Annotated in this window: 54 protein-coding genes, 3 tRNA genes and 1 other annotated feature (1 of these 58 cut by a window edge); of the genes, 38 read left to right on the forward strand and 19 right to left on the reverse strand. The window is 47.5% G+C overall.

Annotated features, from left to right (window positions below):
• The first annotated feature begins 242 nt into the window (after positions 1-242).
• Together AACS05_RS02710 and bglJ are read left to right on the forward strand one after the other, a co-directional pair.
• Positions 243-968: a response regulator transcription factor gene (locus tag AACS05_RS02710; protein ID WP_045439442.1), complete on the forward strand. Its 726-nt coding sequence runs from the start codon at positions 243-245 to the stop codon at positions 966-968.
• Positions 929-1606: a DNA-binding transcriptional activator BglJ gene (bglJ, locus tag AACS05_RS02715; RefSeq protein WP_045439444.1), complete on the forward strand. Its 678-nt coding sequence runs from the start codon at positions 929-931 to the stop codon at positions 1604-1606. Before AACS05_RS02710 ends, bglJ begins: the two co-directional genes overlap by 40 nt.
• 57 nt (positions 1607-1663) lie before the next feature.
• Here bglJ and AACS05_RS02720 read toward each other — a convergent pair whose 3' ends face one another.
• The 3 genes from AACS05_RS02720 to AACS05_RS02730 form a co-directional block, all read right to left on the reverse strand.
• Complete coding sequence (locus tag AACS05_RS02720; protein WP_045439446.1) at positions 1664-2122, reverse strand: YbaK/EbsC family protein; 459 nt, start codon at positions 2120-2122, stop codon at positions 1664-1666.
• A 178-nt stretch (positions 2123-2300) separates the two neighbouring features.
• The gene (gene fhuF, locus AACS05_RS02725; RefSeq protein WP_045439449.1) at positions 2301-3089 is read right to left on the reverse strand and encodes a siderophore-iron reductase FhuF; all 789 of its coding nucleotides are present in this window, start codon (positions 3087-3089) and stop codon (positions 2301-2303) included.
• Between the two features lie 108 nt (positions 3090-3197).
• Entirely contained in the window at positions 3198-4274 is a 1077-nt protein-coding gene (locus tag AACS05_RS02730) for a GGDEF domain-containing protein (protein ID WP_045439452.1), read from the reverse strand.
• A 215-nt stretch (positions 4275-4489) separates the two neighbouring features.
• Between AACS05_RS02730 and AACS05_RS02735 the strand changes: the two genes are divergently transcribed.
• Positions 4490-4765: a DUF1435 domain-containing protein gene (locus tag AACS05_RS02735; protein ID WP_045439455.1), complete on the forward strand. Its 276-nt coding sequence runs from the start codon at positions 4490-4492 to the stop codon at positions 4763-4765.
• A 37-nt stretch (positions 4766-4802) separates the two neighbouring features.
• On the opposite strand, the gene AACS05_RS02740 is transcribed toward AACS05_RS02735, so the two are convergent.
• From AACS05_RS02740 to rsmC, 4 genes are all read right to left on the reverse strand, one after another.
• Positions 4803-4889: transfer RNA gene (locus AACS05_RS02740), tRNA-Leu, on the reverse strand.
• A gap of 30 nt (positions 4890-4919) precedes the next feature.
• A tRNA-Leu gene (locus AACS05_RS02745) sits at positions 4920-5006 on the reverse strand.
• 28 nt (positions 5007-5034) lie between these two features.
• Positions 5035-5121, reverse strand: a tRNA-Leu gene (locus tag AACS05_RS02750).
• Positions 5122-5258: 137 nt separating this feature from the next.
• Complete coding sequence (rsmC, locus tag AACS05_RS02755; protein ID WP_045439458.1) at positions 5259-6290, reverse strand: 16S rRNA (guanine(1207)-N(2))-methyltransferase RsmC; 1032 nt, start codon at positions 6288-6290, stop codon at positions 5259-5261.
• Positions 6291-6445: 155 nt separating this feature from the next.
• Here rsmC and holD point away from each other — a divergent pair, with 155 nt between their 5' ends.
• The 8 genes from holD to AACS05_RS02795 all read left to right on the forward strand — a co-directional run bounded on the left by holD (position 6446) and on the right by AACS05_RS02795 (position 12933).
• Positions 6446-6859, forward strand: coding sequence for a DNA polymerase III subunit psi (holD, locus tag AACS05_RS02760; RefSeq protein WP_045439461.1), 414 nt, complete (start codon positions 6446-6448; stop codon positions 6857-6859).
• Positions 6828-7274 (forward strand): ribosomal protein S18-alanine N-acetyltransferase, encoded by a 447-nt coding sequence (gene rimI, locus AACS05_RS02765; RefSeq protein ID WP_045439463.1) that lies wholly within the window; start codon positions 6828-6830, stop codon positions 7272-7274. The genes holD and rimI overlap by 32 nt, the downstream gene beginning before the upstream one ends.
• Before the next feature lie 17 nt (positions 7275-7291).
• Positions 7292-7969, forward strand: coding sequence for a pyrimidine 5'-nucleotidase (gene yjjG, locus AACS05_RS02770; protein WP_045449431.1), 678 nt, complete (start codon positions 7292-7294; stop codon positions 7967-7969).
• Positions 7970-8061: 92 nt separating this feature from the next.
• Entirely contained in the window at positions 8062-9651 is a 1590-nt protein-coding gene (gene prfC, locus AACS05_RS02775) for a peptide chain release factor 3 (RefSeq protein WP_045439466.1), read from the forward strand.
• A gap of 405 nt (positions 9652-10056) precedes the next feature.
• Positions 10057-10674 carry a molecular chaperone OsmY gene (osmY, locus tag AACS05_RS02780; RefSeq protein ID WP_045439469.1) on the forward strand — a complete coding sequence of 206 codons (618 nt, stop codon included), beginning with the start codon at positions 10057-10059 and terminating at the stop codon, positions 10672-10674.
• A 129-nt stretch (positions 10675-10803) separates the two neighbouring features.
• Complete coding sequence (locus AACS05_RS02785) at positions 10804-10965, forward strand: DUF1328 domain-containing protein (protein WP_003019081.1); 162 nt, start codon at positions 10804-10806, stop codon at positions 10963-10965.
• 121 nt (positions 10966-11086) lie between these two features.
• The gene (locus tag AACS05_RS02790; RefSeq protein ID WP_045439472.1) at positions 11087-12160 is read left to right on the forward strand and encodes a patatin-like phospholipase family protein; all 1074 of its coding nucleotides are present in this window, start codon (positions 11087-11089) and stop codon (positions 12158-12160) included.
• Entirely contained in the window at positions 12157-12933 is a 777-nt protein-coding gene (locus AACS05_RS02795; protein WP_045439475.1) for a metal-dependent hydrolase, read from the forward strand. The genes AACS05_RS02790 and AACS05_RS02795 overlap by 4 nt, the downstream gene beginning before the upstream one ends.
• 33 nt (positions 12934-12966) lie before the next feature.
• Here the strand turns inward: AACS05_RS02795 and AACS05_RS02800 are convergent, their stop codons facing one another.
• Together AACS05_RS02800 and AACS05_RS02805 are read right to left on the reverse strand one after the other, a co-directional pair.
• The gene (locus AACS05_RS02800) at positions 12967-13830 is read right to left on the reverse strand and encodes a YjjW family glycine radical enzyme activase (RefSeq protein WP_045439478.1); all 864 of its coding nucleotides are present in this window, start codon (positions 13828-13830) and stop codon (positions 12967-12969) included.
• Positions 13802-15352 (reverse strand): YjjI family glycine radical enzyme, encoded by a 1551-nt coding sequence (locus tag AACS05_RS02805; RefSeq protein ID WP_045439481.1) that lies wholly within the window; start codon positions 15350-15352, stop codon positions 13802-13804. Before AACS05_RS02805 ends, AACS05_RS02800 begins: the two co-directional genes overlap by 29 nt.
• Positions 15353-15624: 272 nt before the next feature.
• On the opposite strand from AACS05_RS02805, the gene deoC reads away from it, so the two are divergent.
• The 4 genes from deoC (at position 15625) to deoD (ending at position 19979) form a co-directional block, all read left to right on the forward strand.
• Positions 15625-16404: a deoxyribose-phosphate aldolase gene (gene deoC / locus AACS05_RS02810; protein ID WP_197086132.1), complete on the forward strand. Its 780-nt coding sequence runs from the start codon at positions 15625-15627 to the stop codon at positions 16402-16404.
• A 107-nt stretch (positions 16405-16511) separates the two neighbouring features.
• Positions 16512-17834, forward strand: a complete 1323-nt coding sequence (gene deoA, locus AACS05_RS02815) for a thymidine phosphorylase (protein WP_045439487.1) — start codon at positions 16512-16514, stop codon at positions 17832-17834.
• Positions 17835-17885: 51 nt separating this feature from the next.
• The gene (deoB, locus tag AACS05_RS02820) at positions 17886-19109 is read left to right on the forward strand and encodes a phosphopentomutase (protein ID WP_045439490.1); all 1224 of its coding nucleotides are present in this window, start codon (positions 17886-17888) and stop codon (positions 19107-19109) included.
• Between the two features lie 150 nt (positions 19110-19259).
• Positions 19260-19979, forward strand: a complete 720-nt coding sequence (gene deoD, locus AACS05_RS02825; RefSeq protein WP_000224864.1) for a purine-nucleoside phosphorylase — start codon at positions 19260-19262, stop codon at positions 19977-19979.
• Between the two features lie 90 nt (positions 19980-20069).
• Here deoD and lplA read toward each other — a convergent pair whose 3' ends face one another.
• Positions 20070-21086 carry a lipoate--protein ligase LplA gene (lplA, locus tag AACS05_RS02830; protein ID WP_045439498.1) on the reverse strand — a complete coding sequence of 339 codons (1017 nt, stop codon included), beginning with the start codon at positions 21084-21086 and terminating at the stop codon, positions 20070-20072.
• Positions 21087-21108: 22 nt separating this feature from the next.
• Positions 21109-21750, reverse strand: coding sequence for a YtjB family periplasmic protein (locus AACS05_RS02835; RefSeq protein ID WP_045439500.1), 642 nt, complete (start codon positions 21748-21750; stop codon positions 21109-21111).
• A 115-nt stretch (positions 21751-21865) separates the two neighbouring features.
• On the opposite strand from AACS05_RS02835, the gene serB reads away from it, so the two are divergent.
• From serB to AACS05_RS02885, 10 genes are all read left to right on the forward strand, one after another.
• A complete protein-coding gene (serB, locus tag AACS05_RS02840) occupies positions 21866-22834 on the forward strand; it encodes a phosphoserine phosphatase (RefSeq protein WP_045439503.1) in 969 nt (322 codons plus the stop codon).
• A gap of 11 nt (positions 22835-22845) precedes the next feature.
• Complete coding sequence (radA, locus tag AACS05_RS02845) at positions 22846-24228, forward strand: DNA repair protein RadA (protein ID WP_045439506.1); 1383 nt, start codon at positions 22846-22848, stop codon at positions 24226-24228.
• 138 nt (positions 24229-24366) lie between these two features.
• Positions 24367-25596, forward strand: coding sequence for a multifunctional transcriptional regulator/nicotinamide-nucleotide adenylyltransferase/ribosylnicotinamide kinase NadR (gene nadR / locus AACS05_RS02850; RefSeq protein WP_370637015.1), 1230 nt, complete (start codon positions 24367-24369; stop codon positions 25594-25596).
• 364 nt (positions 25597-25960) lie between these two features.
• The gene (locus AACS05_RS02855; protein WP_045439510.1) at positions 25961-26740 is read left to right on the forward strand and encodes an ABC transporter permease; all 780 of its coding nucleotides are present in this window, start codon (positions 25961-25963) and stop codon (positions 26738-26740) included.
• The gene (locus AACS05_RS02860; RefSeq protein ID WP_045439512.1) at positions 26737-27402 is read left to right on the forward strand and encodes an ABC transporter ATP-binding protein; all 666 of its coding nucleotides are present in this window, start codon (positions 26737-26739) and stop codon (positions 27400-27402) included. The genes AACS05_RS02855 and AACS05_RS02860 overlap by 4 nt, the downstream gene beginning before the upstream one ends.
• Before the next feature lie 69 nt (positions 27403-27471).
• Positions 27472-28797 carry a CDP-glycerol glycerophosphotransferase family protein gene (locus tag AACS05_RS02865; RefSeq protein ID WP_045439514.1) on the forward strand — a complete coding sequence of 442 codons (1326 nt, stop codon included), beginning with the start codon at positions 27472-27474 and terminating at the stop codon, positions 28795-28797.
• 428 nt (positions 28798-29225) lie between these two features.
• A complete protein-coding gene (locus tag AACS05_RS02870) occupies positions 29226-29882 on the forward strand; it encodes a glycosyltransferase (RefSeq protein ID WP_223306973.1) in 657 nt (218 codons plus the stop codon).
• Entirely contained in the window at positions 29879-30799 is a 921-nt protein-coding gene (locus AACS05_RS02875) for a hypothetical protein (protein WP_045439518.1), read from the forward strand. Before AACS05_RS02870 ends, AACS05_RS02875 begins: the two co-directional genes overlap by 4 nt.
• A 322-nt stretch (positions 30800-31121) precedes the next feature.
• The gene (locus AACS05_RS02880; RefSeq protein ID WP_045439521.1) at positions 31122-32216 is read left to right on the forward strand and encodes a hypothetical protein; all 1095 of its coding nucleotides are present in this window, start codon (positions 31122-31124) and stop codon (positions 32214-32216) included.
• A gap of 55 nt (positions 32217-32271) precedes the next feature.
• Positions 32272-33060, forward strand: coding sequence for a hypothetical protein (locus tag AACS05_RS02885; RefSeq protein WP_045439524.1), 789 nt, complete (start codon positions 32272-32274; stop codon positions 33058-33060).
• A 248-nt stretch (positions 33061-33308) separates the two neighbouring features.
• Here AACS05_RS02885 and AACS05_RS02890 read toward each other — a convergent pair whose 3' ends face one another.
• From AACS05_RS02890 to ettA, 5 genes are all read right to left on the reverse strand, one after another.
• A complete protein-coding gene (locus AACS05_RS02890; RefSeq protein WP_045439527.1) occupies positions 33309-34556 on the reverse strand; it encodes a capsule biosynthesis protein in 1248 nt (415 codons plus the stop codon).
• Positions 34557-34570: 14 nt separating this feature from the next.
• Positions 34571-36595 carry a capsular polysaccharide biosynthesis protein gene (locus AACS05_RS02895; RefSeq protein WP_045439530.1) on the reverse strand — a complete coding sequence of 675 codons (2025 nt, stop codon included), beginning with the start codon at positions 36593-36595 and terminating at the stop codon, positions 34571-34573.
• Positions 36596-36657: 62 nt separating this feature from the next.
• Positions 36658-38328, reverse strand: a complete 1671-nt coding sequence (locus AACS05_RS02900; RefSeq protein ID WP_045439532.1) for a polysaccharide biosynthesis/export family protein — start codon at positions 38326-38328, stop codon at positions 36658-36660.
• Positions 38329-38361: 33 nt separating this feature from the next.
• A complete protein-coding gene (locus AACS05_RS02905; protein WP_190284572.1) occupies positions 38362-39417 on the reverse strand; it encodes a capsule biosynthesis protein in 1056 nt (351 codons plus the stop codon).
• 555 nt (positions 39418-39972) lie between these two features.
• Entirely contained in the window at positions 39973-41640 is a 1668-nt protein-coding gene (gene ettA, locus AACS05_RS02910) for an energy-dependent translational throttle protein EttA (protein ID WP_045439535.1), read from the reverse strand.
• Positions 41641-41846: 206 nt separating this feature from the next.
• Between ettA and sltY the strand changes: the two genes are divergently transcribed.
• Positions 41847-43784 carry a murein transglycosylase gene (sltY, locus tag AACS05_RS02915; protein WP_045439537.1) on the forward strand — a complete coding sequence of 646 codons (1938 nt, stop codon included), beginning with the start codon at positions 41847-41849 and terminating at the stop codon, positions 43782-43784.
• A gap of 89 nt (positions 43785-43873) precedes the next feature.
• Positions 43874-44200: a trp operon repressor gene (gene trpR, locus AACS05_RS02920; RefSeq protein ID WP_045439539.1), complete on the forward strand. Its 327-nt coding sequence runs from the start codon at positions 43874-43876 to the stop codon at positions 44198-44200.
• Positions 44201-44293: 93 nt separating this feature from the next.
• Here trpR and yjjX read toward each other — a convergent pair whose 3' ends face one another.
• A complete protein-coding gene (yjjX, locus tag AACS05_RS02925; protein WP_045439542.1) occupies positions 44294-44809 on the reverse strand; it encodes an inosine/xanthosine triphosphatase in 516 nt (171 codons plus the stop codon).
• Between the two features lie 250 nt (positions 44810-45059).
• On the opposite strand from yjjX, the gene gpmB reads away from it, so the two are divergent.
• A complete protein-coding gene (gene gpmB, locus AACS05_RS02930; RefSeq protein ID WP_045439544.1) occupies positions 45060-45707 on the forward strand; it encodes a 2,3-diphosphoglycerate-dependent phosphoglycerate mutase GpmB in 648 nt (215 codons plus the stop codon).
• Here the strand turns inward: gpmB and robA are convergent.
• The gene (gene robA / locus AACS05_RS02935; protein WP_045439547.1) at positions 45704-46573 is read right to left on the reverse strand and encodes an MDR efflux pump AcrAB transcriptional activator RobA; all 870 of its coding nucleotides are present in this window, start codon (positions 46571-46573) and stop codon (positions 45704-45706) included. The genes gpmB and robA overlap by 4 nt on opposite strands.
• A gap of 211 nt (positions 46574-46784) precedes the next feature.
• Between robA and creA the strand changes: the two genes are divergently transcribed.
• Genes creA through creD form a run of 4 tightly spaced genes read left to right on the forward strand, consistent with a single transcriptional unit; the run spans position 46785 to position 50788 of the window.
• Positions 46785-47258 carry a protein CreA gene (creA, locus tag AACS05_RS02940; protein WP_045439549.1) on the forward strand — a complete coding sequence of 158 codons (474 nt, stop codon included), beginning with the start codon at positions 46785-46787 and terminating at the stop codon, positions 47256-47258.
• Between the two features lie 12 nt (positions 47259-47270).
• Entirely contained in the window at positions 47271-47960 is a 690-nt protein-coding gene (gene creB, locus AACS05_RS02945; RefSeq protein WP_045439551.1) for a two-component system response regulator CreB, read from the forward strand.
• Entirely contained in the window at positions 47960-49384 is a 1425-nt protein-coding gene (creC, locus tag AACS05_RS02950; protein WP_045439553.1) for a two-component system sensor histidine kinase CreC, read from the forward strand. Before creB ends, creC begins: the two co-directional genes overlap by 1 nt.
• A gap of 57 nt (positions 49385-49441) precedes the next feature.
• Positions 49442-50788, forward strand: a complete 1347-nt coding sequence (gene creD / locus AACS05_RS02955) for a cell envelope integrity protein CreD (protein ID WP_045439556.1) — start codon at positions 49442-49444, stop codon at positions 50786-50788.
• 60 nt (positions 50789-50848) lie between these two features.
• Here creD and arcA read toward each other — a convergent pair whose 3' ends face one another.
• Positions 50849-51565: a two-component system response regulator ArcA gene (arcA, locus tag AACS05_RS02960; protein WP_001194359.1), complete on the reverse strand. Its 717-nt coding sequence runs from the start codon at positions 51563-51565 to the stop codon at positions 50849-50851.
• A 95-nt stretch (positions 51566-51660) separates the two neighbouring features.
• Here arcA and yjjY point away from each other — a divergent pair, with 95 nt between their 5' ends.
• The 6 genes from yjjY to thrC form a co-directional block, all read left to right on the forward strand.
• Positions 51661-51801, forward strand: coding sequence for a protein YjjY (yjjY, locus tag AACS05_RS02965; protein WP_001541509.1), 141 nt, complete (start codon positions 51661-51663; stop codon positions 51799-51801).
• 399 nt (positions 51802-52200) lie between these two features.
• Entirely contained in the window at positions 52201-52887 is a 687-nt protein-coding gene (locus AACS05_RS02970; protein ID WP_045439567.1) for a tRNA/rRNA methyltransferase, read from the forward strand.
• Positions 52888-53087: 200 nt separating this feature from the next.
• Positions 53088-53214: a sequence feature (Thr leader region), on the forward strand.
• Positions 53093-53158, forward strand: a complete 66-nt coding sequence (gene thrL / locus AACS05_RS02975; RefSeq protein ID WP_001386572.1) for a thr operon leader peptide — start codon at positions 53093-53095, stop codon at positions 53156-53158. It overlaps the preceding feature by 66 nt.
• A 23-nt stretch (positions 53215-53237) precedes the next feature.
• Positions 53238-55700 (forward strand): bifunctional aspartate kinase/homoserine dehydrogenase I, encoded by a 2463-nt coding sequence (gene thrA, locus AACS05_RS02980; RefSeq protein ID WP_045439570.1) that lies wholly within the window; start codon positions 53238-53240, stop codon positions 55698-55700.
• A 1-nt stretch (position 55701) separates the two neighbouring features.
• Complete coding sequence (gene thrB, locus AACS05_RS02985) at positions 55702-56631, forward strand: homoserine kinase (RefSeq protein WP_045439573.1); 930 nt, start codon at positions 55702-55704, stop codon at positions 56629-56631.
• A gap of 3 nt (positions 56632-56634) precedes the next feature.
• A protein-coding gene (gene thrC, locus AACS05_RS02990) for a threonine synthase (RefSeq protein ID WP_045439578.1) crosses the window boundary here: on the forward strand, positions 56635-57671 show its 5' portion. The gene runs 250 nt beyond the window's last position; 1037 of the gene's 1287 nt are visible here — the first part of the coding sequence; the start codon lies at positions 56635-56637; its stop codon lies beyond the right edge, outside the window.

Consider the following 57671-nt stretch of genomic DNA (forward strand, 5'->3'; position numbering starts at 1 on the left):
AGTTTAGTTATTTTAATTGTACATTTAATGTTTTATGAGTAATTATGCGACGATGGCTCTATAGCAAAGTACTATTAGGATTATAGTGCTATTATGCGGTCTGAATTATCATGAATTAAATTAAGGATAAACAATTCACAATATCTATTATTTACTCTAACCATTCCTTATTGATTATGTTACTTACCCATTAAGAATTTATAGAGTGAATGAGATAAACGGCATATGGACGTGGAGGATATATGTTGCCAGGACGCAGCAAAAACGCAGTTGTTATTAGTACGCTGCCGATTATGCAAGCGGGATTAAAGAGTGTAATTCAAACTCATTTCCCAAATTATGAGCTCACCTGTTTCCGCAGTGCAGAAGAACTCACTTTATTGCAGCTACGACGTTCCGATTTGGTGATGATTGATTTAACTGGGGACTTTAGCCAGCCGCGTTCAGTCTGTGAACAGTATTATTCTTTATTATCTCAGTACCGTGATATCCACTGGGTCTTCCTCGTTTCTCGCAAATTTTATCCGCTAGCCGTTGAATTGTTGATGTGCCCTTGTAGTTCGTTGTTGTCTGATGCGGAGCCAATCGAAAGTTTAGTGAATGTAATTCATGTGGGAAATACTCGCGCCGAGAGAATTAGCAAAATGTTGCTCTCACCGCCCGTAACGCCTGAAATCCTGGAACATAGCGTGCAGTCGATAGTGCTTACCCTGTCAGAGAGAAAAGTGTTGCGACTGCTGGGGAAAGGTTGGGGAATTAATCAGATAGCGATGTTGCTTAAGAAAAGCAATAAAACAATCAGTGCCCAAAAAAATAGTGCGATGCGTCGTTTATCAATACATAGCAATGCAGAGATGTATGCATGGATCAATAGTTCTCAAGGATCACGAGAACTGAATTTACCTTCATTGTATGGAGAAACCACGGAATGGAAAAAAGAAGTGTCAAACGAAATGTCGCGTTGGTAGAAAAGTGTGTAATGAGCAGTGTGGGTATTAATAATTTATTTAATACCATGCCAAAAAATCAATACAAACTTCATCTCTTTTCCAGCCAGTCTGACTTTAGCCAGACAATGATAAATATGCCATTTTCAGCGGTTATTTTTTCACTTCCCGCGATAAGAACTGATCGACGAGCTGGACTGGTATATCTGACTGAATTGGCGGTGAACTTCCCTCATATTCGCCGCGTGGTTATTGCCGATGATGATGCTGAAGTGCGTTTAATTGGCTCTCTGTCGCCGTTACCACTGGATGGTGTTCTTAGCAAAGCATCCTCGTTAAGCGTTTTACAGGAGGGATTATTTGCAGCCTTGAATTTTGCTAGCAGGGAAACAGAAAGCACGAAAAACCTTTGGTATATCAACCAAAGTCGTATGCTGAGTCCAACAGAGCGTGAAATTCTACGCTTTATGTCGAATGGTTATTCGATGCCGCAAATTGCTATTCAGCTTGAGCGGAATATTAAAACCATTAGGGCGCATAAATTTAATGCAATGTCTAAACTGGGCGTTAGCTCCGATGCCGGATTATTGAACGCTGCCGATATTCTGTTATATCTGCGTGCCGGGGAGTCGACACCATTTATTCATGCAGTTTCGTAACGGTGTTATTGATCAATTAGTGCCGGGGTTAGTCACCGGCACAAAGACCTGGGTTCGTTACTGACACACGTCTACCCAGGTTGCAGCAGTCAGCTCAGCCATTCTGTCAGGTGCGATGCGAACCGCGCTGTGTGTGGCTCCCGCCGCGGGGAGTACTTCAGCATAGCGTTTCAGCGATATATCACAGTACACGGAAATTGGTGTTTCCAGGCCAAACGGACAAACCCCGCCAACGGGATGACCTGTAGCATTGACCACCTCATCGCTACTCAGCATACGAGCCTTAGCACCAAACGTATTCTTCAGTTTCTTATTGTCCAGACGAGCATCCCCTTTGGCGACCACCAGGATAATGTCGTTTTTAACTTTCAGCGAAAGCGTTTTTGCGATCTGACCTGGCTCGACGTTATGGGCTTTTGCAGCCAGATCAACCGTTGCTGTGCTTTGGTCTAATTCGATGATTTCAATATCCGGGGCATGCTCCGCCAAAAACTGCCGTACTGATTGTAAACTCATTCTTTTCTCCCAATCGCCAGTAAGCAGCCCTATATAGCAAAAAACTGCATGGCGTAATTTGTCACAGGGAAAGTATCACTGTAAATATTTTATTGTAACAACGCCGCAACATCAGATTCAGTTAACTGGGAAGGAGAATAAGCAGGCAGTTAAGAATGACGAGGGGGCAGTTCTTCTTTTATTTCAACGTACAGTCACCGCACTGCTGGACATCGGGTAGACGGTAGCGCTGGCAACAGGTTCTGCGAACCAGCAGCCCTTCACGCGGAACAACAGTACGCCACAAAGGATTGTCCCGGCCACAGGATAACTGTTTCTCAAAGAAGCAGGCTTGTCGCAACATTGTCAGTAATTCATCACCGAGTAACGGTTTCATCTCCGTTAAATACCAGTGAATTAAATATCCGGTGTTGCTCCAGATAAGCTTACCGTTGATCTCACCTGTCGACTCCAGCGCCTGAACAACGGGTGTCAGTGCTGAGAGAATCAGTGTTTCCATCCGTTGTTGTGGAGTGAAGGCAGTGGCGTGTTTATCCTGATGTACATCTATCCAGAAACATGCAGCACGACCCGTTTCGTGAAACTCGACGTGCATATGTTCTGGAGCGGTATCGATGGCTTCTTTTTGTGTCAGAAGGGCTAACATCAGCGGAGGCATCATCAGCCCGATATACCATTGCGCCCACAGGGAAATCAGTGGCTTATTTTCGCGTGTTAATGTGGGTTGGTTACGATATATATGGTCAGAATAAACTGCCAGCAACGAGTTTAGCGTAGCGGGCTGGGTCCATTCATGCAGCGTCATGGCATTTTGTGGCGGTGTTTCGTCAAGACGAATGAAGTCCAGTAGATGCTCGCGGGTCTGAGCGATTGTTGCTCGCACGGAATCTGCCAGCGATGCTTTCTCGGGAGGGAGAGGGGTTCGCCAGATGACATCTTCAACGATCGGTGCGGAACGGTAAGCCATGTCTATATAGAGATGTTAATCTAAATGATAATGATTGCCAATCCTATAGACGAGGGAAAACGATGGCAAGATTTTTGTCGCGATGTTGGACAACAGCGCACAGATAGCTCAGACCGAGGGGCTGCTTACCCGCAGTTCATCACTGACCAGAGTGTTATTACGGCCCAGCTTCTTGGCTTCGTAGAGGGCTTTGTCTGCTTTAGCGATGGCTTCGTCAATCTCCTGATCTACCAATGGTGCAATGCCGATACTGACGGTCACATTGGTCGCCACGCTTTCATTAAACATGTGAGGAATTTTAAGATCGTAGACCTTCTGGCGAATTCGCTCGGCAGCAGCCTGTGCCTGCGCTGGATCGATAGCGGTCAGCAACACCATAAACTCTTCACCACCAAAACGCGCCACTACGTCCCGCGAGCGCACTGAGTCGCGAATAGCGGCAGAAACACGAATCAGCGCCTGATCGCCCATCATATGGCCGTAATGATCGTTGTAGGCTTTGAAATGGTCGATATCCAGCAACAGGACATAGTGCCTGGAATTACTGAGGGCCAGCAGCGTATCAAGCCGGTTTTGCAGGCCCCGGCGATTATACAGACCCGTTAATGGGTCGAGCATACTAAGTCCGTTTAGTGTTTCACGCTCTTCCAGCAGCTTGTACATCAACTGCTGGGCAAAACCGTCATAGCGCTTTTGTATCACGTGTTGAATAGCGATCCCGGCCATGGGCAGCGCCATAAAATAGATAATTCGCAGACCGTGCTCGCTACCGTTAAGCCACAGACACACGGCGACTGAAGGTAATGAATGGAGGGTAAACGCAATGATATTATTGGCAAAAGCAATCGAGCCAATAAACAGCACGCTGAGAAGCGCTATCAATAGAAAATAATAATCATTATGACCTAATACAGAAGATTTCAGAACAATATGTGTCGCCCATAACAAGCCAAAAATGATTGAAATAAGGGGGAGATTAATTCTTTTATCGACATATTTCTCATGCCAGACCAACAACAGCGTACTCGCGGCGCAGATGAGTACTGCTGGTGCGGATAATGCCTTGACGGCAAAAAGCGGGAAGAAAAGCGTAAACAACGAGGAGACTGCGTTGAGAAGCAGAAACAAACGTAAAGAGAGTTGGTATTTTTTAGTGCGCAGAGCTCGCCAGGATTGTACTGTCATAGGTAAATATTGTTATTTATCTGCAAGATACGAAGATGTGTTTGTCAGGGAAAAAATAACGAGTGAAAAATCATTCACATAGGTATTTATAGTTTTTTGTTGAAAAGCTAACCGCCGTGCAATTTATCACCTTCAATTATTCATGTCATCAATCGTTAAGTAAAACTCATATAATTGATAGTCTTTCCAGGCTGACAAATGAGAAAATATATCATATGATATTGGTTATCATTATCAATATCGTAGGTGAAACCATGTTGCAACGTGCGCTGGGCAGTGGATGGGGAGTGCTACTGCCGGGAATATTAATTGCCGGGCTGGCATTTACTGACCTGTCAGTTTACGCATGGAAAGCGGTGGTTGTATTAGGGTTACTACTGACTTCACTCATGCTGTATCACAAGCGATTACGGCATTTTGTTTTGCTACCTTCATGCGCAGCGCTAATTGGTGGCGTTGTTCTGATGATGATGAATTGGAATCAGGGGTGAGGTGAAACAGAAAAAACAGAAGGGAAAATAAGATAATTGGTGCGAGGGGGGGGACTTGAACCCCCACGTCCGTAAGGACACTAACACCTGAAGCTAGCGCGTCTACCAATTCCGCCACCTTCGCACAGTCATCTTACTTTTGATATCGCCTCGTTGGTGCGAGGGGGGGGACTTGAACCCCCACGTCCGTAAGAACACTAACACCTGAAGCTAGCGCGTCTACCAATTCCGCCACCTTCGCCCAGTGCGAGCAATATCAACGTGGATTATGGTGCGAGGGGGGGGACTTGAACCCCCACGTCCGTAAGGACACTAACACCTGAAGCTAGCGCGTCTACCAATTCCGCCACCTTCGCATACCATCGATACTCAAAAAGTATCGTTACCACGGAGGCGCATTCTAGTTGTTTTCAGCTTTTCGTCAATAGTTAATTGTGCAGTCTGGGTTGATTGGTGCAAAAACGGCCATGTAAATGGCCGTTACATATTCCAGTTATGCTTTCTTCGCCTGACGCGTCATCACGGTACGGTACACTTTAAAACGTCCGGTCTGGGCGATGACTTCATGGAAGCCAAACATTTCATCCAGCACTTTCGGGTAAGGCAGGAATGCGTTGGCCACAATACGCAATTCACCGCCGCTGTTCAGATGACGAACCGCCCCGCGAATTAACGTTTGTGCGGCATCAAGACTGGTCTGCATACCGTCGTGGAATGGCGGGTTAGAGATGATCATATCAAAGCGCCCGGTCACATTGGAAAAGACGTTACTGGCGAGAACATCACCTTCAATACCATTTGCGGCCAGCGTTGCGCGGCTGGCTTCAACCGCAGATGCGCTGACATCGCACAGCGTTAAACGAACTTTCGGTGAATGGCTGGCTAATGCGACGGAGAGTACGCCTGCGCCACAGCCAACATCCAGAACTTTACCTTTGGTGTGCGGTGTCAACGTTGACAGCAGCAACTGGCTGCCCACATCCAGGCCATCACGGCTGAACACACCAGGTAGCGTTTTGATGGTCAAATTGTCAACGTTGTACTCGTCCCAGTATTTTTCGGCGTCAAAGACTGGCTGTTTTTCCAGACGACCGTGATAGAGGCCACAGCGGCGCGCACTGTCGACTTTATTCAGCGGTGCGTATTCGGCCAGCATTTGTTCTGCGCTGCGTACGCCACTGCGGTTCTCACCGACGACAAAAATATCGCTGCCCACCGGCAGTAGCGACAGAATATTCATCAGCTGAAATTGGGCTTCCGGCTTATTTTTGGGCCAGTAGTAAATTAACGTATCGCTATCTGCGATGTCTTCGGCCTGTGCGACGAGGCTAAAGCGAACGTTGTCACCCATCTGACGGTTTAATACCTGCCAGTGGTGGAGTTGTTGGGTATGCGCCCGGCTGGCGGCGCTTTCGAAGTGGGCTGGCAGGTCATCTTGCAAATCACCGGCAAACAGAATACGGCTTTGTTCGAAATCATCACTGTGGCGCAGCAAGACTTCACTTGCCGGGGTAAAAGCAGACATGGAGTGCTCCTCAATTTATACAGGTTGCGATTATATACACAAAATCATTCAAGCTGTATCAAGGCGGTCTGCGGGATGACGTGTATCGTTGTTTGTTGGCGCTGATTCGACAGATTTGCTATATTTGCGCCCCTGATAGACAGGAGTGTTTCGCTATGACATCCCGACGAGACTGGCAGTTACAGCAACTGGGCATTACGCAGTGGTCGCTGCGTCGTCCTGGCGCACTGCAGGGCGAGATCGCGGTTTCAATTCCTGCGCATGTCCGTCTGGTAATGGTTGCCGCGGAGTTACCCGCGCTAACCGAACCGTTGATGAGCGATATTTTACACGCATTGACCGTCAGTCCGGATCAGGTTTTACAACTGACGCCTGACCGTGTCGCCATGCTACCACAAGGCAGTCGCTGTAATAGCTGGCGGCTGGGTACCGAAGAGCCTTTGCAGTTGGATGGCGCTCAGGTCGCCAGCCCGGCGTTTAATGAATTACGGGAAAACCCAGCGGCACGTGCCGCTTTATGGCAACAAATCTGCGCATATGAACACGATTTCTTCCCTCGGTCCGACTGATTTACCCACAGCATTTCAGATTGAAAAACGCGCCCATGCATTTCCATGGAGTGAAAAAACATTTGCCAGCAACCAGGGCGATCGTTACCTCAATTTTCAGCTCACAGTTGACGGAACGATGGCCGCCTTTGCAATTACGCAGGTGGTGCTGGATGAAGCTACGCTGTTCAATATTGCCGTCGACCCTGATTTTCAGCGTCGAGGTTTAGGACGCGAACTACTGGATCATTTGATCGATGAACTGGAAAAGCGGGGGATTCGGACGCTGTGGCTCGAGGTGCGCGCTTCGAATGCTGCGGCTATCGCGCTATATGAAAGCTTAGGCTTTAACGAAGCGACGATTCGTCGTAATTACTATCCGACAGCCGACGGTCACGAAGACGCCATTATAATGGCATTGCCAATCAGCATGTAAGACAAGGTGTAATGATGATGAAGTGGGACTGGATTTTCTTTGATGCCGATGAAACGTTGTTCACATTTGATGCGTTTACCGGCCTACAGCGGATGTTTCTCGACTATAGCATTACCTTTACCGCTGAAGATTTTCAGGACTATCAGGCCGTGAATAAGCCACTGTGGGTGGATTATCAAAACGGTGCGATAACGTCATTACAACTGCAGCATGCTCGTTTCCAGAGCTGGGCTGAGCGCCTGAACGTGCCGCCTGGCTCTCTGAACGACGCTTTTATTAATGCGATGGCGGAGATTTGCTCCCCGCTACCGGGCGCGGTTTCGCTCTTGAATGCGATTCGTGGCAAAACGAAAATTGGCATTATTACCAACGGCTTTACCGCATTGCAGCAAATCCGCCTTGAGCGTACGGGTCTGCGAGACTTTTTCGATCTGCTTGTCATTTCTGAACAGGTTGGTGTGGCAAAACCCGATCCGCGTATTTTTGATCATGCACTGACGCTGGCGGGCAATCCTGATCGCTCTCGAGTACTTATGGTGGGTGATACTGCGGAGTCAGATATTCTTGGTGGTATCAATTCCGGACTGTCCACCTGCTGGCTAAATGCACACCATCGTGAGCAGCCTGTGGGCATTCAGCCGACCTGGACGGTTGCGTCATTAAGCGAACTGGAGCAACTCCTGTGTAAACACTGATTGCCTCCCCCCTGTTGATGGGTAAAATAGCCGCAATTTTTCGTATTCAACATGCCCGGCCTGATGCCGTGCTTACCTAAGAAGATTTGACTATGACGTTGTCTCCTTATTTGCAGGAGGTGGCTAAACGCCGCACTTTTGCCATTATTTCTCACCCGGATGCCGGTAAAACGACTATCACCGAAAAGGTGCTGTTATTCGGACAGGCTATCCAGACCGCCGGTACGGTAAAAGGCCGTGGCTCCAGCCAGCATGCGAAATCTGACTGGATGGAGATGGAAAAGCAGCGTGGTATCTCCATTACTACCTCGGTAATGCAGTTTCCGTATCATGACTGTCTGGTGAACCTGCTGGACACCCCTGGGCACGAAGACTTCTCTGAGGATACTTACCGTACGCTGACGGCGGTGGACTGCTGCCTGATGGTCATCGACGCCGCAAAAGGTGTTGAAGACAGGACCCGTAAGTTGATGGAAGTTACGCGTCTGCGTGATACCCCGATCCTGACCTTTATGAACAAACTTGACCGTGATATCCGCGATCCGATGGAACTGCTGGATGAAGTGGAAAACGAGCTGAAAATCGGCTGTGCGCCGATTACGTGGCCGATTGGCTGCGGTAAATTGTTCAAGGGCGTGTATCACCTTTATAAAGATGAGACCTACCTGTACCAGACCGGTAAAGGCCATACCATCCAGGAAGTTCGTATTGTCAAAGGTCTGAATAACCCGGATCTCGACGCGGCAGTGGGTGAAGATCTGGCTCAGCAGTTGCGTGATGAGCTGGAGCTGGTTCAGGGGGCTTCTAACGAGTTTGACCATGAGCTGTTCCTGGCGGGTGAAATAACACCGGTTTTCTTCGGGACCGCACTGGGTAACTTCGGTGTAGACCATATGCTGGACGGTCTGGTGGAGTGGGCGCCAGCGCCAATGCCACGTAAAACCGATACCCGCGTAGTTGAAGCCTCAGAAGAGAAGTTCACTGGTTTCGTCTTTAAAATTCAGGCCAATATGGACCCGAAACATCGCGACCGCGTGGCGTTTATGCGTGTTGTTTCCGGAAAATATGAGAAAGGCATGAAAATGCGTCAGGTGCGCATTGGTAAAGATGTGGTGATTTCAGATGCGCTGACCTTTATGGCTGGAGATCGTTCTCACGTGGAAGAAGCGTATCCAGGCGATATCCTCGGTCTGCACAACCACGGCACCATTCAGATTGGTGATACCTTTACTCAGGGCGAAATGATGAAGTTCACCGGTATCCCGAACTTCGCACCGGAGCTGTTCCGTCGTATTCGCCTGAAAGATCCGTTGAAGCAAAAACAGCTGTTGAAAGGTCTGGTTCAGCTTTCTGAAGAAGGTGCGGTGCAGGTCTTCCGTCCGATTGCCAATAACGATCTGATCGTTGGTGCGGTCGGTGTGCTGCAGTTTGATGTGGTCGTTTCACGCCTGAAAAGCGAGTACAACGTTGAAGCGATTTATGAGTCGGTCAACGTGGCAACTGCGCGCTGGGTAGAATGTACAGACGTGAAAAAATTCGAAGAATTTAAGCGTAAAAACGAAGTTCAGCTGGCGCTGGATGGTGGTGATAATCTTACCTATATTGCCCCTACCATGGTTAACCTGAACCTCACCCAGGAACGTTATCCTGACGTTACGTTCCGTAAAACGCGCGAACACTAATCGACCTTCCAGGGTGCGGCTTCTGCCGTACCCTGCGACTTTCCCTGCCTTTTTAATCCCTTACGGAATGTTCTTAAATCCCGCATTTTATCTTCGTTTTGTCTGTTTTTTAATCTGTTTGGTCAGCGACTTCGAAATTGTGATCTATATTTAACAAAGTGATGACATAAGTGTCGGCTTTAAATGCCATGCAAATATATGTTTATGGTTGTTAGAACTGATATTTATTTTTATCACGATATTAATAACTGGTTCGGGTCGTCGTCGTGCAGAACATCAATGTGAGTACTGTTGATTGTGATGGCGGCCATTGACTTCTGAATTGAGTGATTTTCGCCACATTCAGCAATGCAGCACATGTGCTGCCAATGCTCGAATTATGAGCAAAAAAACAGGATTAAATCGATGACAATGACAAGACTGAAGATTTCTAAAACGCTGCTGGCCGTGATGCTGACTTCTGCTGTTGCAACGGGTTCTGCTTTTGCAGAAAACGCGACAATGGACAAAGCGCAATCCGGTCTTGAAAGCGCGGGGCAGAAAGTCGATAGCTCTATGAACAAAGTCGGTAATTTCATGGATGACAGCTCCATCACTGCAAAAGTAAAAGCCGCGCTGGTGGATCACGAAAGTATTAAGAGCACCGATATCTCCGTCAAAACAGACCAGAAAGTGGTTACGTTAAGTGGGTTTGTTGAAAGCCAGGCCCAGGCTGAAGAAGCGGTGAAAGTAGCGAAAGGAGTTGAAGGGGTGACCTCCGTTAGCGACAAACTGCACGTTCGGGATAGCAAAAGTACGACTGTAAAAGGCTATGCGGGCGATACGGCAACCACCAGCGAAGTGAAAGCGAAACTGCTGGCTGATGACATAGTCCCTTCCCGTAAAGTGAAAGTAGAGACTACCGATGGTGTAGTTCAGCTTTCCGGAACCGTCGATTCACAGGCTCAAAGCGATCGTGCTGAGAGCATCGCCAAAGCCGTTGATGGCGTGAAAAGCGTCAAAAACGATCTCAAAACTCAGTAATTCGACTTAATTCGCCTTCCCGATGTTTGTCGGAAGGCGTGTTGTGCACCACACTAAAAAATATCGCAAATGGGCGGCCTGAGCGTCCATATCAAGCGGTTGACATTAACTATGGTAAAGGAGAAGCGTATGTTTCGTTGGGGCATCATATTTCTGGTTATCGCGTTAATTGCCGCCGCTCTGGGATTTGGTGGACTTGCGGGTACCGCTGCAGGTGCGGCAAAAATAGTCTTCGTGGTCGGGATTATCCTGTTTCTGGTTAGCCTGTTTACCGGTCGTAAACGACCCTAGCGCGTAAACCGTAAAGAAAAATTGCTACCAAGCCAGTCCAGTGGACTGGCTTTTACGGTTTTAGCGATGAGCAAATTGCGTTACTTTGTCGTTCTATCACAAAAAATACAGGAAGGCAGAGGTGGGGCAGAGAATACCCGTCACGCTCGGTAATATTGCGCCGTTATCGTTACGTCCGTTTCAACCTGGCAGTATGGCGCTGGTGTGCGAAGGCGGAGGACAAAGGGGGATCTTTACTGCAGGCGTACTGGATGAGTTCATGCGTGCGCAATTCAATCCCTTTGATTTCTACTACGGGACTTCCGCTGGCGCGCAAAATCTTTCGGCCTATCTTTGTAATCAGCCCGGTTACGGACGCAAAGTTATTATGCGTTATACCACAAAGCGTGAGTTCTTTGACCCGGTGCGATTTGTGCGCGGGGGAAATCTTATCGATCTCGACTGGCTGGTGGATTCAACATCGACGCAGATGCCGCTGGCGATTGATAACGCAGAGCGCCTGTTTGCAGCGGGAAAAGCTTTTTACATGTGCGCCTGTCGGGGAGATGACTATAGCCCGGGCTACTTTTCACCTACCCGACAGAATTGGCTCGACCTTATCCGCGCCTCCAGTGCTATTCCGGGATTCTATCGTTCGGGAGTGTTGCTTGACGGTGTCAACTATCTGGATGGGGGAATTAGCGATGCTATCCCCGTGCAGGAGGCGGCAAAGCAGGGGGCAAAAACGTTGGTGGTGATCCGCACCGTGCCCTCGCAAATGTACTATACGCCACAGTGGTTCAAGCGGATGGAGCGCTGGCTGGGGGAAAGCAGCTTGCAACCGTTGGTGAATTTAGTTCAGCATCATGAAACCAGCTATCGTGCTATTCAGAATTTTATTGAAAAACCGCCCGGTAAGCTGCGTATCTTTGAGATCTATCCGCCAAAACCGCTGCACAGTATGGCGTTAGGTAGCCGTATTCCGGCACTGAGAGAAGACTACAAAACAGGACGCCTTTGCGGTCGTTACTTTTTGGCTACCGTGGGTAAGTTGTTGGCGAAAAATACGCCGTTGCCGCGCCAGACTCCGAAGATTGTGGTGCCGGGGCCGGTGGTGGTCCCTCCTGCACCGGTTGCCAATGATGCCCATGCCCCGGTGGTTACCCACGCACCCCAGGCCAACGACACGACATTCAATAATGAGGATCTGGCGTGAGTTATCGTTTTATCGATACGCATTGTCATTTCGATTTTCCGCCCTTTGTCGGTGATGAACCTGCCAGTATCCAGCGTGCCGCTGAGGCCGGGGTGAACAGCATCATTGTCCCGGCCACTGAGGCGGTGAATTTTTCACGCGTGCTGGTGTTAGCACAAACCTATCCATCGTTGTTTGCCGCATTGGGTCTGCACCCCATTGTTATTGAACATCACGACGGCGACTGTCTGGATAGACTGCAACAGGAACTGGAAAAACGACCGCAGAAAGTAGTTGCCGTCGGAGAGATCGGACTGGATCTGTGGCGCGACGATCCGCACTTCGACAAGCAGGAATGGGTACTGGAGGCGCAGCTTAAGCTGGCGAAACGCTACGATATGCCGGTGATCCTGCATTCGCGCCGCACCCATGACAAGCTGGCGATGCATCTTAAACGCCACGCCCTCCCGCGAACCGGTGTAGTACACGGTTTTGCAGGAAGCATGCAGCAGGCGGAGCGCTTTGTTCAATTGGGCTATAAAATTGGCGTGGGCGGGACCATTACCTATCCACGCGCCAGTAAAACGCGTGAGGTGGTGGCGCAGTTACCGCTGGAAGCATTGCTGCTGGAAACCGACGCGCCGGATATGCCGTTAAACGGTTTTCAGGGCCAGCCTAACCGCCCGGAACAGGTGGTCCGGGTGTTTGATGTTTTATGTGAATTGCGTCCAGAGCCAGCGGACGTGATTGCTGATGTGCTGTATCGCAATACGACCGCGTTGTTTACCCTCTGATGGCCGGATAAGGCGTAGGCGCTATCCGGCAATTCACAAATATAACGCTGGATAAATCAGATTATCCACCCCGCGCTTGCGTAATTCTTTCGCCAATTGCTCCACATCCTCCGGCGTTGCGCTCGCCCACGCTTTGGCTTCGCCATATACGCCATGCGCATGGAATGCATTAAGCCGCACCGGTACGCGTCCAAGTTGGGTAATAAACGCCGCCAGTGGTTCGATATGATGCAGATAATCCACCTGACCGGGAATGACCAGCAGACGCAATTCCGCAAGTTTTCCCCGCTCAGCCAGAAAGAGAATACTGCGCTTGATCGTCGCATTATCGCGCCCGGTAAGCTGCATATGGTATGCGCTGTCCCAGGCTTTGAAATCCAGCATTACACCGTCGCAAACCGGTAACAGCTTCTGCCAGCCGGTTTCGCCAAGCCAGCCGTTGCTGTCCACCATGCAGGTCAGGTGCTGTAACTGCGGATCGGCTTTGATCGCTGAGAATAGCGCAATCACAAAGGGGAGTTGAGTTGTGGCTTCCCCACCGCTGACGGTGATCCCCTCAATAAACAATGATGCCTTACGGATGTGGCGTAGAACCTCATTGACGCTCATGGTCTGCGCCATCGGTGTCGCCTGCTGTGGGCACATTTGCAGGCAGGTATCACATTGCTGGCAAATATCAGAATGCCACACCACTTTACTCATATTCAGGCTTAGCGCCTGATGTGGACACTGCGGAACACATTCCCCGCAATCGTTGCAGCGTCCCATCGTCCACGGGTTGTGGCAATTTTTACAGCGCAAATTACACCCCTGTAAAAAGAGGGTCAGACGACTGCCTGGCCCGTCCACGCAGGAGAAAGGGATGATCTTACTGACCGAAGCGCATCTGCTGTTCATGGCTTACCACACGAGGTTGTCGTTCCAGAATACGCGTATTGCGGGCGGCCTCTTCACCCAGCCAGGTGGTATTGGTGCGAGAGCCTTCGGCGCGATATTTTTCCAGATCGGACAGGCGCACCATATAACCGGTCACGCGTACCAAATCGTTACCACTCACGTTGGCCGTAAACTCACGCATACCAGCTTTAAACGCCCCGAGGCAAAGTTGTACCAACGCCTGAGGATTGCGTTTGATTGTTTCATCCAGCGTTAAAATATCGCTGATCCCGGCGTGATAATACGCGTGGTGTGGTGCAACGGTTTGCAGATGGGTGATAGGATCCGGCTCATCGCCATAAGGCAGACGCGCACCCGGCGTGGTGCCAATATCAGAACTGATACCCGACTGCGCATGCAGCATCGCGCGCTGCTTCCAGCCATATTTTACTGGTGTGTTTTCCACAAAGTCAGCAAGCTGGGCGCTGATACGATAGCCCATCTCATTAGCACTCTCATCCTTCCCGTAGCGGGCGCTCAGGCCGGCCTTTTCACAAAGCAGGTTTACCGCTTCCGCCAGACCGTACATCCCAAACATTGGTACAAAACGTTTGGGATCAATCAACCCTTCCTGCACCAGGAAGCTATTCTCAAAGAAATGTGATTTCTCGTAGAGGAATTCACATCGTGAATCAATGATGGCGATTTGCTGCTGACAGTAGTGCGGTAGAGTGCGCGTAAAGAAGTCATCGACAGACGTGCTGCGCTCTGCGATGGCTTTCAGATTGAGTCTGACCAGCGTACTTCCTCCCCCAGCGAGAGGCAGGGAGTTGTAACAGCTGACCACGCCATAGTGGCCTTTTGTGAAAATTTTATCATTTTCAGGGCCGTTGGAAATGTGTGGTTTGCTGCATTCGCAAATATTTTTCGCTACGTTCAACAGAAGATCGTCAGGAGTAATTTGCGGATCATAAATAAATGTCAGATTAGGGGAAACCTGCTTTAACTCTGCATCTGCACGTAAAATTGCTCGCGTAACTGGTGTGTCAGCAGGACCGATGTTGGCATGCATAAACGCATCTGGCAGCGTTCTGTCGAGATAACGCCAGAAACGTTTTATTCGAATGTCGATCTCTTCTTGTGTTAGAATTCTAACATACGGTTGCAGCAAAGCATCGATCTGCCCGAGGTAGACCGGCATCGAGGTTACTGACGGAACATGGTGGTACAGGATGGTCAGCAAGGATAATGCGTCATCAAGATCCTTTGCGCCTTCCAGTTCCAGCCATGATGAACCGTTGGCCAGAAAACGAGCGTAATCGGGTAAAACATAGCGCGGCTTGAACGGGGCATGACCTTCATACATATCGCAGATAACCCCGTCATCCAGCGCCTGGCGGGCCTCAACAGGCAAATGGGGATAAGGTAGAGCGTTCTCTGCCTCCAGCGCCAGAAAATGGCGTTTCTGTTCAGGGCTGAGCACCGGACTGGTCACGATTTGTTGGCAACGCTGTTGCAGCGCGAGTTCAGAGGACGTGGGCATCGTTGGTTCCTTTATGTGCCGAATAGGAGCTGAAGGTTAAGTGTCATTGTAGGAAGCTGTACAACATCAACCTTTGATCCGGATGCGGCTGAAGCCATCACATCCTGCCGGTAAAGGTTATTTATTTGAAGTAGATCTCATTAGAGTAATGCAAATCTGTATGTGGTTTTCATTAACTGTGATGTATATCGAAGTGTAATAGCGAGCGGATGTTAGAATACTAACAAACTCGCAAGGTGAAATTTTATACGGCGATGCCGTTGGAGAATGTTATGACCGATTTAACAGCAAGCAGCCTGCGTGCACTGAAACTGATGGATCTGACTACCCTGAATGACGACGACACGAATGAAAAAGTGATCGCGCTGTGTCATCAGGCTAAAACTCCGGTTGGTAACACGGCAGCAATCTGCATTTATCCGCGTTTCATCCCTATTGCTCGTAAAACTCTGAAAGAGCAGGGCACGCCGGACATCCGCATTGCTACAGTGACAAACTTCCCGCACGGCAACGACGACATCGAGATTGCACTGGCAGAAACCCGCGCCGCTATCGCTTACGGTGCGGACGAAGTTGACGTGGTATTCCCGTACCGTGCGCTGATTGCTGGTAACGAGCAGATTGGTTTCGATCTGGTTAAAGCCTGTAAAGACGCATGTGCTGCGGCAAATGTGCTGCTGAAAGTGATTATCGAAACAGGCGAACTGAAAGAAGAAGCCTTGATTCGTAAAGCCTCTGAAATCTCCATCAAAGCCGGTGCTGATTTCATCAAAACCTCTACCGGTAAAGTACCAGTAAATGCGACGCCGGAAAGCGCACGCATCATGATGGAAGTGATCCGCGATATGGGTGTGGAAAAAACGGTTGGCTTCAAACCGGCTGGCGGCGTACGTACTGCGGAAGACGCACAGCAGTTCCTGGCTATTGCGGACGAACTGTTTGGTGCTGATTGGGCTGATTCCCGCCATTACCGCTTCGGTGCATCCAGCCTGCTGGCTAGCTTGTTGAAAGCGCTGGGTCACGGTGATGGTAAGAGCGCAAGCAGCTACTAAGTTTCAATTGCCCATCGCAGGCCGGACAAGGTGTTAGTCACCCTCCGGCATCAATACGACTTGCCGGGTGGCATCTTGCTTACCCGGCCCATAATCGGGAGGTTACCTTGTTTCTCGCACAAGAAATTATTCGTAAAAAACGTGATGGTCATGCGCTGAGCGATGAAGAAATTCGTTTCTTTATCAATGGTATTCGCGATAACACCATCTCTGAAGGGCAAATCGCCGCCCTGGCGATGACTATTTTCTTCCACGATATGACAATGCCAGAGCGTGTTTCGCTGACCATGGCAATGCGTGATTCAGGAACCGTGCTGGACTGGAAGAGTCTGCAACTGAACGGCCCGATTGTGGATAAACACTCTACCGGTGGCGTGGGTGACGTAACGTCACTGATGTTAGGCCCGATGGTCGCTGCATGCGGTGGTTATATTCCGATGATCTCCGGGCGTGGTCTGGGCCATACCGGTGGTACGCTTGATAAACTGGAAGCCATTCCGGGATTTGACATCTTCCCGGATGACGCCCGATTCCGTGAAATTATTAAAGACGTGGGTGTTGCGATTATTGGTCAAACCAGCTCGCTTGCACCGGCGGATAAACGTTTTTATGCCACCCGCGACATTACCGCGACCGTGGACTCCATCCCACTGATTACTGGCTCTATTCTGGCGAAAAAATTGGCGGAAGGGCTGGATGCATTGGTGATGGACGTGAAAGTAGGCAGCGGTGCCTTTATGCCGACCTATGAACTTTCGGCTGCCCTTGCCGAAGCGATTGTTGGCGTGGCGAATGGTGCGGGTGTGCGTACTACCGCACTGTTAACCGATATGAATCAGGTGCTGGCCTCCAGCGCCGGTAACGCGGTAGAAGTTCGCGAAGCTGTACAGTTCCTGACGGGTGAATACCGTAATCCGCGTCTGTTTGACGTTACCATGGCGCTGTGTGTGGAGATGCTGATCTCCGGCAAACTTGCGAAAGACGATGCTGAAGCCCGCGCCAGGTTGCAGGCGGTACTGGATAACGGTAAAGCGGCGGAAATTTTTGGTCGCATGGTTGCGGCGCAGAAGGGACCGACCGATTTTGTCGAAAACTACGCGAAGTACCTCCCGACGGCAATGCTCAGCAAAGCGGTATATGCTGATACCGAAGGTTTCGTTAGCGCGATGGATACCCGTGCACTGGGTATGGCGGTAGTTTCCATGGGCGGCGGTCGCCGTCAGGCATCTGACACGATTGATTACAGCGTCGGCTTTACTGATATGGCGCGTTTGGGTGACAGCGTAGATGGACAGCGTCCGCTGGCAGTGATCCACGCCAAAGATGAAGCCAGCTGGCAGGAAGCGGCGAAAGCCGTCAAAGCGGCAATCAGCCTTGACGACAAAGCGCCAGAAATTACACCGACAGTCTATCGTCGTATTACCGAATAACTGTATACTGATCTGATCGCTTTTTTGCGGCGCAGATGTATGGAGAACAAGATGAAACGTGCATTTATTATGGTGCTGGACTCCTTTGGTATTGGTGCGACTGAAGATGCGGATCGCTTTGGCGACGTAGGTTCAGACACTATGGGACATATTGCAGAAGCCTGTGCGAAGGGCGAAGCTGACAATGGTCGCAAAGGTCCGCTGAATCTGCCTAACCTGACCCGTCTGGGCCTGGTGAAAGCTCACGAAGGTTCTACCGGTAAAATTGCGGCCGGTATGGACGGCAATGCGGAAGTCATTGGCGCTTACGCATGGGCGCATGAACTCTCTTCCGGGAAAGACACTCCGTCTGGTCACTGGGAAATCGCTGGTGTTCCGGTTCTGTTTGACTGGGGCTATTTCTCCGATCATGAAAACAGCTTCCCACAAGAGCTACTGGATAAACTGGTAAAACGTGCCAACCTGCCGGGCTATCTCGGTAATTGCCACTCTTCCGGTACGGTGATTCTGGACCAACTGGGCGAAGAACATATGAAAACCGGCAAGCCGATTTTCTACACTTCGGCTGACTCCGTATTCCAGATTGCCTGCCATGAAGAGACCTATGGCCTGGATAAACTCTACGAGCTGTGCGAAATCGCACGCGAAGAGCTGACCGAAGGTGGTTACAACATAGGACGCGTTATCGCGCGTCCGTTTATCGGCGATAAGGCCGGTAACTTCCAGCGTACCGGTAACCGTCACGACCTGGCCGTCGAACCGCCAGCACCGACGGTACTGCAGAAACTGGTTGACGAGAAAAAAGGCCATGTCGTATCCGTTGGTAAAATTGCGGACATTTACGCGAACTGCGGTATCACTAAAAAAGTGAAAGCGACGGGTCTGGACGCACTGTTCGACGCAACGATTAAAGAGATGAAAGAAGCGGGTGATGAGACCATCGTCTTCACTAACTTCGTCGACTTTGACTCCTCCTGGGGACACCGCCGCGACATCGCCGGCTATGCTGCAGGTCTGGAGCTTTTCGACCGCCGTCTGCCTGAGCTGATGGAGCTGGTGGGGGAAGATGACATTCTGATCCTGACCGCTGACCACGGTTGCGATCCGAGCTGGACTGGTACCGATCACACCCGTGAACACATTCCGGTGCTGATCTATGGCCCGAAAGTAAAACCAGGCTCTTTAGGTCACCGTGAAACATTCGCGGATATTGGTCAGACGCTGGCAAGCTACTTCGGTACGTCGCCAATGGACTACGGTAAAAACATGCTGTAATACCCGTTGTCTTTCGCGCCGTAGGCTCGTTGACTTCATTCGTTCACCCCGGTCACATAGTGAATCTATGCTCCTGTGGTGAACGAAATAGCCGCCTTCCTACAACGTGAAATCCTTAGGGTATTTCCACTATTTAATTAAGGATAATTTATGGCAACTCCACATATTAATGCAGAAATGGGTGATTTCGCTGACGTCGTATTGATGCCTGGCGACCCGCTGCGTGCTAAGCACATTGCTGAAACTTTCCTCGAAGATGTCCGCGAAGTAAACAACGTTCGTGGCATGTTAGGTTTCACCGGTACTTACAAAGGCCGTAAGATCTCAGTTATGGGTCATGGCATGGGTATCCCATCCTGCTCTATCTACACCAAAGAACTGATCACCGATTTCGGCGTGAAGAAAATCATTCGCGTGGGTTCCTGTGGTGCGGTGCGTATGGATGTCAAACTGCGTGACGTGGTAATTGGTATGGGTGCATGCACCGATTCCAAAGTTAACCGTATCCGCTTTAAAGATCATGATTTTGCCGCTATTGCTGATTTCGACATGGTGCGTAACGCTGTTGATGCTGCAAAAGCTCTGGGTGTAGATGCGCGTGTTGGCAACCTGTTCTCCGCCGATCTGTTCTACTCCCCGGACGGCGAAATGTTCGACGTAATGGAAAAATACGGCGTGCTGGGTGTGGAAATGGAAGCTGCGGGTATCTACGGCGTTGCGGCTGAGTTTGGTGCGAAAGCGCTGACCATTTGCACCGTATCTGACCATATCCGTACTCATGAGCAGACTACTGCTGCTGAGCGTCAGACGACCTTCAACGACATGATCAAAATCGCGCTGGAATCTGTTCTGCTGGGCGATAAAGAATAAGTTCGGTTTGTGCCCGGTGACGCTTTGCTTACCGGGTCTATAATACTGCCGGATAAGGCGTAGCCTCCATCCGGCAGTTATCTCAATTGCTTAACGCACTGCTCTGGCAATCCATGCCGAAAGCTCCTGGAGTTCTTCTTTCTGGTCCGGGAAGTCGACCAACAATGCCTCGCACTCATGCTGCAACATATCAGCGCGGTACAGACATCCTTGCAGACGATTCGCCAACGCTTCTAACGGGGCGGGGTTGAGGCTGTCAGTGAAGGCCTGCGCGCGGGTAATATGCCCTTTTTCAACGTCGAAATGCAGTTCTACGCCGCCCCAGGTGAAGCGCTCATCCAGCAGATGCGAAAAAGCAGGAGCCTGGCCAAAATTCCACTCCCAACTGCTCTGGCGAGCGAAAGTTTCGGCAAAATTCGGCAGATCCGGTGTTTTGTCGGGAGAGATAATCTCTGCTTCTACACGTTCACCGTAGTGGGCAAAAAAGGCATCGGTTACTGCCTTGCACACCTGTTCATGGGTGACGCCCGGCAGCAATTCAGTAAGATTCGCAACGCGTGAGCGTACGGAGGTAATCCCTTTGGCGGCGAGTTTCTTTTTATCCGGATTTAGATAGTTAGCCAAACGGCTGAGATCGGCATTTAACAGCAGTGTGCCGTGGTGGAAGCCACGGTCTTTGGTTTCCCGATAGGCAGAGCCAGAGACTTTGCGATCGCCCCCGGCAGTTTTGACGACCAGATCGTTGCGCCCGGATGCATCAGCATCGACTCCAAGAGAAGCTAATGCATTGAGTACGATAGTGGTGGATATGGTTTTGTCGTATTCTGGTTTGCCTGCCATAAAGGTAAAGCAAGTATTACCCAGATCGTGAAACACCGCGCCGCCGCCGCTGCTGCGACGTGCAAGCCGGACGTTGTCTTCTTCCATGCGCCGGGTATTGCACTCTTTCCACGGATTTTGCGCCCGGCCAATGACTACCGTATCAGCGTTGCGCCATAAAAACAGAACGCGCTGCGTAGCGGGCATTTGACGAAAAATGCACTCTTCAACGGCCAGGTTAAACCATGGATCGTAAGAGTCAGAGATGAGCAGGCGTAATGTTGTCATGGTCGATTTCCTTTCTGGTAAATTACTCTTTTTTCTCAGTGTCTTCTTCCTGTACCGGTTTGTTGGCGGTAAGCAGGAACGGGGATTGTTGCCAACGGGTACGCTTGCCTTGAAGTAGTGTTCGGGTCAACACTACACCAATAGCCAGTGACAGAAGCAGCATCAGGCGTAGAATGTTGGTGGTGTTATCCACCTGCTTCGCCTCAGTGGCGAGTGTGTGGGTATCAAGCGTCAGGCGTAGATAGCCCAGCGGGCCGTTTTTCCCCTGAATGGGTTCGACAATCTGCTGATTAAAATAGCCACCGGCTTTTTTACCGTCCAGCGCCAGCCGATCACGTACATCCACGCTCTCACCGGCATGTGTAATGAGATCGCCCTGTTCATCATAGACTCCCGCATCCAGAATACGGCTCTCTTCGGTGAGCTGATGTAGTACGAAAGCAATACGTTTCTCATCCGGTGTTTCGGTTCGCATCAGTGGTGCGACGTTTAACGCGACCTGGCGAGCCAGCGTGCGAGCCAATTCTTCCAGCTGCGGGTTACGCTGCTGTTGATGGCTTTGACTAAACCATGATGCGCCTTGCATGAGTGCGACGAGTAGCGCGAGGCAGGACAATACAATCACTGCACGATGAAGTCGGAATTTCAGTTTTGCGCGAGCCATATTCCACCTACTGAAAATTTGAGGCTTAATGTTGCCAGAAGCGCTGGTTACAAGGTAGCCTCATGCGTTATTTTCCCTGGATGATTCCGACCCGAACGATTTTACAGGAGCTTTAATGCCTAACATTACCTGGTGCGATCTACCTGAAGATGTCTCTCTGTGGCCAGGTCTGCCCCTCTCTTTAAGTGGCGATGAAGTGATGCCGCTGGATTACCACGCGGGCCGGAGTGGCTGGCTGCTGTATGGTCGTGGGCTGGATAAACAACGCTTAACGCAATACCAAAGCAAGCTGGGAGCGGCGATGGTTATTGTGGCAGCCTGGTGCGTCGAAGATTATCAGGTCATTCGCCTGGCGGGGTCGCTAACACCGCGTGCGACAAAACTGGCGCATGATGCCAAACTGGATGTTGCGCCACTGGGCAAAATCCCACATTTGCGCACGCCTGGTCTGCTGGTGATGGACATGGACTCAACCGCTATCCAGATCGAGTGTATAGATGAGATCGCTAAACTGGCGGGAACCGGTGAGATGGTTGCGGAAGTGACGGAGCGTGCGATGCGTGGTGAGCTGGACTTCACCGCCAGCCTTCGTAGCCGTGTCGCGACCCTCAAGGGCGCTGACGCAAACATTCTGCATCAGGTGCGTGAAACTCTGCCCCTGATGCCCGGCCTGACGCAACTGGTGCTAAAGCTGGAAACTCTCGGCTGGAAAGTGGCTATCGCCTCTGGGGGGTTTACCTTCTTTGCGGAATACCTGCGTCAAAAACTGCGACTGACTGCAGCGGTGGCGAATGAGCTGGAAATCATGGACGGTAAATTTACCGGCAACGTGACTGGCGATATCGTCGATGCCCAGTACAAAGCTAATACCCTGACTCGACTGGCACTAGAGCATGAAATCCCTATAGCGCAAACGGTCGCGATTGGCGATGGTGCGAACGATCTGCCGATGATCAAAACGGCAGGGTTGGGTATCGCTTACCATGCTAAACCGAAAGTGAATGAAAAGACGGAAATCACTATCCGTCATGCCGATCTGATGGGGGTGTTCTGCATTCTCTCCGGCAGTATGAATCAGAAATAACGAGGTAAAACGTGGCAAAAGCTCCTAAGCGCGCCTTTGTTTGTAACGAATGTGGGGCCGATTATCCGCGCTGGCAGGGGCAATGTAGCGCCTGTCAGGCCTGGAATACCATTACCGAGGTACGCCTTGCTGCATCACCAACAGTGGCGCGCAACGAGCGACTCAGCGGTTACGCTGGCAATGCAGGCGTCGCAAAGGTTCAGAAACTGTCGGAAATCAGTCTTGAGGAACTGCCGCGTTTTTCTACCGGTTTTAAAGAGTTTGACCGCGTGCTGGGTGGTGGCGTGGTGCCTGGCAGCGCTATTTTGATCGGCGGTAACCCTGGTGCGGGGAAATCAACGCTACTGCTGCAAACGCTGTGTAAGCTCAGCGAGCAGATGAAAACCCTGTACGTCACGGGGGAAGAATCCTTGCAACAGGTGGCAATGCGTGCGCATCGACTCGGACTACCGACTGCGAATATGAATATGCTGTCGGAAACCAGTATTGAACAGATTTGCCTGATCGCCGAAGAAGAACAGCCGAAACTGATGGTTATCGACTCCATTCAGGTAATGCACATGGCTGATATCCAGTCTTCGCCAGGTAGCGTGGCACAGGTTCGGGAAACGGCTGCTTACCTGACACGCTTTGCGAAAACGCGGGGCGTGGCGATTGTTATGGTTGGGCATGTCACCAAAGACGGTTCGCTGGCCGGGCCGAAAGTTCTGGAACACTGTATTGACTGCTCAGTGTTGCTTGACGGCGATGCTGACTCCCGTTTTCGTACTTTGCGTAGCCATAAAAACCGTTTTGGTGCAGTGAATGAGCTTGGTGTCTTTGCGATGACCGAGCAAGGTCTACGTGAAGTCAGTAATCCTTCAGCCATTTTCTTAAGTCGCGGTGATGAGGTCACTCCCGGTAGCTCCGTGATGGTTGTCTGGGAAGGAACACGTCCGCTGTTGGTGGAGATCCAGGCGCTGGTTGATCACTCAATGATGGCGAACCCGCGCCGTGTTGCGGTAGGGCTGGAGCAAAACCGTTTGGCCATTTTGCTGGCTGTGCTGCATCGTCACGGTGGGTTGCAAATGGCGGATCAGGATGTGTTTGTCAACGTGGTGGGTGGTGTAAAAGTCACTGAAACCAGCGCAGACTTGGCTCTGCTGCTGGCAATGGTTTCCAGCCTTCGCGACCGGCCGTTGCCGCAGGATTTAGTCGTCTTCGGTGAAGTGGGGCTGGCGGGTGAAATTCGTCCGGTTCCCAGTGGTCAAGAGCGGATTTCGGAAGCAGCGAAGCATGGATTCCGTCGGGCGATTGTACCTGCCGCGAATGTGCCGAAAAAACCGCCAGAAGGCATGCAAGTTTTTGGCGTTAAAAAACTCACGGATGCGCTCAGCGTTTTTGACGACTTATAATTAAATACCCGTCGTCTTTCCGGCGACAGGTGTGTTGGTCGTGTTCGCTGCCCCGAATCATATCGGGATTTGTTTGCGCCTTCCTGCCACCAGAGATCCATGGGTATTACGTTAATTTATAGCAAGCAGGAGGCTCTTGTGTCATTTGATTATCTGAAAACTGCCATTAAGCAAAAGGGCTGTACTCTGCAACAGGTGGCGGATGCCAGTGGCATGACCAAGGGGTATTTAAGCCAACTCCTGAACGCCAAGATAAAAAGCCCCAGTGCGCAAAAACTGGAGGCATTGCACCGTTTTCTGGGACTGGAGTTCCCCCGCCAGCAGAAAAACATTGGTGTGGTCTTTGGTAAGTTTTATCCATTGCATACTGGTCATATCTATCTGATTCAGCGTGCCTGTAGCCAGGTCGATGAATTACATATCATCATGGGCTATGACGATACGCGCGATCGGGGCCTGTTTGAAGACAGCGCTATGTCACAACAACCCACGGTTTCCGACCGTTTACGCTGGTTGCTGCAAACGTTTAAGTATCAGAAAAATATCCGTATTCATGCCTTTAATGAGGAAGGTATGGAGCCATATCCGCACGGCTGGGATGTCTGGAGCAACGGGATTAAAACGTTTATGCAAGAGAAGGGGATCCAGCCTAACTGGATCTACACTTCTGAAGAAGCTGACGCCCCGCAATATCTGGAACATCTGGGTATTGAAACTGTGTTGGTCGATCCAAAACGGACCTTTATGAGCATCAGCGGGGCGCAAATCCGTGAAAATCCATTCCGCTATTGGGAATACATTCCGACGGAAGTGAAACCCTTCTTTGTGCGTACCGTGGCGATCCTCGGCGGTGAGTCGAGTGGAAAATCGACACTGGTGAATAAGCTTGCCAATATCTTCAATACGACCAGCGCATGGGAATACGGGCGCGATTACGTCTTTTCCCATTTGGGCGGCGATGAGATGGCGCTGCAGTATTCTGATTACGACAAGATCGCGCTAGGACAAGCGCAATACATTGATTTTGCAGTTAAGTATGCTAATAAAGTGGCGTTTATCGACACAGACTTTGTCACCACTCAGGCGTTCTGCAAAAAGTATGAAGGGCGTGAGCACCCGTTTGTGCAGGCATTGATTGACGAGTATCGCTTTGACCTGGTGATCCTGCTGGAAAACAACACGCCATGGGTTGCGGATGGATTACGAAGCTTGGGGAGTTCGGTGGATCGCAAAGAGTTTCAGACGCTATTGGTATCGATGTTGGAGAAGAACAACATCAAATTTGTGCACGTTGAGGAGGCTGATTATGACTCGCGGTTTTTGCGCTGTGTGGAGCTGGTAAAAGGGCTGATGGGCGAGAGGGTATAGAGTTTATGGGTAGTATACGTTATATACTACCCATAATGTATAATATAAGTATTATGCATGATATTAATTGTGAATATTATCACTTCCTAAAGACAATAGATTAATTATATTCATGTTTTATATGAATAATATCTTAAAAAATATTTAGTCTCTTTCTATTTCAATATTATATTGTAAGATATCCCTTACTGGTTTAAAGGTATTACATATAATGTCTATCAGGGGCGTTATTTTGTATGTGGATTTCAACTCTCCTGCGTATCATTAACAATTTCGCGTGATACTTTTCTACTAAATAAAATATATATAAGCCTGTGGCAGCTTAAGCTAAGGGCGGTAGCATGTCGAATATAATGGAATGGCCATGGCGAGAAATTGCATTGAAATCCAAATTTCAGTAATTAAGGCATTATTTTTACGGGAAGCTAAAACACGATTTGGAAAATATCGTCTTGGATACCTTTGGGCTATATTAGAACCTGCTGCTCATCTTATGGTAATGTTAGTTATCTTTGGATATATAATGCATCGCACAATGCCTGATATATCTTTCCCGGTTTTTTTGATTAATGGTATTATTCCCTATTTCATTTTTAGTGACATATCCATTCGGTCAATTAAAGCAATTGAAGCTAATCAGGGACTATTTAATTACAGACCAGTAAAACCAGTAGATACAGTAATTGCAAGGACTTTGCTGGAAATGGTTATTTATATCCTTGTCTATCTGGTTCTGATGGGGATTCTTAGTTTGTGCGGTGAGATTTTTTCACTTGCTCGTGTATTACTCTTATTTAGTACATGGTTTTTGCTCATTGTATTTTCATGCGGTGTGGGACTGATCTTTATGGTGATAGGAAGCTCGCACCCAGAAACAGAAAAGTTTCTTCCTATCGTTATCAAGCCACTTTACTTTATTTCATGCATTATGTTTCCACTTCAGGCAATTCCTAAGCAGTATCAGTCCTATGTCCTTTGGAATCCCATCGTTCATGTTGTCGAACTTAGCAGAGAGGCAGTTGTTGCTAACTATACTAGCGATGGAATGAGTTTTGGCTATCTGGCTATTTGTGCGCTAGGGATCTTTTTTCTTGGTTTAGCCAGTTATTGGTTCCGGCGGAGAGCAATGCTAACTTCATCATGATCAAAGTCGAAAATTTAACGAAATCATATATCACGTCGAAAGGGCGTCACTACGTATTCAAGGATTTAAACTTTGAGTTACCAACAGGTAAGAGTGTTGCGCTGATTGGGCGTAACGGTGCAGGTAAATCTACATTACTTCGTATGATTGGAGGTATCGATCATCCAGATAGTGGAATGATAACAACCGATCAAACTATTTCATGGCCAGTAGGATTGGCAGGAGGGTTTCAGGGGAGCTTAACTGGTCGGGAGAATGTGAAATTTGTAGCCAGGCTTTATGCTGCAAAAAATGATTTCAGAGAAGTTATTGCTTTTGTGGAGGAGTTCTCTGAACTAGGAAAATACTTTGACATGCCGATTAAAACGTATTCTTCGGGGATGCGATCGAGGTTAGGTTTTGGATTAAGTATGGCATTTAAATTTGATTATTATTTAGTTGATGAAATTACTGCTGTTGGTGATTCGCGATTTAAAAGAAAATGTGACTTGATATTTTCTGAAAGATCAAAAGAAATGTCATTACTAATGGTGTCACATAGTGATGAATTATTGAAGAAATATTGTAATATGGCTATTGTTATAAATAATGATAATGAAGTGTTTATATATGATGATGTTGTGGATGCGTTAACTATATATCATGAATCCGTTCTTAAATAAACACACTAAAAAATAAGTATAAATGACGATTGCTTGTTAATTACAAAATCTATGGATGGGTGCTTTTATATGAGGAATTCGGTAAAGAATCGGGAAGATCTTCTTGTTCTAATAAGTGAAAAAGGTGGTGAGCAAGCGAGAGATAATGGATTTTCTTATTTTGCACATAGAATTAATGAGGGGTTTAAAAATACTTATTATGTTTGTGGGCGTAACAATATAGATAGCGATAAGCTAAAGCCATATTCGAAAAACGTTATAATAAAAGATAGTTTAAAACATCGATGGTTATTCTATAAAGCAGATTACCTTGTACTTAATGATGGCTATATGGATGTGTTCCCTTCTTTCAAAAAAAAGCCCCTCAGCAGAGGGTGGTCTCCTATTATATATTTACAGCACGGAATTATATCATATAAAAAAGTACATTTTTATAAAGGGCATTATAATGGAAGGATTAGATATTTCCACACATCTCTAAGCTCGGAATATAAAATTGTAAAAGATGTTCTTCAACCTCAGAAAGACATAAAACAAACATATAACATTATTCTTAAACATAAGATATTTTATTTGCGAAGTTATTTTGATAGGAATGATTTGCGTGGCTTTTATAGATATATATTAAGTAATTATTACAATGATAGAAGATCAGTGGACTCCTCTGATCTTCAGATTCTTAAACGGTTAATAACAAATATTGGCTTCTTATCATGCCGATTAGTCAATAGTGGTCTTTCTAGACATGAAAATCTTCAATACATAAGAAAAACCAATCAGAATATGTTGTTCTTTTTTACCTGGAGAGATGATTGGACTATTAAGGGAAAAGAAAATACGTTTCTTTCACTTGTGAAAAAAATAAAAGATAGTACAAGAATCATGGAGTATGCTGATAACCACAAATTGAAGGTAGTTTTTTATCTGCATGAGAAAATTTTATACTTACAGCGTGAGGTTGAAGAAATTTTTGAAGGAAATATAGGGTTTGTTGGTCAAAATGATTTCAATGTTGTCCTTAAAGATACAGCATTATGCATTACTGATTATTCTTCCGTGTCTTTTGAGTTTAACCTGTTAAATATACCTGTTATTTTTCTTCAGTTTGATTACGATTTTTACAAACATGAACGTGGGCATTTTATGAACTCGCCTAATGATTTTTTGGGAGTAACGGTCAGAACAATAGATGAATTGGAAAATATATTTTCTTTTGAAAACTTTGATAAGGCATTGACATTAAAGGCCAGACGTAATCGTGCCATCGTAAGACAGGACTATCCTAATTTTGGTAAATCAAATTATCTTATAGATAAGTTGCTCGAAAAAAAACAAATCATATCGTATATTTTTGTTATAACTTATATGGTGTCGGAGGAACAGTTCAGACTGTAATTAATCAAGCGAATTACTTAGTATCAATTGGTTATATGGTCACTGTGATATCATTACGTAGAACAGAAGCGATACCCAAACTCAATTTAGACCCGAGTGTAAGATTAGAGTATCTTAATGACGCAAGAAGCAAAGGTAAGTTTCGAAATAAATATGAAAACTTGCTATCAAAATTTAAATCAAGGTTATTTAAGAAAACTGAAGATTTATATTCTGGATTGTCTATTTTAACCGATTTAAAACTAATTCTTATTCTACGAACACTGAGAAATTGTACTCTCGTTGGTACTTTTCCCGGATTATGTGTCAATATCATAAAATATAGTCATAATTCCAATGTTGTTATGGCTCAGGAGCATAAAGAATTTAGTTCACATAGTGATGAAATCCAACAGTCGATACTGAGGACTTACCGGAAAGCACACAAAGTGATCGCATTAACAAGATTCCAAAAGGAGGAGTATATTAATAATGGTATATTTAATGTAACAAATATACCTAATGGAATCGAAGATAAACTTTCTATGATTAAAGGGTGTAGCAATATACTCTCTCCTAAGAGAATAGTATCATTTGGTCGACTAGTTGAAATAAAACAATTTAATTTATTGATAGAGTCTTTTGCTTTAATTGCTAAAAAATATCCAGACTGGAATCTTGATATATATGGTGATGGTGATAAGAAAGAATCATTATTAAAAATGATTGCAGATTATGATTTATCAGAACAAGTAAGGATTTGTGAACCAACATCTTTGGTTTATGAGGAGATTTATGCTAGTTCATTCTGTGCTCTTACTGCGTTCAAAGAACCTTTTGGTATGGTTTATATTGAAAGTTTTAGCATGGGTAAACCGGTTATTAGTTATGACATTGGTTATGGGCCAAAAGAATTTTTGAAAGATGGCTATAACTCTCTTATATCACCTTGCTTTGATACCGTAGATTTTTCCAGAAAAATGGAAATGCTAATGAATGATGAAACGTTACTAAAAAAACTTGGTGAGGGGGCACGAAGAACGTATATAGATCACTATGAAATTTCAAAAGTTATGAAGAGTTTTATTAACGAGTGCTCTAAATGACAAAATTAACCAAACTACTAACTAAGCCACGTTTGTTCTTCAGTGATGCGTTAGTAAAAAGAACTAATAGTCTAATAGTAAATGGACATAAAGCTATGAAACAAGAGAATGGGAATGCTCAACATCTTTTAGCAGTAAACAATGGAACGGTTAGAGTCAATTTAGTTATTATTGATAATATTGATAATTTAAATAAAAATAAAAGTAATGTATTAAAATATCAATGTAGGACATTAGAGAAATATACATATTTCGATAGAGTGTCATATATATCGGATTCTATTAAAAGTTCTAATGCTAATTATGCAGTGTATAAAAGCTATAATGATTTCTATGAGAAAGTTATATCCAGAAGCTCACTTCGACTTGAGTATTTTGTTTTTGTTGGACTGAACTTTTTCTTCTTACGCGAGGCTGGCTTTGATTATTTTGTTAATGAAGAAATGTCAGGTATTACTTATATAAAAAAACAAATATCAAAAAATAATACATTGCAGGATTTATTTTCTAGCATTTATGGCAGTTTTGAGTACAAATTTAATCCTGTGGAGAATTATTGTTGCGTTAATAATTTAATTTTAAATCAGTATCATCAAGTTTTATTTAAAATAAATGATTTGGATTCTTACTTTTTTAAATTTCTGCCGGTTGTAAATGCTGTAAATTGTTACGGAAGAAATTGCTCGGAAACTAAAATACAATTTGCCAATCTTAATGGAGGTCATCATGAGAAACTAACATGGTTGCAAACTGTTCATGGTTCTGGTAGGTGTCCATTAGCAATTACATTTAATAAGATGAGGAAGGAAGTTGATGATGAATACTCTACTTTTCTCGACTCTATAGTGCCACATACTTCTAAACTCGAAAATGAAATTATTATTAGTATTCCAAAAAACAAACTAAACTTAGAATAAATAAATTCGAGTATACTAACTTTTTGAATGAATACTGGCCATTATTGTTATAGATGCTCACGATCAAAGGTCTCTAATGGAGATAATATCTTATTAGAGATCTGATTGTTTATTTTAAAATTCGTAGCGTTGATTAGGTTTTGAAATGGATTTATATCAAAAGATTTTATATGCTAACGGTATATTTATTGAGTGTATTAAGATGATGTGAACGTCAATATATAAGTACACTTCTAAATTAAATATCTTTCTGATAATCGTATAGTTTGTTGTACTCTGGATATACTTCAAATTTTATATTTGTTGATGCTGAGGTAAATTAATGTTTCGGAAAATAAGAAAACTTTTCAATCGACCTAATATTTTTTTTAGAGATGCCTTGTTAAATAAATATCCTCTTCATCTCACCCAGGGAGTAACTCATTTTGGTGGGGAAAATAGCATCATTGATGCTTGTGAAAATATTGATAATCAATTCATTCCTGATTTTGACATAGATGTGGTTTATACTTGGGTTTCGGATCTGGACCTGCAATGGAAAAATAAAAGAGACACTTATTCTCATCTGTGGGACGGTCATACGACACCTCATGCACTAGAAAAATCTAGGTTTGATGATCATAATGAAATTTACTATTCGCTATTAAGCTTGGAAATGTATATGCCCTGGGTTCGTAATATCTATATTATTACGGATTCTCAAATTCCTCCGACTCCTATAGGTATTAGAGAAAAAGTACATATTGTAGACCATCGTGATATAATTCCTGAAAAATATTTACCAACTTTTAACTCTCATGTGATCGAAGCATGTCTTCACAATATTAATGATCTGTCCGAGCATTTTATCTATTTTAATGATGATTTTTTTGTGGCACGTGAAATCAGCGCAGCTCATTTTTTTCACTCAAATGAAATTGCAAGTATATTTATTGGGAATAAAAATATAAATTTCGAACATGATAAACTTACATCTACATCAATAGCTTGTAAAAATAGCAATGATCTTTTTTTGGAGATGTTTGATATAACTTTTAATCATAATCTTGTTCACACTTATGTGCCGCTACGTAAAAGTTATTATATATTAGCGTATGATATCTTTGGTGAGCGTATTTTGAATTTCTTAACTAATAAATTTAGGTCTACAACAGATATAAATATGGCTACTTTTTTTGTACCTTATCTACAGTATATTTATGGCGTGTCAACGCCTAAAATTGATATAAGCTACTATTTTAATATCCGCTCACCAACTGCGTCATTCTACTATGATCGATTACTAGATGCGAAAGCTGGCAATAATTTACCCCATTCTTTTTGTGCAAATGATTTTAGTTCTTGTGAATTTCCATATGCAAATTGTCATGATGAGTTTAATAAGTTCGCGCAAAAATTTTACGATTATTTTAATTGATTAATTAAGTTTTGTGAAAATATCCAATAAATGATGTGAGTAGATAGGGATTATTATGGCATTTCATGAGAAAAAATTCGATCATATGAATGGAACAACTATAACATATATTGAAGATCCATATCCTATTGAAAATTATCGAGGAGAGCGAAAATTAATAATTATTTTTCAATCTCTTGGTGATGAAAAATCAAGTGATGATGATAAACGATATCCTTATACTCTTTTAGCCGGTCTAAAACACTTTAACGTCAGGAAGATATATATTAAAGATGATCATGGGATGGTTGGCGATTATTATCTTGGTATTAATGGAACTCTTAATACTAAAGATGCAGTAATTTACTTTATAAATGAGAAAATTAAAGAATATAAACTCCTTAAGGAAGATGTCATAATGTTAGGTTTTTCAAAGGGAGGATACGCTGCATTGCTTTTTTCTCATGAAATTGGGGTAGGTGCTGCTATCTGTGCAATACCTCAGTTTGATTTAGTTAAATGGATTGATAAATTTAAGTCCCATCTTTCGTATATATACCCTAAGGAAGCGAGTGACTCTGATAAAGAGTTTTACTCTGAGCATTTAGGTGAAGTTATTAGGAGAACATTGACTCCTCCAGGGAGGATATATCTAGTTACATCACGAAATGATGAAACATATTCTGATCATATACCTCATTTAATAGATGCTATTAATTATATGAAAAGAAGTAAACTTATTGTTTTTCACAATGATGAAATGTATGTCACTCGCCACAACAATGTTGTTAAAAATTCATTAAATGAAATTATGTTTTTCATAAGTAGTGAGTTGGTTTCATCTCGATTAAAAAATAATATGTGATTTATATCAACCCCATGTATTGAAAATTTAAAACGTGAAAGTAATTTGGAGTTTTATATTGTCAAAAATGGCTTGAGGTATGGTAAATATTATACAGCGATTAAATATCAGCGGTGAGTAGGGAGATGGATTGTTATCCATGTTTCATTGGACGGGATATGATGAAAAATATAGAGCAAAAGACAAATGGTTTTATAAGTATTATGGATTTAGGTTTCTAGGATTAATTAAATGTAAGTATTTTGAAGTCACTGTAAGAACCACTTCCCTTCAGTAATATTCTTTTTATGAGTCACCTGATATTGCACCATTTCAGGTGATTTCTTTCCATAAAACACTGCATTAATTTGAGTGTTTACACGTAAATATTTGCTGAATTTCTTGAATAACCTCGTGTCAGGCTTAAAGTGAGCACCCCAGTATTGATTTAAATGTCCTTGGTAAGTCAACCCTTTAATATCATATAGAGCTTGCCCTAATACCTTAAGTGGCTTATTGTGAATAAGCGCAGATATCCCAGCAGTGCTATTGATAGTTATGACGGCTTTCGTATGGGTCAGCAAACGTGGCATTGGCAGATCGTGCACATAAATCACCCTATTACTTACACCATATAGTTTGCCTAATTTTTTAATTAACGGTGCATACAGGCGGTGTCCGCGATCCATCGGATGGTGTTTGAACACCAAAAAATCTGCTGGTGAAGCTTTTTTAGAAAATGAGTACATAACATCATTAATATAATTACGCACATCCTTATACGGGCTATGATTTCGAATCTGGCTGTCGTTGTATACTTGTAGAATGGCCAAAAAGTAGCGTTTATCCAATGTTGTTTTCAGCAACGTCATCACGTGTCGTTCTTTGTAGCGATACCACTGTTTACGCCAGCCAGCACGGATCCAACATTTGGCTTCATACCAGGGGGAAAAGACTTTATGGTGTCTGTATTGAGGAAATTGGGTCCGATATATCCAACTGATCAGGTAATACCACATAGCATGCCAGATACGCAGGTTAGTTGAAGGCTTTAAACTCTGAACCTCCAGCTCCGGTTGTGGGGGTAAATTGCGGTAAAACTCTGGCTCTCTAGGAATTGAGGAATAAGCATTAACGCCGCCTTTCTCGAGAGTAATGAAGTGCGGTCGTAAGTACCCCTCTTCAAAGGCCAGAAAACGTACCCCTTTGGCCTGCGCCCAGCGTTTTGCTGCCTGATGTAATTGGCGGCAATCACCAAAGCACAGAATGGTATCAAAAGGATTTTCCTGCCATGTCTCTTTTAACCAATGTGGAAACTCCCTCGGTGTCTTCGTGTAGGCCAGATATTGCCGCTTCCGGCAATAAAAACGGTCGCCGGCATTAAAAACAACATTAGTGGCTTTACGTCCCTGCGATTCCAGCCATTCCGCCATCTCATTGAAAAACGGTCCCATTGGTCCTTGTAGTAGCAAGTAACTCTTACCAGAGAGAAGTGTATTGATCGTATTGCTGTTCATAGAGATCCTTCTCGTTATCTTGTTTTCATGGCGTTATAAAGCATTTGCAATTTTCGACTTTGCCGTTGCAGATACTGGCTTGCTCTGTGTTGGTTGAGACTTAAGTTCTGGCGCTTTTGAGCCAGCAACCAGTCAATGGCCATTTCAGGTGTAATGCACAGTTTCAGCTCCGGGTGAATGTAGATGGGGTAGCTAATCAGCGTTTGGTACAGCAAGTCGTTGAGTGAGATGCAGTTCTGTCGGCGCTCACAGGTGTGTTCATCAGTGGTTAACCCCCAGCCAGCATAGAAGGGAATGCCGTAGCAAAAGACTTTTTTACCATGTATGAGGGCTTCAAATCCTGATAGCGACGTCATAGTATGTACTTCATCAACCTGCTGAATACACTCGATAATATCGGCATCAAGTGCCACGCAATCAGCCAGTTGTTGCATATCTTTTTCTGCTATATGTCCAGGACGATTACCCACCAGAACGTCCGGGTGGGGTTTATAGATGATGAAGGCATTGGGGTAACGAGCACGAACGGTCTGCAATAATGCCAAATTAGTGTTGGTGGACCGTGTTCCGCGAGCCATGGAGGCATCGTTTTCAACCTGACCGGTAACCAGTAATTTTCGTTTCCCCGCAGTTACGCATGGAATTACCCATTGTTCACCAAGGTTATATTTGCTGAGTTTGGTGGCTATCAACTTTTGCCTCAGCGCTTCGGCACGTTGCTGCTGTTCTTTTGTCAGATGTGAATTGTTTAGTAAATTTTCCAGATCGCTTTGCCGCGTGGCATCGTAATAGATACCTGTTTTGTCGAGAACCAGGGATAGAGGAGGCTGTAGATCTGAACCCAAACCGGAAGATCGCAAGAAACCGTCTTCCATTCGCCAAACGGGAATCTCGCGCTGTGATGCTGCCACATGCCAGCGTTGCTCTCCTTTGATCCCCCATACCACGCAGATGTTGGCCCCCCGTCCACTGCGTGAGAAATTGACATGGTTTGTAGGTGTAGCCAGAAAAGGTTTTACTATGCTGCTTTTCCAAAGCGTCATACCCGGAGCCCAGAGATTTCCGTGGCGAGTCAGAAGGTATGTGCGTTGTAAATGGAGATATTCCAGCACATTTAATAGCGTACCAGGGTTACCTGTATACGGGTCGATATAGCGGCTATATTGCAGCCAGGCAGCCGCTACCAGAGCGGTAAGTGGGGCGCTTCCTCGGCGTGCGGCAAGTCTATCTGCGAATTGATGCCGATCATCGGTCAGGCCCCATCCTGCGTACCAGGGCAAACCGAAACAAATGACCTTTTTACCTGCCATCAGCGCCTCAATACCATATTGTGATGTTACGGTATAAACGGTAGAGACATGCCGTAGCAGTGATTGTGGGCTGAAATCTTCAGTTATAAGTCGAATACTTGGATCCTGGGCCAGGTTGTCAAAATATCCTTTCTTCTTACCTGTCAAAACATCAGGATGTGTTTTAACCCAAATTTTGCCTTCAGGATGCTCCCGTTTGGCACAGGACAACATCTCTGCGAATTGTCTCTCACTGGCACCGCCCAGAGTGATGGATACATCCCCGTAGGTTTGATCAATGACCAATGTCACGCCAGCATGGTGCCCTTCATTAAAGGGAAGTGAGTGGTTGTATTTTGAGAGATCGTTCTCAACCATGAAGGCCATCGCCCGCAGAGCATCGTGTTGTAAATGTGGCTCTTTAGCTTCCTTCTGAATGAGTACTTCCAGGCGGCTGGGACGGCTGGCATCGTAGTAAATGCTTAAATCATCAACGACCATGCCTAAAGGTGGCGCTCCATTGATGCCCAACCCTAATGAACGGGTAAAACCGTCTTCCAACCGCAGTATTGGCAGCCCGGCCTTTTTAGCTTGTTCTATTGGACGCTGAGAGACGGCTCGCTCTCCCCAGACGGCGATCGCGTCGACTGAATTTGGGGCCGAAAAATGTGACAGTTTATGGCACGCTTCACCTAAAAAATTCTGAAGGTGCGGGATCTGCCAGATACCTGAAGAGTAGATGCCTATCATCCTGAATGGCTTCCATGTTAGTGTTTTTTTGGTGGCGGAATCTCTCCGCCACCCTCTTTGTCTTACAGGTCCAGAATGACTTTTGCTGCTACAGCCAACTGATAAAGAATGGTGGAAATACCCCGTGTGACTTCCAGATTTTTAGTTTCATACATCGGCAGTACCATGATTTCATCGCCAGGTAGAACGTCGTCTACGTCGTCGGCATCCACCGCCGAACCATCCTGGTGAATAACGATGATTTTCGACTGACCGGACTTTTGAGTCAGACCGCCGCACTTCTCAATGTAATCATCCACATCCAGCTTCTCGTTCCAGGATATTGCGTTGGGAAAAAGAACCGAACCATGGATCATAACTAATGAGGTTTTCTCCGGGATCGTAATAACGTCGCCATCTTCCAGGATGACGCTATCAAGATTACTTCCGTTAAGGACAACCTGACCTTTAGGCACCACGTTACGTGCTTTTGCTACGAAACGACTGACGAGTTGGGCTTCCTGCACACGCAGTCGAGCTTCTTCCTGCGTAGCGGATTGAGAGGACAAAGAAGCCTCTTCCAGTTTTTGCAAAGAGGTATTCAGCATCTCTTTCTGACGGGTCGCCACTGAGTGGCGGTAAAGCTGAATACTACTGAGTTGCGACATGTTGTTAGGTTTAATCTGCGCCAGCACCTGTTTCATTGTGGAGCCGTATGGCAATACGACAGCATGTTCACCAGAGTGAGCGCCTTCAATGCGAATCTGTATGGTGCCAGCGTAGCGGTCGGAGCTGATGATAAGTTTATCGCCATCCTGCAGGATTTTGCCTGGTGAACTGTTTAGTGGGTGATACTCCGTCCGCTTCATTGCCCCCTGCTGGCGGATAATAGTGAAATGCGTTGCTCCCGGTTTGGGACGCGACCATGCCAGCGCTTCTGAAACGGGAATGGTGCTATTGTGGAACTCGAAGTCATAGCTGTTATAAACATCACCTTCTACGCTAAAGGTGTATTGTCGAGGGCCGACGATAATTGTATCCCCATCGGAAAACTGAGAAAGATTCAGTGAACCATTGAGCAGAAAATCATAAAGATTGACGTGTGCACGTACACTCTTACCACGTTTCACAGTGATATCCACGTAGCTTCCTCGCTCACTATCCACTCCGCCCGCTTTACTCAGATAAGAGAGCAGCGAATCGGAGGCGACGCCGCCATATAGCCCGGGATTTCTGACGTACCCTGTGACGAATACTTTTACCGGTTGCGCCTGAAGAAGCGAAGCATAGACGTTGACATTCGACTGATAGATTTCTTTCACTTTGGTCGTCACTCGACTGTTTAACTGGCTGTTATTTATGCCGTTAACGTTCAGTGGGCCGATGTTGGGGACAAAAATGTTTCCTTTGGGATCGACGGGGAGGGCTCCGTCAAAATTAAATGCTCCCCACAATCTAATCTGAATGGTATCGCCAAGTCCGATAATGTAATTGGGATTAAAGCCGATACTGGCACCGCTATCAGCGGTGGTACCGGTAAACAGCTGAGCACCGAACATACGGCTTAACACCGGTGCAGGCGTTGGCATCGGTGTGTTATCAAAGCCGCTGTTGTCCGTGGTCTGTGTTTTGGCTACGAGTGCTTCAGGGAGTGCTGCAGCACCGGTTAGCTGCTGATCCGCAGTAATTCCGACAGCCAAAACCTGGCAGGATAGTAAGATGCTCAATACAAGAATCGATTTAACTAATTTCATAATAGACTCTGTCATTTATATCGGTGGCGGATATCATTCTTTGTGATCTTCAATAATGGCGATCAATAATTTGGTCGTACCAAAAAGCAGACAACACACTAATAACCAGCTCGCTAAGAGATAGGGGATGTTCGGAAAGCGAGATTCTTGCGGTAATTGTGGTGAGCTAATTATGGATAGCGTTTTTAGCTTACGTGCGCTTTCCATTCTGGTTTTCTCGATGGCTTTCAGTGCTAAGGCGTATATATCGGTATCAAATTTCACCGTGTTTTTGAGTTCTTCAAAATCAGCGGCCATGCTGTTAAGTTTTTTGCCATCAGGTGCGGTAATTTTGTTTTGCTCAACTTCAATTTGGGCTTGTAATGACTTAATGGCATTTTGGGTACTGACCACCTGAGGAGCATCTTCACGTAAATAGGTCAGCAGATTGCGTAGATCTGCCTCCATCTCTATTTTTTTACTCATCAGTGTATTGACCAGCGTACTGGCTGCTTCGGCTGAAGCTGCTGGGTCGAGTACATTATTATTATTTTGATACGCCAGAAGATGACTCTTACTGTTGTTCAGGCGATCTTTCGCCTGCTGTAGTTCATCCTCAGCAAACTGCATCTGCTCGCGTATGATTTTATGCGAGAGCTCATTAATAAAACGCTCTGACTCCTTAAGTATGGCTTGGTTAAATTGTTGAGCAAACTCAGGCGTGAAGCCTTGCGTCTGAATTGACAGTAAACCTGATTTTTCGTCGTAATCAACGCTCAGACGGGAGCGGTAGTATTCAAGGTAGCGTTCTGTGGTGATATCTATGGGAAGATGGTAAAGAAAGTCCCAGCCGCTTTGGCTGAAGGCTCGATGGAAATTGAGCTTCTTATCCAGGCTTTGTAGCATATCCGGAGAGTTAATGTACTCTTTCAGATACAGCGAGTCTTCCGCAGAAGAGGGGGTCGATGCGCCCAATATCAAGCCAACATTCAGACTGCTATTGTCGAGTTCGTTTTGACGTTTGACCGCGACTTTAGCTTCGCTGACGTAGCGAGGTTGACAGAAAATCACCAGATAGACAATTAGCAGGCACATCGGGGCCGCGATCATCGTTTTCCACAAATGATGCTGGATATCAATTTGGCGACATTTTTTGAAAATTGAACAGATCAGTCTTTTTTTTCTGGCAATAGAGTGATCGGGTAAAGTGTTTTTTATTTCCATGAGTTATTCGATGAGCTTAATTAATCGGTTGGGATGATAGAATATTCTTGGCGTGAGATATTCATCTATCCCATTGATTGCATTCTTTTTGCCGATACAACTCAAAATAAATAATGTGATGAAACATATCATTCCTTTGTATGTTATCAAATGAGTTTTAATATTGCTGGGGTCTATTTATATATAAACTATATAAGTTAATGTTTAATTGATGACGTATCTGTTTTTTTAGCACAGTTGTTAAAACACTACAACTGTGATTGTCTATTACTGGTTTTTCTTAGGTGGTATGTATTGAGAGTATTTATATTTTTTGATGGATATAGGAGAGGTGGCAATAAAATTACCATTTTTTTATTCTCAAATGAATGATTATATTCTAACTTAAAATCGTATTAAGTTTTATTAAAGCGGATGGCAGAGCCATCCGCTAGAGTAGTATTACTTCGCAATACGCTTGTACTTGATACGCTTCGGTTCCAGCGCATCTGCACCCAGGGTACGTTTCTTGTACTCTTCGTATTCGGTAAAGTTACCTTCGAAGAACTCGACTTTGCCTTCATCCTGGTAATCCAGAATGTGGGTGGCGATACGGTCGAGGAACCAACGGTCGTGCGAGATAACCATGGCGCAACCCGGGAACTCCAGCAAGGCGTTTTCCAGCGCGCGCAGGGTTTCGATATCCAGGTCGTTTGTCGGTTCATCGAGCAGCAGCATGTTGCCGCCAACCTGCAGCAGCTTCGCGAGGTGCAGACGACCACGCTCACCACCGGACAGTTCGCCTACACGTTTACCCTGATCAACACCTTTGAAGTTGAAGCGGCCTACGTAGGCGCGGCTTGGCATTTCAGTGTTGCCGATACGCATAATATCCAGCCCACCGGATACTTCTTCCCACACGGTTTTGCTGTTATCCATAGCGTCACGGAACTGGTCGACGGAGGCCAGCTTGACGGTTTCACCCAGTTCGATGGTGCCGCTGTCAGGTTGTTCCTGACCGGACAGCATACGGAACAGAGTCGATTTACCCGCGCCGTTCGGACCGATAATACCGACGATAGCCCCTTTCGGTACGGAGAAGCTCAGGTCGTCGATCAGCACACGATCGCCGTAGGATTTACGCAGGTTGCTGACCTCAACGACTTTATCGCCCAGACGTGGTCCTGGTGGAATAAACAGTTCGTTGGTTTCGTTACGTTTCTGGTACTCGGTGTTGTTGAGCTCTTCAAAGCGAGCCAGACGGGCTTTGCCCTTAGACTGACGGCCTTTGGCACCCTGACGCACCCATTCCAGTTCTTTCTCAATGGATTTGCGGCGGGCCGCTTCCTGAGAGGCTTCCTGTGCCAGACGCTGATCTTTCTGCTCCAGCCAGGAAGAGTAGTTACCTTCCCAAGGAATACCTTCGCCGCGGTCCAGCTCCAGAATCCATCCGGCAACGTTATCGAGGAAGTAACGGTCGTGGGTAATCGCCACCACAGTGCCTTCGAAGTCGTGCAGGAAGCGTTCCAGCCACGCAACAGATTCGGCATCCAGGTGGTTGGTTGGTTCGTCGAGCAGCAGCATGTCTGGCTTTTCCAGCAGCAGGCGGCACAGCGCGACACGGCGGCGTTCACCACCGGAGAGCTTCTCAATTTTTGCATCCCAGTCTGGCAGACGCAATGCGTCAGCGGCACGTTCGAGCTGCACGTTGAGATTATGACCGTCGTGCGCCTGAATAATCTCTTCAAACTTGCCCTGTTGTGCGGCGAGCTTGTCGAAATCAGCATCGGGTTCAGCGTACTTCGCGTACACTTCATCCAGGCCTTTCAGGGCGTTAACGACTTCGGCAACAGCTTCTTCAACTGATTCACGAACGGTATGTTCCGGGTTCAGTTTCGGTTCCTGCGGTAGGTAACCGATCTTGATACCTGGCTGTGGACGTGCTTCGCCCTCGATGTCGGTGTCAATGCCGGCCATGATGCGCAGCAGGGTAGATTTACCCGCGCCGTTCAGACCGAGCACGCCGATTTTGGCGCCAGGGAAGAAACTCAGAGAGATGTTTTTAAGAATATGACGTTTCGGCGGAACCACTTTGCCGACACGATGCATGGTATAAACGAATTGAGCCACGTTGGACTTCGCCTCTTTTATAGTGATGAATAGTTATCAAAGGCGAAGTGTAGCCTTTTTCACGGTCTAATCCCAGCCAGCAGATCTCACCCGCAACAAAAGTAAAAAAGTGTCCGGAACGTGGCACATTCTGTAATGTCTGGTTAGCATAAATCTATTAAGCGGCATGATGCTGCACAGACGTAACACGACAAGAGGAAGAGCTTGTGGACAAAGCCAAAAAATTTACCTGGCGCCTACTGGCTGCCAGCGTATGTCTGCTGACGGTAAGTCAAATGGCGCGGGCCGATTCTCTGGATGAGCAGCGTAACCGCTATGCGCAAATTAAGCAGGCCTGGGATAACCGACAGATGGATGTTGTAGAGCAGATGATGCCTGGCCTGAAGAGCTATCCTCTGTATCCCTATCTTGAATATCGTCAGATAACTGACGATCTCATGAATCAACCCACCATTACTGTAACGAATTTTGTGCGTGCCAATCCTACGTTGCCTCCAGCCCGCACATTGCAATCGCGTTTTGTGAACGAGCTGGCTCGTCGGGAAGACTGGCGCGGATTGTTAGCGTTTAGCCCGGATAAACCCGGTACTACCGAAGCGCAATGTAACTACTACTATGCGAAATGGAGCACCGGGCAAGCAGAGGAAGCCTGGCAGGGGGCGAAAGAGCTTTGGCTGAGCGGAAAAAGTCAGCCCAATGCCTGTGACAAATTATTCGGCGTTTGGCGGGCATCGGGCACTCAGGATCCGCTGGCTTATCTGGAACGTATTCGCCTGGCGATGAAAGCAGGTAATACCGGGCTGGTGACTGCACTGGCAGGACAGATGCCAGCCGAGTATCAGACCATAGCTTCGGCGATCATCGCGCTGGCAAATGATCCTAATTCCGTTATGACATTTGCCCGCACGACCGGAGCAACGGATTTCACTCGCCAGATGGCGGCGGTGGCGTTTGCCAGTGTTGCGCGTCAGGATGTGGAAAATGCACGTTTGATGATCCCGTCACTGGCGCAGGCGCAGCAGCTTAATGACGATCAAACTCAGGAGCTGCGTGATATCGTCGCCTGGCGCCTGATGGGCAATGATGTTACCGACGAGCAGGCGAAATGGCGTGATGACGCTATTATGCGATCGCAATCCACCACGCTTGTGGAACGTCGCGTGCGGATGGCGCTGGGAACTGGCGATCGGCGTGGTCTGAATACCTGGCTGGCGCGCTTGCCGATGGAAGCCAAAGAGAAGGATGAATGGCGTTACTGGCAGGCGGATCTGTTGCTGGAGCGGGGGCGTGATGCCGAAGCGAGAGAGATCCTGCATTCTTTGATGCAGCAGCGCGGTTTCTATCCAATGGTAGCGGCGCAAAAGTTGGGTGAAGAGTATGAGCTGAAGGTCGACAAAGCACCTACAGATGTCAACTCTGCCCTGACTCAGGGACCTGAAATGGCACGCGTACGTGAGTTAATGTACTGGAACATGGATAATACTGCGCGCAGTGAATGGGCGAATCTGGTCACCAGCCGCACGAAGTCTGAACAGGCGCAACTGGCGCGTTACGCATTCAACAACCACTGGTGGGATCTGAGCGTGCAGGCAACGATCGCCGGCAAACTCTGGGATCATCTGGAAGAGCGTTTCCCTCTGGCCTACAAAGATCTGTTTTCTCGCTACACCAGCGGGAAGGATATTCAGCAAAGCTACGCGATGGCAATTGCGCGTCAGGAAAGCGCCTGGAACCCGAAAGTAAAATCACCGGTTGGAGCCAGTGGGTTGATGCAGATTATGCCGGGCACAGCGACGCATACGGTGAAAATGTTCTCGATTCCAGGTTACAGCAGCCCCAGTCAGTTGCTGGATCCTGAAACCAATATCAACATCGGTACCAGCTATTTGCAGTATGTATATCAGCAATTTGGCAACAACCGCATTTTTGCTTCTGCGGCCTATAACGCCGGGCCGGGACGCGTTCGCACCTGGCTTGGTAATAGCGCTGGGCGAATTGACGCAGTGGCATTTGTTGAAAGTATTCCTTTCTCTGAGACAAGAGGGTATGTGAAAAACGTTCTGGCTTATGACGCCTATTATCGCTATTTCCTGGGGGATAAACCGGAGTTGATGAGCAACGCAGAATGGCAACGTCGTTACTGATCGAGTCGAGTGTGTTATGCTATCGTACTCGTTAAAGAGTACAAAAGGGGGAAGCAAGCGCGCTTCCCCCATAACGATGGCGACACTTTATGACTCAGCAATCACCCTATTCAGCAGCGATGGCAGAACAGCGTCACCAGGAGTGGTTACGTTTTGTCGACCTGCTTAAACACGCCTACGATCAGGATTTACACCAACCACTGCTTAATTTGATGTTAACGCCAGATGAGCGCGAAGCGCTGGGTACGCGCGTGCGCATCATTGAAGAACTTCTGCGCGGTGAGATGAGTCAGCGTGAGTTAAAAAATGAGCTCGGGGCCGGGATCGCCACAATTACACGTGGTTCTAACAGCCTCAAGTCGGCGCCAGTAGAGCTGCGTCAGTGGCTGGAGCAGGTACTGCTCGGAAAAAATTGAATTTCCTGATGGCGATGCTGCCGCATTTTATCAGGCCTACAAATGACGCTGAGCCGTATGCCGGATAAGGCGAAGCCGCCATCCGGCACAACGCTACCAATACACCGCGTTATGAAACGGGCTAAGCGCCAGAATTACTGCCTGGTGGTAAACGCTGGAGCGCGTCAGTTTTCCTGCAGTAAAGACACCAATTGCTCCCTCTTTACGGCCGATCTCATCAATACCCGTATACTGTGACATCACCGGACCGAGTGCTTCCCCCTGACGGACCTTTTCGAGAATAACCGCAGGCAGCGGTAACGTTGCTGAACGCGCTTCGCCTCGCTGCGCGCCATTATCAATCACCACCCAACTGAACGTGGCGTCATCATCAATTCCTGCTTCGATGGCTACCCAGAAATCGGCCTGCGGATGCAGACGGCGCGCGTTTTCAACCCGATTTCGTGCGCCAGTACGCGTTTCCTGACTTCCAAGAGGTTGTTCTGGCACACCACTCTCGACGGCAGCGGGTTCGATATGGCAGGATCCTTCACCGAAAATCTCTTCAAATGCCTGTAGAATTGCCTGAATTTTGGCAGGATTGGTGGTAGCAGAGATAACCTTGTGCATAATTAAGCTCGGTTTGAAAAATTCATCGCAGTCTATTCTATATAATTTGAGTGACAGGAAGGCGGCAAGCGAGAACCCCCCCCTGGTGCATAGATAACTATGTGGCTGGGGGAGCGACTAATCTGTCAGGAACAGATTTGAACGCCGCAAAGCGGCGGCCCGTAAGGGCGAGGCTCATGGATGAGCCGAGTAACTCGTAGCCAACGCATCTGCCACTCAAAGTATGACGAGTATATAACGGAAAAAACGCATGTTACAGGTATACCTTGTTCGCCATGGTGAGACGCAGTGGAACGCCGAGCGACGTATTCAAGGCCAGTCAGATAGCCCACTGACCGCTAAAGGTGAGCAGCAAGCCATGCAGGTCGGCGAACGCGCCCGCTCGCTTGGCATTACTCATGTCATCAGTAGCGATTTAGGTCGTACACGACGCACCGCAGAAATCATTGCCCAGGCTTGTGGCTGTGATATTACCTTTGATGCCCGACTGCGCGAGTTGAATATGGGGGTGCTGGAAAAGCGCCATATTGATTCTCTGACGCAAGAGGAAGAGGGTTGGCGTCGCCAGTTGGTGAATGGAACGGTTGATGGCCGCATCCCGGAGGGAGAATCGATGCAGGAGTTGGGGGAACGTGTTAACGCCGCCCTGGCATCCTGTCTGGATCTTCCACAGGGAAGTCGTCCACTGCTGGTGAGTCACGGTATTGCTCTGGGTTGTCTGGTGAGCACGATTCTGGGATTGCCAGCATGGGCGGAACGCCGGTTGCGTCTGCGTAACTGCTCAATTTCCCGCGTCGATTATCAGGAAAGTTTGTGGCTGGCGCCGGGATGGGTTGTCGAAACGGCAGGGGACATATCGCATCTGGATGCCCCTGCGTTGGATGAACTACAGCGTTAGCGGCGAATAGGGATAAGGAATTCGCAGCGCAGATTAATAGGGCGATCGCCTGCTTTGGCATCTTCTGCCGGATAGTATCGCTCTATATCCTGACCTTTACGGCGAGTGAGGTTTAGCATCGGCATACAGGTGCCGTAAACCGTCAGGATAAATTCCTGCACGCCTGTCCCCAAGCCTTCATACGTAAACATCACGTATTCGCCACCCTGCAACAGGATCGGTTGTGCTGATTGCACATATCCATTGGCCTGTTCTGGCGTTAATGCAGTTGTATAGAACACTTCCTGCTCGTCATCTTTTTCAAAGCTTGGACGCGTTTCGTTTAGTCCGTATAGAACAGGCGGGATCGCCGGAGCCTGGCTGAGGAAGTCGCGCCAGAACTGAATACGCATTTCATGACGGAAATCTGAGATCTGTTCCAGTGAGCAGGAGTAACTTTGCGTGGTGCCGAGCAGTTGCGTATCTTCCAGGGTCACGAACTGATGCGGTGGCATAGCAAATTCCCCGAGTCTCATCGGCGGACGAATACCAAAAGCGCTCCATTCTGGCGAGCGGCGATACAGCGCAGGCGTCTGCGCAAATTGCTTTTTGAACGCGCGAGTAAACGTTTGTTGAGAGTCGAAACGGTATTGCAGGGCAATATCAAGAATGGGGCGAGCAGTCAGACGAAGCGCCACTGCAGACTTCGATAAACGACGGGCGCGGATATAGGCGCCAATAGCATGGCCCGTCACGTCCTTAAACATTCTCTGCAGGTGCCACTTGGAATAGCCCGCTTTTGCCGCCACATTGTCAAGCGACAGGGGCTGATCCAGATGACCTTCCAGCCAGACTAATAGGTCGCGAATAATGCCAGCCTGATCCATAAAATATCCTCATCCTTTCAACAACGAGTACCTGACGTCAGGTATGTGGATAATAGCATTTTTTGCTGTTTTAGCATTCAGTGTTTTTTTTGCTCATAAATGCTTTTTTCGGGCATACGAAAGCGTGATTATTGTAATCCTGTGATCTGTATACGTTTTATCTTAGAATGTCGAATAATTACACAGAGTAACTTTTAAAAATGGTAACAATATGAAATATAAGAGCTTAGTCATTTCCTCAATTTTGCTGATGCTGGCGCAGGTTGCCCATGCCGAGCAAATTGGTTCTGTCGATACGGTATTCAAAATGTTTGGACCAGATCATAAAATTGTGGTCGAAGCTTTTGACGATCCGGATGTTACCAATGTGACCTGCTACGTTAGCCGAGCGAAAACCGGCGGCATCAAGGGCGGGTTAGGACTGGCTGAAGATACTTCCGATGCCGCGATCTCTTGTCAGCAGGTGGGGCCGATTGAACTGAGCGACCGAATCAAGAATGGCAAAGCTGAGGGTGAGGTTGTCTTTAAGAAACGTACATCGTTGGTGTTTAAGTCCTTACAGGTAGTGCGTTTTTATGATGCGAAACGTAATACGCTGGCATATCTGGCCTATTCAGATAAGGTTGTTGACGGGTCGCCTAAAAATGCCATCAGTGCAGTACCCATCATGCCGTGGCGACAATAACAAGGAAGCAAGATGCAACAGCCGTTGATCTGGTTGGTTGAGGATGAGCAGGGAATTGCTGACACGCTTATCTACATGCTGCAACAGGAAGGTTTTAGTGTCGAAGCGTTTGAGCGCGGGTTGCCGGTGCTGGAAAAAGCGCGACAGCACTGCCCTGATGCGATAATCCTCGATGTTGGTTTACCTGATATCAGCGGCTTTGAGCTATGCCGGCGCTTGTTGGAACATCACCCGGCTTTACCCATTCTCTTTCTGACCGCACGCAGCGATGAAGTGGATCGTCTTCTGGGGCTGGAAATTGGCGCGGATGACTATGTTGCGAAACCTTTCTCGCCGCGTGAGGTCTGTGCCCGTGTACGCTCGCTGCTCCGACGGGTGAAAAAATTTTCCGCTCCATCATCGTCGACGCGTTTTGGTGATTTTGAACTTAATGAACCTGCCGCGCAGATCGCCTGGTTTGGCATACCGCTAAGCCTGACGCGCTATGAATTCCTGCTGCTGAAAACATTGCTGATGTCGCCGGGACGTATCTATTCTCGCCAACAGTTGATGGATTTAGTCTGGGCCGATGCTCAGGATACCTTTGACAGGACTGTCGATACGCATATTAAAACGTTGCGTGCCAAACTGCGGGCGATTAATCCCGAACTCTCGCCGATTAACACTCATCGCGGTATGGGGTATAGCCTGAGGAGCGTCTGATGCGCATCGGCATGCGTTTGCTGCTGGGCTACTTTCTGATCGTGGCCGTTGCTGCCTGGTTCGTTTTGTCTATCTTTGTGCAGGAGATTAAGCCTGGCGTTCGCCGTGCTACAGAAGGCACCCTGATTGATACAGCTACGTTATTAGCCGCGCTGGCTCGTGATGATCTTCTTTCAGGCGACCCTGCTAACGGCAAGTTGGCGCAGGCATTTTCGCAACTGCACGATCGTCCTTTTCGCGCCAATATCAGCGGTATTAACAAAGTTCGAAATGAGTACCATGTCTACATGACGGACGCACAGGGTAGGGTGTTGTTTGACTCTGCCAACAAAGCCGTCGGTGAAGATTATTCCCGCTGGAACGACGTTTGGTTAACGCTGCGCGGGCAGTATGGCGCACGTAGTACGCCACAAAATTCAGACGATCCGGAAAGCTCAGTCATGTACGTTGCCGCACCGATTATAGATGGCGGGCGTATTATCGGCGTTCTTAGCGTCGGCAAACCGAATGCGGCAATGGCACCGGTTATTAAGCGTAGTGAACGGCGGATGCTATGGGCGAGTGCGGTGTTGCTGGGTATTGCATTGGTGATTGGCGCAGGGATGGTGTGGTGGATAAACCGATCTATTGCCAGACTGGCGCGCTATGCTGATTCCGTAACGGAGAATCGACCCGTTGCCTTACCTGATTTAGGCAGCAGTGAGCTACGTAAACTGGCGCAGGCGCTGGAAAGTATGCGTCTGAAGCTGGAGGGTAAGAATTACATTGAGCAGTACGTCTACGCGTTAACGCATGAACTGAAAAGTCCACTGGCAGCTATTCGCGGTGCGGCGGAGATTTTGCGTGAAGGCCCGCCGCCTAATGTGGTTGCGCGCTTTACCGAAAATATTCTGACGCAAAATGCGCGCATGCAGGTGCTGGTTGAAACCCTGCTACGGCAGGCGCGACTGGAAAACCGGCAGGATATTTCATTCATCCCCGTGGCGGTAGATGCGCTATTTGTTCAGTTGCGTGACGCGCGTAGCGTCCAGTTAGCGGCTAAGAACATCACGCTTACTATTGTGCCTTCATCACTGATTGTCGCGGCTGATCCTGCGTTACTGGAGCAGGCAGTAGGTAATTTACTTGATAACGCCATCGACTTCACACCGGAGAAGGGAAACATTATCCTTAGTGCATATCAGCAGGATGAGAGAGTCACATTGCAGATTACGGACAGCGGAAGCGGTATCCCTGACTTTGCGCTGCCACGTATTTTTGAACGTTTTTACTCGCTCCCCCGTGAGAATGGGCAGAAGAGCAGTGGTTTAGGTCTGGCATTTGTGAGCGAAGTCGCGCGACTGCTTAAAGGTGAAGTGGTACTGCATAACCGTCCCGAAGGTGGGGTGCAGGCTTCGTTGACGCTTCACCGTCACTTCACATAACTTCAAACTCCCCGCACATAGCTGTTTTACCTTGCTGGCATTGCAAAGGAGAACGCTATGTTGAAATCCCCCCTGTTTTGGAAAATAGTCACCTTAAGTGGTGCAATGCTGCTGTTATTAATTCCTCTGACAATGGTCAGACAAATTATCGTTGAGCGATCGGATTACCGCGGTGCAGTAGAAGATGCCATCCGACAGAGTACCAGTGGGCCGCAGAAGATGGTTGGTCCACTGATCGCTATTCCCGTGACAGAAGTTTATACCGAGCTGGAAGATGACAAAAAGGTCCAGCGTAAGCGCAGCTTTATCCATTTCTGGCTGCCAGAGTCGTTAATGGTAGAGGCAAATCAGGACGTCGAAGCACGAAGGATCGGTATTTACGAGGGACAGGTCTGGCATAACGGTATGTCAGTGCGGGCAGAGTTTAATGCTGAGCGTCTGAGTGAATTGAATCATCCGAATGTGACTGTGGGAAAACCGTTTATTGTGGTTGGTGTAGGTGATGCCCGAGGTATTGGCGTAGTCAATGCACCGCAGGTCAACGGAGTTTCACTAACGGTTGAGCCCGGAACGGGGTTGAATGGGCGTGCTCAGGGGATCCATATTCCGCTACCGGATGCCGACTGGGTGGAGAAGGATCTCAGTCTGGCATTGTCACTCAATCTGAGTGGAACCGGAGATTTCTCTGTCGTTCCGGTGGGGCGTAGCAGCGAAATGACCTTAACCAGCAACTGGCCTCATCCCAACTTTCTGGGGGACTTTCTTCCGGCAAAGCGCGAAGTCAGCGAGTCAGGGTTTAAGGCTCAATGGCAAAGCAGTTGGTTTGCCAATAACCTGGGCGAACGCTTTGAGGGGGAGAAAATTGGCTGGCAGGGAATGCCTGCATTTAGCGTAGCTGTGGCCACGCCTGCGGATCAGTATCAATTGACGGACAGAGCAACAAAGTATGCCAGCTTGTTAATAGTACTGACCTTTATGTCTTTCTTTGTACTCGAGTGTATGAGCAATCTTCGTCTGCATCCCATGCAGTATCTGCTGGTGGGGTTATCGCTGGTGATGTTTTATCTGTTGCTGTTGGCGCTGTCAGAACATATTGGCTTTACGGCGGCGTGGATCATTGCCAGCATGGTTGGTGCGTTGATGAACGGCGTTTATTTACAGGCGATATTGCAGGGATGGCGTAACAGTATTTTGTTCACAGTGGCGCTGCTGTCTCTGGATGGGGTGATGTGGGTGCTGTTGCGTTCGCAGGACAGCGCTTTACTGCTGGGTACCGGTGTGCTGTTGTTAGCGCTATGCGGGATCATGTTCCTGACGCGTCATCTTGACTGGCACTCGCTTGCTCAACCAAAGCCAAAAGACGTTCAAACCGCTGAGAATGACGGGCTGCGTTTGTGGAAATAGGGCAATGATGAAATGAAAAACGGCGCATAAAGCGCCGTTTTTATACCAGTCAGAATCGAATTAATCCTGCAGGTCGCCGCAGAAGCGGTAACCTTCACCGTGAATGGTCGCGATGATTTCTGGTGTATCCGGCGTGGATTCGAAATGTTTACGAATGCGGCGGATTGTTACATCAACGGTACGGTCATGCGGTTTCAGTTCGCGACCGGTCATTTTTTTCAACAGTTCTGCGCGAGACTGGATTTTGCCCGGATTCTCACAGAAGTGAAGCATGGCACGGAATTCACTGCGTGGCAGTTTATACTGCTCGCCGTCAGGACCGATTAGAGAACGGCTGTTAATATCCAGTTCCCAACCATTGAACTTGTAGCTTTCGACGCTACGACGCTCTTCGCTGACCGTGCCCAGATTCATGGTACGGGACAGCAGGTTACGAGCACGGATAGTCAGTTCACGTGGGTTAAACGGCTTGGTGATGTAATCGTCAGCGCCGATTTCGAGGCCGAGAATTTTGTCGACTTCGTTATCACGGCCCGTCAGGAACATCAGCGCAACGTTAGCTTGTTCACGTAGTTCACGCGCTAACAGAAGACCGTTTTTGCCTGGCAGATTGATATCCATAATCACAAGGTTGATGTCATATTCAGAGAGGATCTGATGCATTTCCGCGCCATCTGTCGCCTCGAATACATCATAGCCTTCCGCTTCGAAAATGCTTTTCAACGTGTTGCGTGTTACTAACTCGTCTTCAACGATAAGAATGTGCGGGGTCTGCATGTTTGCTACCTAAATTGCCAACTAAATCGAAACAGGAAGTACAAAAGTCCCTGACCTGCCTGATGCATGTCGTAAATTAACATGATCGGCGTAACATGACTAAAGTACGTAATTGCGTTCTTGATGCACTTTCCATCAACGTCAACAACATCATTAGCTTGGTCGTGGGCACTTTCCCTCTGGACCCGACAGTGTCAAAAACGGCTGTCATCCTAACCATTTTAACAGCAACATAACAGGCTAAGACGTACCGGACACCCAATAAAACTACGCTTCGTTGACATATATCAAGTTCAATTGTAGCACGTTAACAGTTTGATGAAATCATCGTATCCAAATGTTAGCTTTCATCACAAAAATGCAATAATACAACTAGTTGCACTCGCAAACTAATAAATGTAATGAATCCAATGAATGAGATCCATTTTCAATTAAATTATCATGGATAAACAGAAGGATATACAACTTCTGTTAACAAAAAAAGTAATAGTAAATCCACGAAATAGTTTAGCATTTTTTACTGAATGTGGAATGCATTTTCAGTGATTTCTGTTAAAAATATGTAAATTCGCGCTGCGTAATATGTTGATGGGCATCACATTATTATCTGCAGACTGGCCAAAAAGAGTATCGAAATGCGTTTAACTATTATTCTGGTAGCCCCTGCCAGAGCAGAAAATATTGGTGCGGCTGCCCGTGCTATGAAAACCATGGGTTTTGCCGAGTTGCGGATCGTTGACAGCCTGGCTCACCTGGAGCCTGCGACGCGATGGGTTGCGCATGGCTCAGGTGATATTATTGATAATATTAACGTTTTTTCAACGCTGGCTGACGCGCTTCATGATGTTGATTTTACCGTCGCCACCACGGCGCGCAGCCGCGCGAAGTTCCATTATTACGCCACTCCTGTCGAGCTGGTCCCCTTGTTGGAAGAAAAATCTGCATGGATGGAACACGCCGCGCTGGTTTTTGGTCGTGAAGATTCAGGCCTGACAAACGATGAATTAGCTCTGGCCGATGTACTGACCGGTGTCCCCATGGTTGCCGACTATCCTTCACTCAATCTGGGGCAGGCGGTGATGGTGTATTGCTATCAATTAGCAGGTTTAATACAACAGCCCACAAAAACCATTGAGCCGACAGATGAGCTTCAGTTACAGGCATTACGCGCACGTGTTTTACGTTTATTAACCACGCTGGACGTTGCTGATGACATCAAACTAACGGATTGGCTGCAACAGCGAATGGGCCTGTTAGGGCAGCGAGACACGGCAATGTTGCACCGTTTTCTACATGATATTGAAAAAAACATCACAAAATAAAATTTCACATTTTTTGTTTTTTATGGTGTTTGACTCTGACTTCAAGTGGGCATGGCACGCTGTATTGGTTGAAAGTAAAAGAGTAGGCAGTCGCTCGTGAACAAGTTTCGGAGTGTGATCAATTTAAAAATTTATTGACTTAGGTCATAAGATACTTTAACCCTAAAAGAATACAGCACAGAATAATTACAGAGCACACAACATCATGAAACGCATCAGCACCACTATTACCACAACCATCACCATTACCACAGGTAACGGTGCGGGCTGACGCGTACAGGAAACACAGAAAAAAGCCCGCACCTAAACAGTGCGGGCTTTTTTTTCGACCAAAGGTAACGAGGTAAACCATGCGAGTGTTGAAGTTCGGCGGTACATCAGTGGCAAATGCAGAGCGCTTTCTGCGAGTTGCCGATATTCTGGAAAGCAATGCCAGGCAGGGGCAGGTCGCGACCGTTCTGTCTGCCCCCGCAAAAATTACTAACCATCTGGTGGCGATGATTGAGAAGACCATCGGTGGTCAGGACGCTTTACCAAATATCAGTGACGCCGAACGTATTTTCTCTGAGCTTTTGGTCGGTCTTGCTGCTGCGCAGCCGGATTTCCCGCTGGCTCAACTCAAAACTTTTGTTGAACAAGAATTTGCCCAGATTAAGCATGTCCTGCACGGCATCAGCCTGTTGGGACAGTGTCCGGACAGCATCAATGCCGCGCTTATCTGCCGTGGTGAAAAAATGTCGATCGCCATCATGGCAGGTTTGCTTGAAGCGCGCGGACATAACGTTACGGTTATCGACCCGGTTGAAAAACTGCTGGCGGTTGGTCATTACCTCGAATCCACCGTTGATATCACTGAATCTACTCGTCGCATTGCTGCCAGCCGTATTCCTGCTGATCATATGGTACTGATGGCGGGCTTTACTGCCGGGAATGAAAAAGGCGAATTAGTGGTATTGGGACGCAACGGATCTGACTACTCTGCTGCCGTGCTGGCTGCCTGTTTACGTGCAGACTGTTGTGAAATCTGGACTGATGTTGACGGTGTTTATACCTGTGATCCGCGTCAGGTTCCTGATGCCAGGCTACTTAAATCGATGTCTTATCAGGAAGCGATGGAGCTTTCTTACTTCGGTGCCAAAGTTCTTCATCCGCGTACCATCACTCCGATTGCCCAGTTCCAGATCCCCTGCCTGATTAAAAACACCGGTAACCCGCAAGCGCCGGGTACGCTGATTGGCGCCAGCTGCGATGAAGACGACTTGCCGGTAAAAGGCATTTCTAACCTGAACAATATGGCGATGTTTAGCGTTTCGGGGCCAGGAATGAAAGGGATGGTGGGAATGGCAGCACGCGTTTTTGCTGCGATGTCTCGTGCGGGTATCTCCGTGGTGCTGATCACTCAATCCTCCTCTGAATACAGCATCAGTTTCTGCGTACCGCAGGGCGACTGCGTGCGTGCTCAGCGTGCTATGCAGGATGAATTCTACCTGGAACTGAAAGAAGGGCTGCTGGAGCCTCTGGCGGTAACAGAGCGTCTGGCGATCATCTCGGTGGTTGGTGACGGTATGCGCACGCTGCGTGGCATCTCCGCCAAGTTCTTTGCGGCACTGGCGCGTGCCAACATCAATATTGTTGCCATCGCACAGGGTTCGTCTGAACGTTCTATTTCGGTAGTGGTAAACAATGATGACGCTACAACTGGTGTACGCGTTACGCATCAGATGTTGTTCAATACCGATCAGGTGATCGAAGTCTTTGTTATCGGTGTTGGCGGTGTGGGGACAGCACTGCTTGAACAGTTAAAACGCCAGCAGAGCTGGCTGAAGAGTAAGCATATTGATTTACGTGTTTGCGGCGTGGCGAACTCAAAGGCTTTACTCACCAATGTTCACGGTCTGAATCTGGAAAACTGGCAGGCGGGGCTGGCTCAAGCAAAGGAACCTTTCAACCTCGGTCGCTTAATTCGCCTGGTGAAAGAATATCATCTGCTCAATCCGGTGATTGTTGACTGTACTTCAAGTCAGGCTGTGGCAGATCAGTATGCTGACTTCCTGCGTGAAGGCTTCCATGTAGTAACCCCGAACAAAAAAGCCAACACTTCATCGATGGATTATTACCATCAGTTGCGCTTTGCCGCGGCAAAATCGCGGCGTAAATTCCTCTACGACACCAACGTGGGGGCGGGTTTACCGGTTATCGAAAACCTACAAAACCTGCTCAGTGCAGGCGATGAACTGCAGCGATTTTCCGGAATTCTGTCTGGTTCACTGTCGTTTATTTTCGGCAAACTGGATGAAGGAATGAGCTTCTCGCAGGCCACTATTATGGCGCGTGAAATGGGCTACACCGAACCTGATCCGCGTGACGATCTTTCCGGGATGGATGTCGCGCGTAAGTTGCTGATCCTCGCCCGCGAAACCGGACGCGAACTGGAGCTCTCTGATATCGTTATTGAACCGGTGTTGCCGCAAGGTTTTGACGATTCAGGCGACGTTACAACATTTATGGCCAATCTGTCGCGGCTGGACCAGGCCTTTGCCGCTCGTGTGGCGAAAGCCCGTGATGAGGGCAAAGTATTGCGCTATGTTGGCAATATTGAAGAAGATGGCGTTTGCTGCGTGAAAATAGCTGAAGTGGATGGCAACGATCCGTTGTTCAAAGTGAAAAACGGTGAAAATGCGCTGGCCTTCTATAGCCACTACTATCAGCCATTGCCGCTAGTGCTACGCGGATATGGTGCGGGTAACGATGTGACTGCGGCGGGTGTCTTTGCCGACCTGCTACGTACCCTTTCATGGAAGTTAGGAGTCTAAAATGGTTAGAGTTTATGCCCCGGCTTCCAGTGCCAATATGAGCGTCGGGTTTGATGTGCTCGGGGCGGCGGTAACACCCGTTGATGGTTCTCTGTTGGGGGATGTTGTCAGCGTCGAAGCGGCTGATAGCTTCAGCCTGAACAACCTCGGACGCTTTGCCAACAAGTTGCCGTCAGAGCCGCGGGAAAATATCGTTTATCAGTGCTGGGAGCGGTTCTGCCAGGAACTGGGTAAACATATTCCGGTGAGCATGACGCTGGAAAAAAATATGCCGATTGGCTCCGGGTTAGGCTCCAGCGCCTGCTCTGTCGTTGCTGCTCTGGTCGCGATGAATGAGTACTGCGGGAAGCCGCTTAACGATATGCGCTTGCTGGCGATTATGGGCGAGCTGGAAGGGCGTATCTCCGGCAGTATCCATTACGACAATGTCGCCCCGTGCTTTTTGGGCGGCATGCAGTTAATGATTGAAGAAAACGGCATCATTAGCCAGCAGGTGCCAGGATTTGATGAATGGCTGTGGGTGCTGGCGTATCCGGGTATTAAAGTGTCTACGGCGGAAGCGCGGGCGATTTTACCTGCGCAGTATCGCCGCCAGGACTGTATTGCCCATGGGCGTCATCTGGCTGGATTTATCCATGCCTGCTATTCCCGCCAGCCTCAACTGGCCGCGAAGTTGATGAAGGATGTGATTGCGGAACCGTATCGCACCCGCTTACTGCCCGGCTTTAGCCAGGCACGTCAGGCGGTGGCGGAAATTGGCGCGTTGGCCAGTGGGATCTCCGGGTCAGGGCCGACGCTGTTTGCCTTGTGCGATAAGCCGGATACGGCACAGCGTGTAGCAGACTGGCTGGATAAAAATTACTTACAAAATCAGGAAGGCTTTGTTCATATTTGCCGGCTGGACACGGCGGGCGCACGGGTACTGGGATAATAAATGAAACTCTACAATCTTAAAGATCATAACGAGCAGGTCAGTTTCGCGCAGGCCGTCACGCAAGGGTTAGGTAAAAAGCAGGGGCTATTTTTCCCGCACGATCTGCCGGAATTTAGTCTGACTGAAATTGATGACATGCTGAAGCAAGACTTTGTCAGCCGTAGTACCAGGATCCTCTCCTCATTTATTGGTGATGAAATCCCTCAGGAGATCCTTGCCGAGCGTGTGGGCGCAGCGTTTGCTTTCCCGGCGCCGGTCGCTCAGGTTGAAGGTGATGTCGGCTGTCTTGAGCTGTTCCACGGCCCAACACTGGCATTTAAAGATTTTGGTGGCCGCTTTATGGCGCAAATGCTGACACATATCAGCGGCGATAAGCCGGTTACTATCCTGACGGCGACCTCCGGAGATACCGGTGCTGCAGTCGCACATGCTTTTTATGGTTTGAAAAATGTACGCGTGGTGATCCTCTATCCGAACGGTAAAATCAGTCCATTACAGGAAAAATTGTTCTGTACGTTGGGTGGAAATATCGAAACCGTTGCCATCGATGGTGATTTTGATGCCTGTCAGGCGCTGGTTAAACAGGCGTTTGATGACGAGGAACTGAAAGTGGCTCTGGGGCTAAATTCGGCTAACTCGATCAACATCAGTCGTCTACTGGCACAAATTTGTTACTACTTTGAGGCCGTTGCCCAACTGCCACAAGAGGCGCGGAATCAACTGGTGATTTCCGTTCCCAGCGGTAACTTTGGCGATCTGACGGCCGGCCTGCTGGCGAAATCCCTTGGTCTGCCGGTGAAGCGCTTTATCGCAGCAACTAACGTCAATGATACGGTTCCGCGTTTCCTGCAAGGTGGCGAATGGACACCGAAAGCAACGCAGGCAACCTTATCGAATGCAATGGATGTCAGCCAGCCGAACAACTGGCCGCGAGTGGAAGAACTGTTCCGCCGTAAAATCTGGCGTCTGAGTGAGCTGGGTTATGCGGCCGTTGATGATGCAACCACTCAGGAAACCATGCGTGAACTACAGGCGAT

It is taken from the genome of Citrobacter sp. S-77 (assembly GCF_963864895.1).
GTDB lineage: Bacteria > Pseudomonadota > Gammaproteobacteria > Enterobacterales > Enterobacteriaceae > Citrobacter > Citrobacter murliniae.

Excerpts from the sequence above, each read along its gene's own strand:
- deoD (WP_000224864.1), top strand. The coding sequence starts at position 19,260 with ATGGCAACTCCACATATTAATGCAGAAATGGGTGATTTCGCTGACGTC.
- AACS05_RS02895 (WP_045439530.1), bottom strand. The coding sequence starts at position 36,595 with ATGATAGGCATCTACTCTTCAGGTATCTGGCAGATCCCGCACCTTCAG.
- AACS05_RS02710 (WP_045439442.1), top strand. The coding sequence starts at position 243 with ATGTTGCCAGGACGCAGCAAAAACGCAGTTGTTATTAGTACGCTGCCG.
- AACS05_RS02785 (WP_003019081.1), top strand. The coding sequence starts at position 10,804 with ATGTTTCGTTGGGGCATCATATTTCTGGTTATCGCGTTAATTGCCGCC.
- thrA (WP_045439570.1), top strand. The coding sequence starts at position 53,238 with ATGCGAGTGTTGAAGTTCGGCGGTACATCAGTGGCAAATGCAGAGCGC.
- AACS05_RS02860 (WP_045439512.1), top strand. The coding sequence starts at position 26,737 with ATGATCAAAGTCGAAAATTTAACGAAATCATATATCACGTCGAAAGGG.
- rimI (WP_045439463.1), top strand. The coding sequence starts at position 6,828 with ATGAACACGATTTCTTCCCTCGGTCCGACTGATTTACCCACAGCATTT.
- yjjY (WP_001541509.1), top strand. The coding sequence starts at position 51,661 with ATGACTAAAGTACGTAATTGCGTTCTTGATGCACTTTCCATCAACGTC.
- AACS05_RS02865 (WP_045439514.1), top strand. The coding sequence starts at position 27,472 with ATGAGGAATTCGGTAAAGAATCGGGAAGATCTTCTTGTTCTAATAAGT.
- robA (WP_045439547.1), bottom strand. The coding sequence starts at position 46,573 with ATGGATCAGGCTGGCATTATTCGCGACCTATTAGTCTGGCTGGAAGGT.
- bglJ (WP_045439444.1), top strand. The coding sequence starts at position 929 with ATGGAAAAAAGAAGTGTCAAACGAAATGTCGCGTTGGTAGAAAAGTGT.
- deoC (WP_197086132.1), top strand. The coding sequence starts at position 15,625 with ATGACCGATTTAACAGCAAGCAGCCTGCGTGCACTGAAACTGATGGAT.
- deoB (WP_045439490.1), top strand. The coding sequence starts at position 17,886 with ATGAAACGTGCATTTATTATGGTGCTGGACTCCTTTGGTATTGGTGCG.
- trpR (WP_045439539.1), top strand. The coding sequence starts at position 43,874 with ATGACTCAGCAATCACCCTATTCAGCAGCGATGGCAGAACAGCGTCAC.
- AACS05_RS02730 (WP_045439452.1), bottom strand. The coding sequence starts at position 4,274 with ATGACAGTACAATCCTGGCGAGCTCTGCGCACTAAAAAATACCAACTC.
- AACS05_RS02970 (WP_045439567.1), top strand. The coding sequence starts at position 52,201 with ATGCGTTTAACTATTATTCTGGTAGCCCCTGCCAGAGCAGAAAATATT.
- rsmC (WP_045439458.1), bottom strand. The coding sequence starts at position 6,290 with ATGTCTGCTTTTACCCCGGCAAGTGAAGTCTTGCTGCGCCACAGTGAT.
- AACS05_RS02875 (WP_045439518.1), top strand. The coding sequence starts at position 29,879 with ATGACAAAATTAACCAAACTACTAACTAAGCCACGTTTGTTCTTCAGT.
- osmY (WP_045439469.1), top strand. The coding sequence starts at position 10,057 with ATGACAATGACAAGACTGAAGATTTCTAAAACGCTGCTGGCCGTGATG.
- creA (WP_045439549.1), top strand. The coding sequence starts at position 46,785 with ATGAAATATAAGAGCTTAGTCATTTCCTCAATTTTGCTGATGCTGGCG.
- AACS05_RS02720 (WP_045439446.1), bottom strand. The coding sequence starts at position 2,122 with ATGAGTTTACAATCAGTACGGCAGTTTTTGGCGGAGCATGCCCCGGAT.
- creB (WP_045439551.1), top strand. The coding sequence starts at position 47,271 with ATGCAACAGCCGTTGATCTGGTTGGTTGAGGATGAGCAGGGAATTGCT.
- holD (WP_045439461.1), top strand. The coding sequence starts at position 6,446 with ATGACATCCCGACGAGACTGGCAGTTACAGCAACTGGGCATTACGCAG.
- gpmB (WP_045439544.1), top strand. The coding sequence starts at position 45,060 with ATGTTACAGGTATACCTTGTTCGCCATGGTGAGACGCAGTGGAACGCC.
- AACS05_RS02855 (WP_045439510.1), top strand. The coding sequence starts at position 25,961 with ATGGCGAGAAATTGCATTGAAATCCAAATTTCAGTAATTAAGGCATTA.
- lplA (WP_045439498.1), bottom strand. The coding sequence starts at position 21,086 with ATGACAACATTACGCCTGCTCATCTCTGACTCTTACGATCCATGGTTT.
- AACS05_RS02885 (WP_045439524.1), top strand. The coding sequence starts at position 32,272 with ATGGCATTTCATGAGAAAAAATTCGATCATATGAATGGAACAACTATA.
- yjjG (WP_045449431.1), top strand. The coding sequence starts at position 7,292 with ATGAAGTGGGACTGGATTTTCTTTGATGCCGATGAAACGTTGTTCACA.
- AACS05_RS02805 (WP_045439481.1), bottom strand. The coding sequence starts at position 15,352 with ATGCCCACGTCCTCTGAACTCGCGCTGCAACAGCGTTGCCAACAAATC.
- fhuF (WP_045439449.1), bottom strand. The coding sequence starts at position 3,089 with ATGGCTTACCGTTCCGCACCGATCGTTGAAGATGTCATCTGGCGAACC.
- thrB (WP_045439573.1), top strand. The coding sequence starts at position 55,702 with ATGGTTAGAGTTTATGCCCCGGCTTCCAGTGCCAATATGAGCGTCGGG.
- AACS05_RS02890 (WP_045439527.1), bottom strand. The coding sequence starts at position 34,556 with ATGAACAGCAATACGATCAATACACTTCTCTCTGGTAAGAGTTACTTG.
- AACS05_RS02800 (WP_045439478.1), bottom strand. The coding sequence starts at position 13,830 with ATGAACAGCAGATGCGCTTCGGTCAGTAAGATCATCCCTTTCTCCTGC.
- yjjX (WP_045439542.1), bottom strand. The coding sequence starts at position 44,809 with ATGCACAAGGTTATCTCTGCTACCACCAATCCTGCCAAAATTCAGGCA.
- arcA (WP_001194359.1), bottom strand. The coding sequence starts at position 51,565 with ATGCAGACCCCGCACATTCTTATCGTTGAAGACGAGTTAGTAACACGC.
- AACS05_RS02900 (WP_045439532.1), bottom strand. The coding sequence starts at position 38,328 with ATGAAATTAGTTAAATCGATTCTTGTATTGAGCATCTTACTATCCTGC.
- creD (WP_045439556.1), top strand. The coding sequence starts at position 49,442 with ATGTTGAAATCCCCCCTGTTTTGGAAAATAGTCACCTTAAGTGGTGCA.
- AACS05_RS02905 (WP_190284572.1), bottom strand. The coding sequence starts at position 39,417 with ATGATCGCGGCCCCGATGTGCCTGCTAATTGTCTATCTGGTGATTTTC.
- AACS05_RS02835 (WP_045439500.1), bottom strand. The coding sequence starts at position 21,750 with ATGGCTCGCGCAAAACTGAAATTCCGACTTCATCGTGCAGTGATTGTA.
- prfC (WP_045439466.1), top strand. The coding sequence starts at position 8,062 with ATGACGTTGTCTCCTTATTTGCAGGAGGTGGCTAAACGCCGCACTTTT.
- creC (WP_045439553.1), top strand. The coding sequence starts at position 47,960 with ATGCGCATCGGCATGCGTTTGCTGCTGGGCTACTTTCTGATCGTGGCC.
- AACS05_RS02880 (WP_045439521.1), top strand. The coding sequence starts at position 31,122 with ATGTTTCGGAAAATAAGAAAACTTTTCAATCGACCTAATATTTTTTTT.
- serB (WP_045439503.1), top strand. The coding sequence starts at position 21,866 with ATGCCTAACATTACCTGGTGCGATCTACCTGAAGATGTCTCTCTGTGG.
- AACS05_RS02735 (WP_045439455.1), top strand. The coding sequence starts at position 4,490 with ATGATATTGGTTATCATTATCAATATCGTAGGTGAAACCATGTTGCAA.